This is a genomic window from Psychrobacter sp. PSP, from assembly GCF_024085615.1.
In the GTDB taxonomy this organism is placed as follows: Bacteria; Pseudomonadota; Gammaproteobacteria; order Pseudomonadales; family Moraxellaceae; genus Psychrobacter; species Psychrobacter pacificensis.
The window spans coordinates 173,015-230,685 of the sequence record NZ_JABLTF010000021.1 but is presented as its reverse complement, the minus strand read 5'-3'; the positions used below and the strand labels follow the sequence as shown (position 1 = coordinate 230,685).

Genomic DNA, 57,671 nt, shown 5'->3' with positions numbered 1-57,671 from the left:
TCTACATAGATCCTCAACTAACCGATATCAATAACTTTATCCCACGCAAATGCTAACGCCGTACTGCTAATCTCATTAGGATAAGCCCTAGGATTGACAATCACTCGCGTATTACCTATTCGATAATCGAATGCTTCATGGGTATGACCATGCACCCACAAAGTCGGTGCCCAGTCCTCATGCATCCACCCAGATAAATCACTAACAAAGGCAGCATTGCTTGGTAAATTAGCATATTTTTCAGACACCGATAATGCACTGACACTATGATGACTCATGACGACCGTTTTTTTGCCCAGTGCTTTGGCAGTGATTAGTGCTTGCTGCAACCACTGACGATGCTCTGAGTGAATTTGCATGGAAACTTCAGGTGAGAACATCTCTTTACCTGCATATATCTGCTTATAATCACGCATAAAATGCCTAGCAGCAGCCATAGTATCTTCATTGGCATGATATTGATAATCCGTCCACAGTGTGCAACCTAAGATTCGTATATCACCAATATCAATATACTGGCACTGTAAGACACAAACCCCTTTGTTAGAGGCAGCATCATAATTGTCCCAAGTCGCCAACTTTTGGTCAAAACTTAGCACATCTTCGTCAAAATATTCGTGATTACCTGAGATTGTGATCAGAGGAACTTGTAAGCGTGCTGCCTGCTCTTGTAACCACGGCATCCCTCTATCGCTGTTGGCAGTGTCTCCCGCTACTAACACGATATCTGCGTCAGTTTTAGGAATATGCCCAATAGGGCGTGACTGGCGTGCATAACTATCAATATGTAAGTCACTTAGTATTTGTAATTTCATATAATTCAATATCGTCCAATAGTATCATTATCAGCCAATCGGTAACGTTAGCGTATTTTAATAGGCCAGCACTCCTTTTAATAGGCTGCATAATTGGTTGCAGATCAGCCTACTTATAAAACCTCTCAGGTAGTGTAACAGCTTTTTTCTGTCTGAAAAAAGTAAAAAAAGACAGCGATTTAGGCTGTCTTTTTTATTGTATTGCTATTAAAACTTAAATGCTTTGTAATATTCTATTTAGCTTCTCGGCAGGGTTTTTGGCTTGAGTGATTGAGCGTCCAATCACCAAATAATCAGAACCATCTAACAATGCTTGACTTGGCGTACAGATACGCTTTTGATCATCAGCATTGTCGTCTGCTAGTCGAATGCCTGGTGTGACCAATTTAAAATCTTGACCGCATAACGCTTTAAGCGTTTTCGCTTCTTGAGCAGAGCATACTACCCCATCTAACCCAGCTTGCTTGGTCAATTGTGCCAATCGGCTCACCTGTACGTCTAAGCTATCAGTGATACCCGTTTGCATCAATGCGTCACTGTCCATAGAGGTCAATACAGTCACCGCGATGAGTAATGTATCAAGGTTATTATCTATTAAACGCTGTTTTGCCAAAGACATAGCCTCTAGACCTGCACTAGCATGAACATTGACCATCCATACACCAAGCTCGGCAGCAACTAGTACCGCTTGAGCAGTAGTGTTAGGAATATCGTGAAACTTCAGGTCTAAGAATACCTCAAAGTTACGCTGATGCAGTGCCTTTACAATATCGGGACCACAGCGTGTAAATAGCTCTTTACCTACTTTGAGCCGGCATAACGCTGGATCCAATTGATCAGCTAATGCCAACGATGCTTGCAGAGTCATATTGTCTAAAGCAACAATGACGGGAGAGTTAATCATATTATTCATGGTTTTGCCGCATATCAGAATTATTCGAGCACTGTATTTTCAAAATCAACAACCATTTCTATGGCCGAGCAATTTAATCTCGCTTGCGCTTAGACAACGTACCACCTTCATTTAGATGTGTGTCTGTATTGTCTTGTATATCAATCGATCTGGCACCATAGACAGCCTCATCTACGGTTGGCGCATTGGCCTGACGGTCAATCACCACATTGGCTTGATTCAATTGCTCTTGTAGATTTGCATTTGCCTTTTGCAAACGTGAGATTTCCCACTTATTCTGTAGTACGCGGAATATAAGCAATGATAATAGAATACCAATAATGATGCCGAGTATTAAACATAGAATGAGCAGTAGTCCCAAATTCATTGTAGGCGCTTGCGAAAACAGTAAATTGACCCCGACCTCGGTATTATTTGCCAATACCAGACCAAGCGAGTAAGCAAAGCTCAAAAACAGCAATACGAATAATAAAAAGCGCATGAGACAGTTACCTCAGGTTGGAATGATAGTTTTTGGTCAGTCAATCATTAATGAATATTAGCTGTGTGCTACTTTATCATTGACTGCTTCACGTAATGCTTTACCTGGCTTAAAGTGTGGAATCGCTTTAGCAGGAACTGGTACGCTCTCCCCCGTTTTAGGATTGCGTCCGACACGAGCGCGGCGATGATGTAGACAAAAACTGCCAAACCCACGAACCTCGACTCGGCCATCATTGGCTAAAGTATGGGTCATCAAATTTAATATTTCGCGAACGGCATCATCAACGATGGTATCTGCCATGTTGTCACAATTCGCACTCAAATTACTGATAAATTCGGATTTGTTAATCGCTTGCTGCATTATTACGCTTGCCTTGTTGATTGATGGATAAACTGATAATAAGTCAAAACAGTATTATCAACAGAAACACTAATAGCTCATATCAGAATAGTCTATTTGCACGAGTCATATCGCAACTCTAAATACACTGTCGCTCACATCTCGTTACTCAATGTTGCAAATGATAGCGGATATTGAGGAAAATAGGAATAAGAGTTTCCTTATTTAGCTAAAAACCTTACCTATTAATACAAATATCAAAACTTAATCATAAAAAAAGCGACCGAAGTCGCTTTTTTTATATTACTTTTATATCAATAACTTACAACTTACTGCATTTGCTCTTTGATCAAATCACCAATCGTTTTTGGCTGTGCATCAGAACCTGCAGCGGCAGTTGTGTTCGTGCTACCAAGATCTTTAATCGCTTGACGCTCTTCAGCTTCGTCTTTCGCTTTGATAGACAAGTTGATGTTGCGTGTTTTACGATCAACGCTGATGATTTTTGCTTCAACGTCATCACCAACAGACAGATGCTTAGTTGCATCTTCAACGCGGTCACGTTGAATTTCAGAAGCGCGTAGATAAGCTTCAACTTCGTCAGCAAGCTCAATAGTAGCGCCTTTAGCGTCTACTTCTTTCACTTTACCATTAACGATAGCACCGCGGTCATTAGCGACTAGGTATTCGTTAAATGGATCAGAGCTCAACTGCTTAATGCCTAGGCTGATACGGTTAGCTTCTGCATCTACAGACAATACCATTGCTTCAACGGTGTCGCCTTTGTTGTAATTACGGATAGCATCTTCGCCAGTTTCGTTCCAAGAGATATCAGATAAATGAACCAGACCATCGATACCACCGTCTAGACCAATAAAGATACCAAAATCAGTGATTGATTTGATCGTACCAGTGATTTTATCACCGCGCTCATGTTTCTTATCAAACTCATCCCATGGGTTAGCTAGAGTCTGTTTGATACCTAGGCTAATACGACGACGTTCTTCATCGATATCAAGGATCATTACTTCAACTTCATCGCCCACTTGAACTACTTTAGATGGGTGGATGTTTTTGTTGGTGTGATCCATTTCTGATACGTGTACTAGACCTTCGATACCTTCAGAAATCTCAGCGAAACAACCATAATCAGTCAAGTTGGTTACGCGAGCTTTAACAACACTACCCACTGGGTAAGTACCGCTAACGTTGTCCCAAGGATCAGTACCAAGTTGTTTTAGACCTAGGCTTACGCGATTGCGTTCACGGTCAAACTTCAATACTTTAACTTTTAGGTCTTGACCAACTTCAACAACTTCAGATGGATGCTTGATACGGCGCCATGCCATGTCAGTGATGTGCAATAGACCATCGATACCACCTAGATCAACGAACGCGCCGTAATCAGTAAGGTTCTTAACGATACCTTCGATCTCGATGCCTTCTTCAAGCTTGTTCAATAGCTCTTCGCGCTCAGCTGAGTTTTCAGCTTCCATAACTGCACGGCGACTAACGACAACGTTATTACGCTTTTGATCAAGTTTGATGACTTTGAATTCTAGCTCTTTGCCTTCAAGATGCGTTGTATCACGGATAGGACGTACATCTACCAATGAACCTGGTAAGAACGCGCGTACTGAACCGATATCTACAGTGAAACCGCCTTTAACTTTGCTTGAGATGATACCTTTTACGATCTCATCATTGTCAGCGATTTTTTCAAGGAAGTTCCAAGTTTCAACACGCTTAGCTTTTTCACGTGACAGCAAGGTTTGACCCATGCCGTTATCAACCGCTTCAACTACGACATCAACACTATCGCCAACTTCAACTTCAAGTTCGCCTTCTTCGCTTAAAAACTCTTCACGAGCGACGATACCTTCAGATTTTAGACCAGTATCTACTGTGATCCAATCGCTATCGATGGCCACAACAGTACCGTTAATCACCGAGCCACGCTCGATATCTAGGCCTGTTTCTTCGATGCTCGCTTCAAATAGTTCAGCAAATGATTCCATTATGTCTACCTTTGTATAGCCGTATCCTGTCCAGCACAGTACGGATCAAATTTATGATTGCATAAAACGAGAATACTGGTTTTATATCTTATGCAATCATATATAAAAACGTTTGTTGTTAATAAGCGCATATTTAAACTTACTAACAACAACTGTCTTACTTTATTCTACCAAACAAAATTTTATCAACCTAGCCTAATAAATAATTAATCGTTAAAAAACACTAACTTCCAACTGTACAATTCTACATTAAAAACAGGGACTATAGGAAATTTTTTAGTACTTAATATGTTGTTTTTATTAACTATTAAAAAACAGCCCTTTATCTTGACAATGTCTTTTTACTTGCTCGTAAACCGCATCAGCATCGAGCATTGAGCTATCAAGTAACAAAGCATCTGCTGCAGGTTTCGATGGTGCGGTGCTACGGTTCTCATCACGATCATCACGTTCTTTAATCGTCGCCAAAATCGAGTCAAAATCTGCTGCTTGCCCAGCGTTAACTAGCTGGGTCACGCGGCGCTCAGCACGCGCTTCCGCGCTCGCCGTCAAATATACTTTCACATCGGCATCTGGGAATACAACGGTTCCCATGTCACGACCATCAGCGACAAGCCCTGAGCGTGTCGCCATATCTTGTTGCAACGTAAGCAGCGCTTGACGGACTGTTGGAAACACCGCGATTTGTGAAGCATAGCCACCTACGGTCTCGTTACGTACCTGATCACCTACCGCTTGTCCATTCACAATGATGTCTACACGTCCAGAATCATTATTTGGTAAAAACGCTATCTCCAAACTTTTCGTGAGCGCTAGCACTGCCGACTCATCGATTAGATGGCTGGCATCTGCTGTGATCAATCCAGCTTCGAATGCTTTGAGTCCTACGATTCTATATAGCGCCCCAGAGTCTAATAGCTGATAGCCCAACACTTGAGCTAAACGCCATGTGACCGTACCTTTACCAGCGCCACTAGGCCCATCGATACAGATAACCGGATAGCGTGCTGAATGGTTTACACTATCGTTTTTATTGAGTAGATCGTTATCAGATACGGAGACGGTCATAATACTTACTCAATAATAGTTGTTACCCTATAGCTGTCATGCAATAGCAATGAAGCAATATTTACTGGTATATCAAATGTTTGATAGCAGGCTAAAAAATTCGCTAACAAATAGGGCGATATTATAGCAAAAAATCATCGCTACCACTAGCGCCCAAACTGATATCTTATTTATTAATCATTTTGGATTAAACGCTGTTTTTATTCTGTTTCGCTAATCGCCTACGCTCACGAAAAAACGTCTTTAGCAATTGACTACTATGCTCACTGCACAATCCTCTATGAACTTGGATATTATGATTATAAAAAGGCTGCATTGATAAGTCCATCTGGCTGCCTACCATGCCAGCACGTGGCTCACTCGCCGCATATACTAGCCTATCAACACGTGCATGAATGAGCGCGCCAATACACATCGTACAAGGCTCTAGTGTCACGTACAAAGTTGTCTGTAGTGGCAGACGATAATTTTGTAGACGCTGACAGGCCTCTCTTAACGCAACTATCTCAGCATGTGCCGTCGCATCATGGCAGCCAATCGGTTGATTGAACCCTTGACCAATGATCTGCTGATCGTGCACCAATATAGCGCCTACCGGCACTTCACCCAGTTTAGCGCCTTGGCTTGCTAGTCTAAGAGCCTTCTGCATCCATTTACCATCTTGCAGTGTCCAAAACATAAGGGATGCAAATGATATACCCTCAAGTTCGCTCAGCGCTAAAAAATAAGATGCTAAACCTGTATTCATAGTATTTAGCATTTATTGCGGTAGCTGCCAGTCAATGGGCGTTTGACCATACTGCACCAAGTAGTCATTGGTTTTAGAAAATGGCTTTGTCCCAAAAAATCCACCGCGGTTCGCAGCCAACGGCGAAGGATGCACGGCGGTCAAAATAAGATGTTTGTCGGTATCGATATACTTACCTTTTTTTTGTGCTTTACTGCCCCACAAAATAAATACGGTATGTTCTGTCTGCTCGTTGACCGCGTCAATGACTGCATCGGTAAACTGCTCCCAGCCTTTATTTTGATGACTGTTTGGCTCGCCTTCTCGCACAGTTAGTGAGCTGTTTAGTAGCAAAACACCTTGCTGCGCCCAGTAAGTTAGGTCACCATGTTTTGAAGGTGCGATACCGATGTCATCTGCCATCTCCTTAAGCAAGTTGTTTAATGATGGCGGCTTAGGAATCGCTTTAGGAACAGAGAATGACAATCCCATGGCCTGCCCTGGCCCATGATAAGGGTCCTGACCTAAAATCACCACTTTAACTTGCGATAAAGGCGTGAGATTAAGCGCATTAAACATCAACGGCGCGGGCGGATAAATGCTATCCCCTGACTGATAGGCTTCTTTTAAAAATGCACGCAGGTTGTCCATATTTTCGGATGTTAACTCATCTGCTAATGCCGCCTTCCAGTCCTCTGGCAGACGGACATTGTCTAAAATGGCTTGTTTTTGCTCTGGTGTTTTGGTTGTCTGCTCGTCAAACAGCTCCATGGTATATCCTTTTATATTTATTATGAAATGAATGCTTAGTGATTGGCTTATTTTAAAGACTAATAGTAACAAAAAACCGTATGAGCTTTGTTGATGAATTATAGCAACAAAAAAACGGCTACCGTAATGTTACGATAGCCGTTACTCTTATATTCAAACTAAATGTTTTAGCTAGCCACTGACTCAGAGTCTGAACGTGGCTCATGAGTCTCGACCACAGTCAAAACAATCCGACTATCCGGTGAACCTTTTTGCGAAGATTTATCTAACTTCACTGTATCATCGTCTTGCGTATTGTCGGCTTTAGGGGCTAAAGTCAAATGAACAACGCCCCCATTTACCAAGTCACCGAATAAAATCATACTTGCCAGTGGCTTTTTGATCTCATCCTGAATCAGGCGCTGCATTGGACGTGCACCCATAAGGCGATCGTATCCTTTATCAGCCAGATAATCACGCACATCATCATCAATCTCTAACGTCACTTGCTTATCATCAAGCTGTACTTGTAGCTCAACCAAGAACTTGTCAACAACTGACACAACCACTGACGTATCTAGTGGATTGAACTGAATAATCGCGTCTAGACGATTTCGGAACTCTGGCGTAAAGACGCGCTTGAGCGCCTCAGTGTTGTCGCGGCTATGATCTTGCTGAGTAAAGCCCATAGAAGAGCGACTGATACTATCAGCACCAACGTTGGTTGTCATAATAATGATGACTTGCTTAAAGATAGCAACACGGCCATTGTTATCAGTCAATGTACCATGATCCATCACCTGCAATAGCAAGTTGAAGACATCAGGATGCGCTTTTTCAATCTCATCAAGTAGCAGTACGCAATGCGGATGTTGATTGATCTTTTCAGTCAACAATCCACCTTGATCGTAACCAACGTAGCCCGGAGGCGCACCGATCAGACGTGATGCCGTATGGGCTTCCATGTACTCTGACATATCAAAGCGTACCAGTTCTACACCCAACAGATTGGCCAGCTGACGAGAGACCTCCGTTTTACCCACCCCTGTCGGCCCTGCAAACATAAACGAGCCAATCGGTTTATCTGGTGCTTTTAGTCCTGCACGAGACAGCTTAATTGCATCAGCAAGCGTGGCAATCGCTTCATCTTGACCAAACACTAAGTGCTTAAGATCACGATCCAAGTGCTCAAGAATGCTCTTGTCATCACTCGATACCGACTTGGGCGGAATGCGTGCCAGTTTAGCGATAATGGCTTCGATATCAGCGACATCGATTTTCATCGGTGGCTTTTGCGCTTTAGCAGATTTTAGGCCATCGGCAGACTGAGCACGGTCGTTTGCCTTTGCCGTCTCTGCTTCGTCTTGCATCTCATTATCACTGTCTGCATCGCTATCGATACCTTCGACATCAGCATCAATCTGTACATCAAAGTCTTGCTCTAAATCTGCAATAAAGCTCTCTTCAGCTTCAATATCCTCTACATCAGGTACCACACCCAGACGTTTGTACGCACCTGCCTCATCGATCACATCAATGGCTTTATCGGGTAAAAAACGCTCATGAATGTGCTTGGCTGATAACTGTACAGCGGTCACTAATGCCTCATCCGTGTATTCCACATTATGAAACTCTTCGTAGCGAGGCTTGAGGCCACGCAAGATATCGACGGCATCATCTACACTTGGTTCTTTCACATCGATTTTTTGGAAGCGACGTGATAGCGCATGGTCTTTTTCAAACACTTGACGGTACTCAGTAAAGGTCGTTGAACCAATGCAGCGCAGCTCACCATTAGCCAAGGCAGGTTTGATAAGGTTAGATACGTCCATATTGCTGCTCATTGACGAGCCTGCGCCAATGATCATATGAATCTCATCAATAAATAAAATAGCATTTGGCTTTTTCTTCAGCGCATCAAGCAATGACTTCATACGCTTTTCAAAATCACCACGATATTTCGTCCCAGCAATAAGCGAGCCGATATCAAGGCTATAAATCACGCAACCATTAAGTGGCTTGGGTGCCTTATCATTGATAATCAACCACGCCAAACCTTCGGCGATAGAGGTTTTACCAACGCCTGGTTCACCGACCAATAACGGATTATTTTTGCGGCGGCGGCATAAAACTTGAGCGGCACGTTCAATTTCAGAAGCGCGGCCAATCAATGGGTCTGTTTCGCCTTCAGCAGCACGCTGATTTAAATTGGTTGCAAACTCAACCAGTGGATCTTTGCTGGTTTTTTCAGACGCACTGCGGCGCTCACCAGTCATAGAAGCACGTTGCTCAGATGGCTCTTCTTTGTCTTGACCATGTGATAAATATTGGGTCAGCTCAAGACGGCTAATACCTTGTTTTTTGAGCAGATAAACGGCATAAGTATCATGCTCTGAGAACATAGAAACCAAAATATCAGAGCCTTCTACCAATCGACCACCGCCTATAGACTGCACATGAAAAATAGCGCGTTGCAAAATACGATCAAAGCTTTGCGTTGGCTGCGGTGACTGATCTGTATCTGCATCAACAGTTGGCGTGTGCTTATTGATATAAGCTTCAAGCTCAGTACGCAGTGCCGATATATTGGCATTACAGGCAGTTAGGGTATTGGCAGCGTGAGTATTTTCTAATAGCGCCAATAATAAATGTTCAACAGTAAGATACTCATGCGATTTTTGGCGCGCAAGCGTCATTGCTAAACGTAGAGAAACTTCAAGATGACGACTTAACATAACAACTTCCTACGGTTATATCTATCTTTATAATTGATAGTTTTATGAATGAGTTAGTAAGTAAATCAGGGCGATAGATCGATTGTTCAAGGGTAAGATTCGTATAATTAAAAAATCATGGATATATCATTTGGACCATAGACTGTGTGACGAATGCTGTAATCTATCTATCAGTTAGCAGTGATTGTGATAATTCATAGTCGCTTTTCTTTATATCAACACGATACTTCGACAGAGTCAATCTATTAACGCAGACTAAAGTGTATCAAAGCATACTACGAGTACATAACGAAGAATGTGAGAGCGACGAGAAGCTTAAAGAGCTAATGTGGATAAAAAATAAGCAGATGAACGAGGATATTAATAACGAGTGATCGAAAGGTTGTAAAAATTATTGAGAAGCCTAGTTAGTATATAAGGATATATTACAATAAAATCAAGACTACAAGACTACAAGACTACAAGACTACAAGACTACAAGACTATAAGACTATAAGACTATAAGAGCGATATAATCACTGACATGCTTAATCAAATATGGGTATCTAAAGCGAGGCTGTAAAAATAGATGGCTTAGCTCACTTTGAAAGTGAGCTGCTATAACAACTGGATGAGAACAAAAAACGATTAGGTATGGCAATGAGAGCTGATGTGAGAATAAGATATAGTGTCTTGCTATCCTTTTACTCGCCTTGATGTGGCTCAATTTGGGTTAATAGTGGATAGCCCTCACGATGTGCCAGACTATTTACTTTTTTGGCCTTCGTCTCAGCGATATCCTTGGGATAGATGCCCGCAATACCTTTGCTACTATTGTGAATCGTTAGCATAATTTCGACCGCAGAGTCCATACTATGGCGGAACTCTGACTGCAAAATATAGACGACAAACTCCATTGGCGTGTAATTGTCATTATACATAACCACCGCATACATAGGCGGTTTAGCAATTTCTGGCTCAGCAACCAGCACATCTGCTTGCGGTGACGTTTCACCTTCTGTATCACCGTCCTGTGCGCGATGAGCAGGCATATTTGGAAAATGCCAATCAGCAACCGTTGGCGTAGCTTGTAATATCATTTTTTTCATCATAATCAAAGTATAATTATAAGGTAAGTGTGGAATAAGAGAGGTTAGCTAGGCAGGCGATGAAACATCAAGCACTATGACTATATATAGACATGGTGCTTTGTTTTCAACTATATCATCGCTGTTTGGTATTTATTAAGACTTGTATTTACTAGGGAACAATCGGGCTTTCATCAACTTCTGGCAAGTCTAAAAGTGATGGTAGCATGTTATCAACCTTTTCACCGAGCTTCCAATCGTACAATTGCTCTACTGTTTGGCCACCTGCTTGCAAGCTTAGTTTTGCTTGTAAAGGTTTAAAACCTGAGGGCATCATAAAACGACCGCGTATACGAACAATACCTTCGATCGCATAGCTTGCAGGATCTAAGGGCACTTCTACAAGGTCATCATTATTGAGTAACGTCAAGGTTGGCCGGAGTCGTTTGGCTTGACCGTCGCTACTGAGCATACCAATATCAAAACCATACTCAAAAGCATTTTCGGGCAGCGGCTCAATCTTAGCGCCCAATATTTGTAGCGGCATGCCACCTTTCTCAGCAATCACATCAGCATATATCTCATTAAGCTGTGAGACCTGCCTGTTTTCTACCGTCAGAGCTTGTTGATTTTCACGCAGCTCTTTCAAGTTTGCAAGGCTGATGGCAAGCTCCTGCTTGGCTGTCGCGGCTTGATTGGACGCGATTTTATTACTAAGACGCAAATCTTCTAGCGCTTTTGTCGCTTCTGTACCATCGATAATCGCTTGCTGAGCTTGCGTTTCCATCGAATGAAAACCACGCTGATAGCCCAGCTTATGTCCGAATAGCAATCCAGCCACGGCAGTCACTAATATCACTACTACAAATAAAGCCAATACTAATGTAGACGCGCCTCGTTGAGTGCTACCGATATCACTCATAAAGCCATTACTATTTTTATCGGAATGCGTTTTGCACGCCAAACCATATAGAACAGAATCTTGACACGATAGACGTGATGACTTTAAAAAAAAGCGTCGTTCAAGTTTAACACGCATTTAGATGGTATCTCTTAAGAGTAAAGGCAAGTTATTATAGCGGAATTTATAATCAATACCTAGTACCATAAATATGAATGACTTAGCGACAAAAAAGCCAGCATTAAGGTACGATAGGTGCAAAATTGAGTCCCATCGACTCATCAAAGCCGAACATCACATTCATATTCTGGACAGCTTGCCCTGCGGCACCTTTTACCAAATTGTCTTGCACCACAATGACCGTCAGCTCAGCACGCTCGTTGTCTTGATGTACTGCGATACGTAGACGATTACTAGCACGCACACTGCGCGTGTCTGGATAAACACCTTTTGGCATGACATCAACAAAACCTTCTGATGCATAGCTGTCTTCAAACACTTGCTGCCAATCGATAGCCGCACCTGCATCGGTCAGCTCCATGTGAATTGAGCTCAGCATACCGCGTATCATAGGCACTAAGTGCGGTAAAAAGCGAATACGATGTGTAAACTGACTGTCTAGTAACTGCGCCACACCCTGCTCAATCTCCGGCAAGTGGCGATGACCTTCAACGCTATAGGCTTTAAAATTATCCGTAGTTTCCGCATAATTAAGTGCCAGTGACGCTTGACGACCAGCACCTGATACACCAGATTTGGCATCGATGACAATACGAGACTCGACTAGTCTTTCTGCTTGCTCATTTTGTGCTTCGATAACAGGTTTTAAACCCAAAATCGCAGTAGTCGGATAGCAGCCAGGGTTACCGACCAATAAAGCGCTGGCAAGCTTATCACGATTGATTTCAGGCAAACCGTAAACTGCTGTCTTCAACAGCTCAGGACAAGTATGAGATTGTTTGTACCAGTGCTCAAACTCCGTCAATGATTGCAGGCGAAAATCAGCTGCCAAATCGATGACTTTTACGCCAGCTTGGGTCAGCGCTTCTGCTTGCTTCATCGCAACACCATGCGGCGTCGCAAAAAATACAACATCACATTTTTGCAATGCCCCAAGCGTATTGTCACCTAAGTCACTGAAAACAATATCTGAGATACCGCGTAAGCTTGGGAAGATCTCATCAGCGCGAGTGCCAGCTTCGCTACGCGAGGTTAGCAAATCAATAGACACTTCAGGGTGAGCAGATAGTAAGCGAATAAGCTCAATACCTGTGTAACCTGTACCACCGACAATCGCTGCTGAAATCATAAATTATCCTTATTCTTAGTAAGCACTCATTATATCTAATAAATTCTATATTTTTATCTAGCTTACAAAGCCATATAGACATAAAACCAGTCTGTCAATCCTACCGTCTCTGAATACCATAGCTTTGAATACCGTAGCTTTAAATACCGTAGCTTTAAATACCGTAGCTTTAAATACCGTAGCTTTAAATACCGTGGCTTTAAATACCGTGGCTTTTAGATCTTGTAGTCATGTACCGCATCAACAAAGACTTTGGCATTGTCAGGATTCACCCACTGGGTAATACCATGACCTAAGTTTGCAATATAACCTGTCTTTTCGCCATTAGCATAGGCGCGATCAAGCATCGCATTCACTTCAGAGCGGATAGTGGCGGGTGATCCGTATAACGTTGCCGGATCTAAATTGCCTTGAATGGCTTTGCTGCTTTGTAGCTTCTTATGCTTTTTGGTCAACTCGCGCTGACTCTCAGTCAGTACTTGACGCGCGCGGTCAAGCGGCATCGTCCAATCTAAACCTAAAGCATCAGCTTCGCTATCAGCCTGAATATCAAGCCATAACCCGCCACCTTTGGTAAATAATACCACTGGTACTTGTGGATGGCGTTGCTTTAGTTCAGCCACGATACGCTTGTTGTAATTGTGCGAAAACTCGATAAATTGACGATGACCAAGCGCCCCGCCCCAACTGTCAAATATTTGTACGATCTGAGCTCCGGCCACAATTTGTGCATCGAGATAGTCAATGACCGAAGTCGCAAGCTTATCTAATAACTGATGTAAAAAGCTGGGATCGCTATACAAAAAGCCTTTGGTATAACGATAATCCTTTGAACTACCCCCTTCTATCATATACGTCGCGAGCGTCCACGGGCTACCAGAAAATCCAAACAATGGTACTTGACCATTTAGTGCCGTGCGGATACTGGTTACAGCACGCATCACATAATCGAGTGAATCATTCGGCTCAAGAACTGGCAGTCTATCGAGATCCGCCTGCTTGCGAATCGGGTACTTGAATTTAGGGCCTTCGCCAGCCTCAAAATACAAACCCAATCCCAGGGCATCAGGAATGGTCAAGATATCACTAAATAAGATCGCGGCATCTAAGTCATAACGACGTAACGGTTGGAGCGTCACTTCAGTGGCACGAGCCGTGTCTTTACAAAGACTCATAAAGTCGCCGGCTTCAGCACGAGTGGCTTTGTACTCTGGTAAGTAACGACCAGCTTGGCGCATCATCCAAACTGGCGTGGTATCGATGGGCTCAAAGCGTAATGCACGTAGCAGTCTGTCATTCTTTAGTGGTGCAAATTGCTGCTGAATCGAGTCACTCTTGTCTGAAGCACTCATGTACAAATCTCCAAAACAACATAGTATCCATATTTATAAATAGATACTGTGCTGGATAAAATAGGTTAAATAAAATAACAATAAATATTTATAAGCTATAAAAAACAGCCGTGCTATATCATGAATACGTTATACAGTTATCGCAAGATTGTCACGATGCACCATCACCACACGGTCTTCGTTACTACCAAAGATTTTGTCAAACTTCTCTGTACGCTCACGGGCAACACGGTGCGCCTCATGCGATGAGAAGTTTACTTGCCCAACGGCTATACGCTCACCAGTGTCTTGATGAACAATTTCTACCACATCACCTTCATCAAAGCCGCCACGAACTTCTACAACGCCCACAGGTAGCAGGCTTCTATTGTGTTCAGTCAATGCTTTTGCGGCACCTGCATCAACGACCAAGCTACCTGACATACGCAAATGCGCGGCAAGCCATTGTTTCCGAGCAATGATTTTATCTTCTTCGTTGGTGGTCAATAATGTACCGACTGCCTCACCTGAGACAACACGAGTGATCACATCATCGATAGCACCGCTCACAATAACGGTTGGGCAACCACCCATTGCTGCAAGACGACCCGCACGAATTTTAGTTAACATACCACCGCGCCCAAGCTTGCCACCGTCACCTGCAATATCAAATAAATAATCAGCCATGGCACGTTCTTGACGAATCATCTTGGCATCAGGATTGTCACGTGGGTTATCAGTGAACACGCCTTCTTGATCCGTTAAAATAATGTACAAATCTGCATTAACCATCGCGGCTGCCATCGCACCCAACGTGTCATTATCGCCAAATTTAATCTCATCAATGGTAATGGTGTCATTTTCGTTAATGACCGGTAACACACGCCATTCTAATAGTTGCGTGAGCGCGCCTGTAGTATTGAGATAACGGCTACGATTGGACAAGTCATCATGAGTCAATAAGAGCTGTGAGCTTTGAATTCCATGCTGAATCAGTGCTGACCACCATGTTTCAATCAGTCCCATTTGGCCAATAGAAGCGCAGGCTTGTAATGCTGCCAGTTTTTTAGGGCGTTCCTCAAGGTCCATACGTACCACACCTTCAGCAACGGCACCTGACGATACCAGCAGCACTTCAACACCTTTTTTGTGCAGCTTAGCAATCTGCTTTGCCCACTCATATATGGCAGTACGATCCAACCCTCGACCATTATTTGTCAATAATGATGAGCCAATCTTGACAATAACGCGCTGAATATCAAAGTTGCGAGATTGTTTAACAAATCTTGCTTCTTCGGTCGTGTTTGCTATGCCATCTGCCATATAAACTCCTTTTTTTCATATCAATTGATTGTAGGGATTAAATTCACAATTCAAGTATAACCGCTTAAGCATACTAGCTTAAGGAACGTACATTACCTCAACACCATCGTCGTCATCGTCATTATAATCAGACGAGTCCAAACCTTCACGTGCTGCTTTTTTAGCAGCGCGATACGCTTCACGCTGGGCTTCAGTGTTGAGACGCACTTCGGCTTCTAAACGCTCAAAACGTTCTTTTTGTGCTTCAGCGAATATAGGATCTTCTATTTCACGCTCGCGCTCAAGTTCAATATCATTCATTAAATGATATTTTACTGCATCAACACCTTCACCAGTCAGCGTTGCTGTACGGAAAACCATACCTGTCCAACCAAGCTCTGCCACGATATGTGTACAAAGCGCGTTCAAGTCTTCATCATTGACCTGATCGATTTTGTTCAATACCAAAATTTGTGGTAAGTTGGCCAATTCAGGTGAAAAACGCTCAAGCTCATTTAGGATAACGCGGACGTTCTCGACCGGGTCGCTACCATCGACGGGCTTGACATCGACTAAGTGTAGCAGACGACGCGTACGAGCCACGTGCTTTAAAAAGCGAATACCAAGTCCTGCGCCTTCTGATGCGCCTTCAATAAGACCAGGGATATCTGCCATCACAAACGAACGATGACGACCAATATCGACAACGCCCAAGTTTGGCACAAGTGTTGTGAACGGATAATCAGCCACTTTTGGTTTGGCGGCAGAAACTTGACGGATAAAGGTCGATTTACCCGCATTAGGCAAACCAATCAAGCCAACATCAGCCACAACTTTTAGCTCAAACTTAAGAACTTTTAACTCACCCTCAAAACCAGACGTGGCTTTACGCGGTGCTTGGTTGGTTGAGCTTTTGAAATGGGTATTACCCAGACCACCGTCACCACCTTTAGCGACCAATAGCGTCTGGCCAACTTCAATCAAATCACCGAGCACTTCATCAGTTTCGGTATCCACGACCGTCGTACCAACTGGTACTGGTAAATAAAGATCATCAGAGCCCTTGCCTGAGCAGTTTCTGCTGTGGCCATTCTCAGCGCGCATGGCATCATGACGACGGGTATAGCGATAGTCAACTAGAGTATTGGTGTTGTCCTCTGCAATGACATAAATATCTCCGCCTTTACCGCCATCGCCACCATCCGGTCCACCACGTGGGACATATTTTTCTCGGCGAAAACTGGCGATTCCGTTACCACCGTCACCTGCTTTTACCGTTACGACGGCTTCATCAATAAATCGCATCTTACGTTCCTTAATTCACAATCCAGTCGATAAACTGGTGACAACCAGCGGTTGTATTTTGAGGTTTTGCTATATCGTTCTGACAAAATGAGCAATCTATAGAAGCTATGTTACGTCATGCCCATTATGACAATAACACCCGATAATCAATCGGACTATCGGGTGTTTAAGTATGACAGTTAAAGTGATACCAAGCTATGCAAAGTAGAGTCTATTGCAGCATAATCTTTAAAGTGACCATGCTTTGAGAGGCTTAGTATAACGTTATTGCGCTACTGTATTTAGTAATCTATGCTGGAATCTGAGCGTAGCTGATTCCTGCCATCTGCGTCGCCAAACGCAATACCTGAGTACTATAACCTACTTCATTATCATACCAAACATAAACGATAGCTTGGTTGTCAGTCAAAATAGTCGCTTGGGCATCAACGATACCAACATGGGTCGTACCAACAAAGTCAGTAGATACCGCTTCTGTAGAATCGGTATAAGCAATTTGCGACTGCCATGTGCTGCTGTTAGCAATCTTACGTAAAAACTCATTCAACGCATCAGCGCTTGTTGGTGCAGTCTTTAGATTCAAGTTCAAGATTGCTAGGCTGACATTTGGTGTCGGTACACGGATAGCATTACCCGTTAGCTTACCGTTCAATTCTGGTAATGCTTTACCAACGGCTTTTGCAGCACCAGTACTAGTGATAACCATGTTCATCACCGCACTACGACCACGGCGGTCTGCTTTGTGATAGTTATCAACCAAGTTCTGATCATTGGTAAATGAGTGAATAGTCTCTACATGACCGTTTACGATACCGTATTCGTCGTTTAGTACATTTAACGTCGGTGTAATGGCATTGGTCGTACAACTCGCAGCACTCACGATTGTGTCATCACCAACGGTGTCGTTATTCACACCATAAACGACGTTTTTGATATCGCCACCAGCAGGTGCTGTTAGGAGTACTTTTTTCACGCCAGTAGACTGTAGGTGCTTACCAAGGCCCGCTTCGTCTTTCCAAATACCGGTGTTATCGATAACTAGCGCATTGTCAATACCATAAGCAGTATAATCGATTTCGCTTGGGTCTTTGGCATAGATGACTTGTACGAAACGACCATTAACGATCATGCCGTTATTGTCTTCATCGATACTGATGCCACCTAAGAATCTACCATGGATTGAGTCGCGCTCAAGCAATGAGATACGCTTAGCCAAGTCACCAGCAGCGGCTGGACGTACCACGATTGCCTTTAGCTGCAAACCTTTTGCGCTTGATGCTTGTGACAATAACAGACGAGTCAAAATACGACCGATACGACCAAAACCATACAGTACAACGTCCGTTGCGCCATTCACGGCACCAGCGTTGTTGATAGACTGTAGAGCGACTTGTACATCAGTACCATTAGCAATCAATTGGCCAACGTCGATACGAGTCGCTTGAATCTCTTTGTTTTCGGCGATGACTTTTACCATTGCCAACGTGTCAGCGATATCAATGGCTTTAGCACCGTTATCACGTAATGCTGCTTTTTGATGTAGCGCAATTATTTGACCAACTGAAGTAGCGTCTAGCGTTTCGCCAAACAAAGTCACTTGTACGTCTTGCTCATTATAGAGCTTGCTCAATAGCCCCATCAGCTCAATGGCTTGTTGCTCTTGATTGTTGTAGTTTTTTAAGTGGTCTTGATGTAATTGGCGTAAGGTATCAGCGTTGCTCACGAGAAACATCCTTATGGTCAGTAATGTATGATCGATAAAATATGAAGAGATATAAATAAGATAGGTCGCGTATGCTCTAGGTGGTGACTGTAATAGGATAATCGACCACTATCAATATCAGTTCTTGACGTCAGAGTATTCAAATCGCCTAGATTTTAGCCTAAAATGCCTCATTTTGCCAGTAATAACCGATTAGCTAGTGTGCATAATAGGTTTTGTCGTCATATACAGACTCATATATAAATAAGGATAAAAATAAAGGCAGCCATATATGCTGCCTTATTAGGACGTCATTTACATGATAATTGCCATAGCACTTAATTAATTGAACCAATAATTTTCATTATATCTATTATGGTGCTAGATTCACTGTTTGATTGCTCTGCGACGTCAATGTAAACTCTTTCAAATCATATCCTTGCTGCTGAGCAACCTGACGATATTTAGTATACGTTTCTTGACTGATATTCGGCGACCGTGCTAGGAGCCATAAGTATTTTTTATCAGGTGTCCCTACTAGCGCAGTTTTATAATCTGCATCACGTGCTAGTACCCAATAATCAGCACGGCCGACTGGGATCCAGCGAATCCACTTCGGTAAAAACGTCACTTTTAGTTTGCTACCATTTTCATCGACTGGCTTAGCCAAACCTTCGGCCGTAATACCTGAACCATCCTCGCTCACGCATTTGTTAGTGACGATGATGCCTGACCCATCGGTCTTTTGCGTATAGTTTGCCGTGACATCGCCTGCACATTTACGCTGGAAATACATCGGTAGACGTCCAATCTCATACCATGTCCCAGCGTATTCATTGAGATCGACACTATCCACTGTCGTTGGTATGCTTGCAGGCTTATAGATAATATCGCTTGGCTTAACTGATAGCATATCGGTCGTAATCTTCTCGCTCATCACATTATCTTGCATATTACTGGTAGTAGCCATATTAATGGGCGGCGTTGCAGCATAGGCTGAAAATGCCGCTAGCGGTATGATGATCGCTAACGCAATGCCTGTATGCTTGATAAGTCCATTCATAAATATACGCTCCGGTATGTCTTTGTATGACGAGTTGATAGCGGTTGATGAAGTATCAAGGATTTGCTTGGTGCTGTCTTGCAAATTACTTGCTTGGTCATCTGCAAGCTCAGAGATTAGCGGCTCGTCTTTATTCAATGTTGCTGATCGCTTATATCCATTAGCAATGTTGAATTGTTCTTTATCACTATTTTTCAGATGTTGACTGTTACTCATAGCGGACTCTTTGACCTTAGTAAGGCTTTTGTCGGCGCTTTTGTATCCAAAATAGCTGTCTTGTGAAGGCATAGCTTCTGCCAGATGGTGCGAATATTCGCTGTTCAGGTTTTCATTGCTCAGTTTTTTATGGCTATAGTTTGCATCATTACTGGCATTTATTGTTTGTTGCGCATGACGACTATTGTTATAGCTGTTTGACTGTATAGTCTCCTGAGATTGAGAACCAGCTGCCTGTGAGTCAGTCCATGCTGACTCAGATAACTTATTGGTTTTCATAGGGATACCGTTATTAATAGTGACTGTTAAAATACTTTATCTGCATCATTTATTTGAGTTGATTTTATAATGATCCTGAGTTTCAGAGTTAATTATCGACCCAAACTCTACTGCTACAAACGCTCTTTTTTATTATAAATTTTGGTAAATGCGTTAATAGTTAGTTCACTGATAAAAATTAGAATTAATGCGTTGTAGATATGGAATATATATTAAGGGCAGCTGGACTATTAAAACAGTAGTGCAATGTATGAAAACGCAACGGTTTGTAAGTAACGATGGGTTTATGCGTTAGTACACACACATCATAATCACATAGTTACCGACTAGATAAATAACTTAAAAATCAGTTATTTATACTTACCTATCTTAATAAGCAAACATAGTCAAGTGAATGATATTACTGCTTAATGAGCACTCATTTTCTAGTTTTTTATTCGTGGAACTGACGAATGCCTGCGACACTGACACCGCCGTGCGCCAATGCTTGATCTATCATACTAGGTACCAAGCCGCCCAGACCAATGACTGGCATGTCAGCTAACTGTGCCAAAGCCGACCACGCCTCCCAGCCAAGTGGCACCGTCTCAGGATGCGTCTGAGTTGTAAGTACAGGAGACAAAAAAGCGCCAATCACTGGCGACAACTGCTGCTGTATGCGCATACTCGCAAGTTTATTAGCGGCACGAATGCTGGCAATATCATGACAGCTGACTATTAGTGGATGCTCACTCGAGATGTCGGCCAATTGCTCAGACTCTGTAATATCTTGAGTACCATTGAACCATGCCATTAATACCGAATGCGTCAGGTGTCTAGCGACAATCGAACCAGTCGTTTTTGCCTCTATCATTGCCTCTGTAATTGTCGTCTTGGAGCGCTGACAGTCATTGTCGTATGGCAAAATCGCTAGAATATCTAGACGCACATCCAGTAGCTGCTCAGCAATGTATGCCGCCTCCGTCTCTTTTAAGCGGATGTACACCCAAGCGGCTGGTGGCAGATTGTCTTGATGATAGTGCACCCATGCTGCTGCTGAATTTGGCTGGGCAGAAAAATGCGCAAGTGGATACGTAATCGCTATTTTTGTAGGAAGCTTTAGCCATTCTAAAATAGTGCTATTGGCAGCGGGCAAATGATACGCTCCTGCTAGTAGCTTAGATTTTTCAACCCACGTCATTGCTTGGCCTTCTAATCCATACTCACAATGCTTGTGCTGTTCATACTGCTGTGCGGTCAGTTCAACCTGATAAACCTGCAAGCTCACCTGCTTGTCACCATAGTCGTGATGCAAACGCCCAAGCTTCACCATCATATTTTGATGAATATCGATCCCTGTTTCTTCAGCAACCTCCCGAATCAATGCCTGCTCTGCTGACTCATCAGCCTCTATTTTGCCGCCTACAAATTCATAGCGATTGCCTTGATGCTGAGCTGCATCTCGGAATCCAAGCAAAAACTTGGTTTTATAATAAATAACGGCAACTGCAACATTGACGATGGTGATGTTTTTCGTTTTTGATTGGCCACTCATCTCATTTGGCATAACTCTACCTTTCACTTCTCTCTTCATTATGACTTTTTAATCGCCTGATTCTGCGTATATAACTTGGCAGCTGTAACAACGTGGCGACTGTCTTTATGGTCCCTATCGTTTTTATACATCTTATAAATTCTGTGTTTCTACAAGGAGAAAGCCCCCTATTCTCACTTTGGGACAGTAGCCTTAGATAAATTTACACAATAACTGCATTTTATTTTATCAATTACCTTGCAAATTCATTCAATCTAAATGATAATGATTATCGTTAAGGTTCATTAGAACATAGCTAATTTATTAAGCCACTTCTTATCAAAAGGAATTTACCATGAGTATGGTTATCTCTCGTTATCTAAACTGCCGTGAAAACCGTCTGCCAACGCTACAGTCGCAGCATCTATTTGCCCTGACCAAAGAAGTACGTATCGAGCATCAAGGCGAAGAGTATCGACTACGTTTGACTCGTAACAATCGGTTGATTCTGACCAAATAACTGTATGAGTAGACTACATTTTTTACAAAAAAAACGCCTTCATTACGAGGCGTTTTTTTTGTAAAGCAATAATTATAAGAATCCGTCTCAATCCATACCACTGATCAGATACCCACTCGGTCAAGTAAGAGCGTTAGAATTGCCAACTATAGACCACGTCTACCGCATTTTCAGCAGCCGAGCTGGCTTCTACGTAAATACGACGAGTCAATTGATAGCGAACAGACAGACTGTTTTGCGCATTGAAAACACCTACGCCGTAGCGGATATACAAGTCAGGGGTCACGTAACCGGTGACATTGACATTGGTATCTTCACTACTACCTGAGGCATCCACCGTCAAGCTCTGTAAACCAAAGGCCTGTCCGATTTGATTGGTCAGACTGCGCGTACCACTCAGACCAAAGCTTAATCCAGCAGCGGCTAGGTTATTGGTCACTTGTGATTTAAACCCTTGCTCACTGATTTGAGTGGCGCTCTTATTATTGATTCGTCCTGTCACCAGCGCATTCATCGCTTGCTGCTGGGTCAATCCTGCATTATTAAAGACGATGATATTTGGACTTTCAGTCGTACCTTTCACACGCAGACCCACTGTTTTACCATCAATGGTTTTTGCCGCTTCAATACTCAAGTTGGGCTTCATGACATCGCCATTAAAGCGTACTTGACCATAATTTAGCTCTAGGCTTTGACCAAAAGCATTGATATTGGTACGACGTGATACTTGAACCACGCCTTTGGCACGCATGATGCCCGTGCCATTTTGGTTGATGTTAATCGCACCAGCCAATGGAATAACGGCACCAAAACCACGGAAATTGATGTCATCACCCAAATCAACACCGATATCAGCATTGATAGACCAAGGTTTTGATATTGCCAATACCTCATCGATGTTGCCGATCAAACGCCGATCCAGCACTACCACATCTTCTGATTGAGTCACAATGTCTTCGCTGGCCTCTGGTGGACGAATGGTAGCGGTTGGCACGCTGATAGCGCCTTTAATATCCACATAGCGATCCGTTGGGCGTACGATGATGTCGATATCAGGATTGATCTCGGCCACGAGCAGTGGCGGCTGCGTAATCACGAGCCTTTCACCAACAATACTCAATTTGGCTTGTAGCTTTTGCTGCCAATTGACCGTGCCTGTCAGTGTGCCTGTTCCTGTACCGCTTTTGAACGTACCATCAATGGTCGCCTGCGTACCGCGAATTTTGGCCTGTGTGTTGACATTGGTCAGGTTCACTGGCAAGTCTAACATGGCGATGCGACCATCAGAGAGTTTCACATCACCATAGAACTGCGGCTTATCTAGCGTACCGCCCAGTCCTCCTGCCATTGTAACGTTGCCTTTTAGTACTCTCATACCTGGGAAGAAAGGCTTAAATATCGCCAAATCAAGCTCATTTAACACGAGTGCACCAGAGATGGGTTTCGGTGTTTTGTAAGGATCAACAACGACTTCAGCATAACCGCGAGCACCGCGACCCGTATTGATGTCGGTACGCAGCTTGATACCTTCTGGCACCGACAAGGCGATTAGTGAAACACGCTTATAAGGCAGTGTCACAGGCGTGCTATCCCCGTCTTGAATCAAGCCGATTTTGCCATTGTCTGAATAGAGTGTCGTGTTAATAGTTGGCGGACGACCACGTTGCCAACCGACAATGGCTTTACCATTAATCTTGCCGTGCCAATCAATATCCTTTGGTAAAAATACTGAAAATAATGACGTATCTAAATTCTGCAATGCCACATCGACTTCACCACTGGCTGGAGAAGCCACTAAGTTCTTGCGTAAGCATAGCTTGCCCGTTTGGTCCGTGGCTTGCCAACAATGTGCAGCCAACTGTACTTTGAGATCTGTATTATTGCCATTTTGATTATTGGGCAAATTCACAATCAGCTGTGCTGGCTGTAATTGATTTAAGGTAGCGTATCTGGATTTAACGCGGCCTTTACCGATGACTCCTGACCAACGAAGCTTGTCGCGATCAAACCCACCTTTAAGCCTAGCGCCAACATCAAGCTGCTGATTGGCTACATTTAGATCAACGATATGAGATTGCTCAGTCCCATTAAAGGAGGCTTTTACACTATCGAAGCTTTGTCCCGCAGCATCCAGACCTTCAGCGCTGACGATAAGCTGGCTTGGACTATTGGCTAGATTAACCAGCTTGCCACGTATACGACCTTGACGCAAAATAAAGCCCGGTAGTGCAATCCGTTCACCGACCAAGTCGATATAGATCGTCGGTAAAGCCTGACCTACTGGTTGAGACAAAGTCGCTCCACCAGTGACTTTGCCAGCAAGCTTATCTGACAGTTGATCTAGGCTTGTGATATTGATTTTGGTCTGTAGCTGTTTGGCATTGCCATTAGCAGTCACATAGTTGTCACCCCAGCGTAGTATCAAGTTGTCAGCATTCAAACTGTCTACCAAGGCATTCACTTGCTTATACTGTGCTTGGGCATCTTGTGTTTGTAGACGCTTAAAATAGCTGGCTAAGTCTTTTGGCAAGCGCAGTTTTGCAGCCAAGCTGCCTTTGGCACTGAGCGGCTGGCCTTTTAGCATACCACTCAGATTGATTTGTCTGATATTGACGGTCTGCTGCGTATCGCCCCAACGTCCATCCGTATCGATGTTACCCGTGATACGGCTTGGTGTATCCTTTAAGAAATATCCGATATTGAAGCGATCCATCACGGCACTAATGTCCCATGCAATGCCTTGACGCACATCAACCGTTCCTTTGGCATCAATACTACCTGCCGCGCCCACATGCCGCAGACGGTTGATACGGATCAGCTGACTATCGCCGCTCGCGTTAATATTCAGCTTACCTGCTGGTAACTGCTCGGCATCCAAAACCCCATCGAAATTCACAGCAAAACGCTGTAATTTACCTGCGGTATTTGGGCTGTTTTTAGGCGCAGCCTGCCACTCGCCACTGGTTTTTAAGTCACCTGTGATGATTGCTGAATTATTTGGCAAAAAATACCCTAAATTAAACTGATCGAAACGTCCATCGACCGTCCAGCCAATATTACGACGCAAGTCAATGACACCTTTGGCATTCACCGCACCAGCTTCACCATCATAATTCAATTTACGGATACTAATTAATTTTGGCGTACCCGCTGCGTCGATTGATAGACGACCTTTTGGTACATCCGCTGTATCGATCTGACCATCAAAACGTGCATCAAATACGGACAACTCACCACCCACGATATCGACACTGGCATCACCGCTACCTGTTATACCGATTGCGCGACCGTTTTGCGTGGCATCAAGCTGTGCCTGTAAGTCGGTATTATTGACAGTAATCACATGGCGCTGACCACTAACGCCGTTTTTGGTGATATTTAACAGGCGACCACGAGCACTCACACGCCCTCTTAGACGCTCAAGTGGTAAGTCACTACGGTACTCTTTAGGCAATAAACCTTTGGTCACTGCATCGATTTTCCACGTCAGTGGGCGGTTTTTATTTGCTAGCCGAATCTGCCCAGTTCCTGATAGGTCGCCTACGATGCCATCATAATTGAGTCGATTGATATCAATAACGTCACCTGCTTTACGCAAGCGCACGTCATAGTTGCCTTTAGGTGCAGCATTGAGTTCATTGATAATGGCATTGGCATCGACGGATAGGTTTGAACCACGAACGATGACATCTGCTTGACCGCGAGGACTATCAATATTGCCTATGTTAGGCACATCACGGCGGGTCAAGTTTTGCCATCTTGCATCAATATACCAAGGCGCTGTGTGTTGAGATTTAGCAGACGTCTTGCCGCGCACTAGGTTGGCATTGACATATTCGCCGTCACGCTGACGTAGGTCTACATCAATCTCTGTATTACCTGTACTGTTTTGCTGCTGATAGCGTAACGATAATCTACCATTGAGCGTTTGCGGAGCATACGCTTTAAAATCAGCATACTCATCAGGAATCGCACGTCGAATGTCAAAGTTACTACCAGCTGCACGCACTGTCGCATTAAAGCTCTCTTTCCAGCCTAAGATGCCCTGAAGCAGCAAACGTCCAGAGGGAACGTCGGCTTCTAAGCGATCAATACGCAATTGACTGTCTGCAATGACGCCGCGCCCTTGATAATGACCGGATGGAATGTCTTTGGCAGTCAATTCTGTGTTGATGCGCAGTTGTATCTCAGAGATAACCCCTGATGCAGTCGCCATACCGCTTTTTAGATGAATATTTTGGTCATCTGCATAAGGCACCAAAATATCATCCCACTTCAGTTTTGCCTGAAACGGTGCGCCTGCATCTAGGCCTTGAACCACAAAATCGCCGCTAACGTCGCTGTCGTTATAGCGACTACGCACCTGCCCAACCGTACGTTTTAGCGTACCAGTTGCCGTAATATTCAATGGATCGATATAAGCTTTTTCAAGTGCACTCACCTCTACAATCGCGCTCAGATCCAGTGGGTAGTCGCCTTGTAAATCTGCCTCACCTTGTAAGGCACTGACTTTTACAATATCAGCATATTGCAAGCTGCCGCGACCGACCGTCACAGTGCTGCCAACCCATGTCAGATCGCGAGCCGTAGTATTGTTGATAACAATAGGCTCTTTGGTCACTTGCTTATAAATAATTTTATTGATTTTTGCGTGATCAAAACGTAGATTGACTGGTAGCTTTAGCGTCTTATAATCAAACGGTTCACCAGTCGGTGGTTTTTTATTGAGGATCTCGATGGTTTGAATGTCAGCATCGCTTAGATGTACTTCTTTTGCAAATACCGCACGCCAACCTATTTTGACATAGGCTTTGTCCACCAAAATCTCAAGATCTTCAGTGGCTTCAATATCGATATCTGTCACCCAAATACCATCACGCAAATTACCGCGCCCATATTTGAAACCGATACCCGTCTCAGCACTGATTTTTTCTAAAATAAACTTGGTGCCAGAGTCCGTGCCTGCAGCATAAAAAAATATCGCAAACATAATCGCTAGTACGATAATGACCAGCACCAGCAGCTTGAGTAAAAATGATAGCGGATACCAGCGCCTAACGGCACGAGCATCGCGCTGTGCTGGGTCTTCATCTGGTGCATTGTTAGGCGGGGTATTTTTTGTCTGCATGACACTCAACTACGTTAAAAAGTGATGACCAGCAATCGGTACGATAAGTAATGAATAAAACGGTTCAAGCGATCTGTGTTCATATGTAGGAAGTAAGCTTTTACAATGGCGAGCCAATAAAGAAATGTAATCGCACAGGAATATTGTCTTCTGTCACCCCTGCGGCGACATCGACACGCACCATCCCAACAGGAGAGGCCCAGCGCACACCGACGCCGACGCCAACTTTGGTTTCAGCATCAAAGTCTTTGTCGTACGCATTACCAACATCGGTAAAGAATGCGCCACGAAAGCCCGGTTTGAACTCATAGTTATACTCTGCACTACCAACCGCTAGTACTTGCCCGCCTGTCAGATAGCCTTTATCGTTTAGTGGCGATAAGCTCTCGTAGTCATAGCCACGGATGCTTTGGTCACCACCTGCGAAAAAGCGCAATTTATAAGGCACATCATAGAAATCATCTGCCCAAATATAACCACCATTCAAACTACCAAGCACTTGATGTTTTTTGTCATCGCCAAAGCTATAAATACCGCTAACACCAGCACGCACGATGGCCAAATCAGTATCACTCAGCGCTTTGTCAGCACCTGCTTCAATCGAATAATACTGACGCATACCACGCGTTGGATTGGTCGCACTATCCGTGTCGGTTTTATTCATACCATAGCCAAACAGCAATGCTTGCTGCTTGGGGTTTGACGAGGTAAAGCGGATAGGTAAATCATCCCGCGCAGCGCCGTCAACGCCAGTCTCTAGCTCATCTAAACGATAACGCATAGAGTAGCTACGATTCCAACCACTATCACGGCGAATATTACGTGCCAAAGCCGCTTTTAAAGTGGTGGTAGATAAATCAAAGTTACCTTTGCCTTGGTCAATGACTTCTTCTTCATAAGTAAGACGCCCATCTAATTTATCATTGAGTGGATGATTCCAAGGGCGGCTCGCATAGACAGCGACGTTTTTGCTGATTCTGGACACTTCGGTTTCTGCGCCTGCTTGATAGCCCTGACGGTTAAGCAAATTATAATCGATCTTGGCGGTTGCTCGCACGCCTGTGTCAGTACCGTAACCCAAACCAACCTGAGCATCACGCGGCTTATCAGCGTATACAAAGACATACAACGGTACTTTTTTGCTTGTGGCAACGTCTTGCGGTGTTTTACGTCCTGCGAGCGTTGGCGGTACGAAATCCTCATCAACGGTGAAGTCTGCATCATCAGGGAATATTTTTTGGGCCACATTACTGATAGAGTCACTGATTTTGCCTAATAAGTTATCCGCTTCTTGGTCTTTTTCATCCAGCACGCGGTCATCCGGCAGGCGGCTTAGACGCTCTGCTTTTTGCTTAACCGCTTGTAGCTTATCAAGCGTTTCTTCATCAACCTCAAACTCGATAGCAGCAATATCAGCTTCATTGACCGTCTCGCCACTACCATTGCTAAGCGCACTTTCACGCTCTACGCCAGTACTACTACCCGTATCTTCTGTACTAGCCAAACGATTATTGGATGCTGCTAGAGTAGCATTATCTCCAGTCATATCTGAGATGCCATCCTTATCAACATCCTCATCCAATATAGCATTGCTATTGGTAGGTGCATTATCAAATGCCAATGTACTGGCCTCACTCCGGTCATCTGGCGGTAATATCGATTCAACGTTGACAGCGTTGAAATAGCGAGTCGCTGATAAGTCATTACTAAACTTTGTCACTGATGGACGATAGAATGGGTCACCCGGCGCAAACTCATACAACTGCTGCAATAACGACAATTCTACTGGGAGTTTGTCAGGGTCTTGTGTCAGCGTGTTGGTTTCTTTGTCATAGGTAAAGAAAACAACATCATCAAACTCGTAGCGGTCGCCTGTGTTGTAGACCAAAGACATGTCCGCTTTGTTGTCTGGTAAGATAATATCGACAGATTTGTTTAACCAATACTGATCAAAATACCCATAGGTATTACTCAAAGACTCAAGCGCCGCTTTACTACTTTTGTAGACACGATGATTAAAGACATCCCCTTCTTGCGGCGGTAATTCTTTTTCAAGCGCGACAAACTCTGCTTGCTCACCGCCCTCACCGCGGATATCAACGATACGGCTGTCTACAATAACAGGCTCGCCCAGCTCTTCGATCACCACATTGATCGTATCACGCGTAGGCTGACGCAGGCTGAGAGTCACATCATAGTAACCCACTGCTTTGGCAGCATCCAATGCCGTTTGACGCAAACGTGGTAGCGCTGCGGTAAAATCAATGACCGACTGTACTGTCGTATCATCAAGGGCCGCTTTAATATTCTTCATTGGCTGAATATCGTCGTCAGCTTTGATGAGTTTTGGTTGACCATTAGCCGTGTCTTCGGCGCCAGCTTGTTGTATATAAACTGTGGTCTCCACACTTGGTAACGCCATCACACCACCATTGAAAAAGCGATTATAGAGACGCTTGACAATGTTGCTTTTATTACGTGCAAGTGGTTTTGACTGGTCAGCTTGCTCGATGCTTTGATTGACGGCCTGAGTATCATTCTGATAATCCGGTAGGTAGTCTTCAGGATCAATCACATCTGAGGGCATGTTACCGCCATCAGTTATATCGCTATTACCTGCTATTATCTCATCATTAATGCCATTTGCCGCATTGACATTGCCACTGCTGACAGAGTCACTCACGTTAATGGGACGTGACATAATTTCAGCTGTGGCTGCCTGTTCTGCTGCGGCCTCACTTCTACCCAGTGTGTCAAGATTGCTAGGCATAGGCAAGTTGGTCGCATCTAAGTCAACATCTAAGCCGATGGGCGGCGCTGTGTCGTTCAATGTGGCAATTGGCGCATCAAAGGCACTGTCGTTGTTAATGCTGTCGATATCTTGGGTGTTTTGTAAATCGAGCGCCGCCAGCTCACGATCAATCTGCTCAGGCGTCATCATCTGATAGCCTTGCTGCTGTATCGCTGTTGCTTGCTGCAACAAATCATCATTAGATAGATCTGCCTGCATGCCTTCTACGTACATATCCTCGTCGAAACGATTTGAATCTTGCAGGCCACTATTGTGATTATTATTTCGGGCACTGTCATTCTGAGAAGATGACGAGTTAGCGCCTGATTTTTTGATACCTAGTGTTTGTTCGCTATAGTCGTCCAAGACCGACTGATCAATAATGCCTTGCTCCACTGCTTTTTTTAGACGTAGTGCATCTAGGGCAGCATCGAGCTGGGTATCATCGTCTGATAGTGCGCCTGATGTATTATTGGCTGTTTGATTGTTAGCTGATTGAGTCTTAGCGACTTGATTACTGGTCGATGCATTGGTGATATTTGTGTTGATTGTCTCAGCCAATGCCGCAGGTGCGACACTAACTAGACTAGTAGCTAGCGCGGTACAGAGCGCTGAGCGCTTAAAATGAATACGGGGAGTACCGACATGAGTGCTTTGGATGCTGATATCGTTCTGAATACTCACGCTGTCACGCTGCCTCATTAATATGTTGCGTGCTCGAGTTGAAGGCGGCTGGGTCATGTTTACGTCCTATCCCTTCACGCGGCATACTATTATTAACGATTGATTATCGCCAAGTCTGACCGGTGAATAAACTTATAGCAGTGGGCTGAAATTAATGGTTTACTACGTTGCTTGTCATGATGGAAGTCTCTGGTGCATATTATTCAGCACTCGATGGGTGACACCATACAAACAGTCTTGATTGATAGCAAGCCTTCACCTTTACCGTCGCTCGCACCTTTTAATGCAACCATATAAAATTTACAAATCATAACTTAGTTAATTATGAAATCATAGCGCAGGTTTCATGTATTTTTACCTAAGCCTTGCTATTATACGGCTTAATATTGATAAAACCTATGCTGTATTTCGATAAGTTTTTGATAATATTGATAATTGCTATCGCATTATAAGCTGCGTTCAGCGCCTCTTCTTACTTTATCAGCCGCTTCTCATCTGTAGGAACATTCATGTCCAATCAGTTTCAGCTATTTAAGCGCCGCCGTTTTAGCGCCATGTTTTTCACTCAGTTTTTGGGTGCGTTTAATGACAATATCTTTAAACAAGCACTTATACTGGTTCTGACTTATACCGCTGCCAGTCAATTGGGTGTGGAAGTCAGTATTTTAAATAATTTGGCCGCGATGTTATTCATACTGCCCTACTTTTTGTTTTCGGCATTGGCAGGACAAATCGCTGATAAGTATGAAAAATCCAAGCTCACGCAGTTTATCAAAGTACTTGAGCTAGTCATCATGGCAATCGCTGCGGTTGGTTTTGTTTTTGAATGGTACACCCTTTTATTTGTCGCGTTGTTTTTGATGGGCACGCATTCGACCTTTTTTGGACCGATTAAGTACGCTTATCTACCACAGGCGATGAAAGAAGATGAGCTGGTCGGTGCCAACGGTCTGTTTCAAATGGGCACTTCTCTAGCCATTCTTGTTGGTATGATTGTCGCTGGTATCTTAACTCAGCTGTCACACTCCTTATATTGGATTAGCGCTACCGTATTGGTCGTTGCTGTGCTGGGTTATCTGGCAGCGCGCTATATCCCTAACATGCCAGCCATGCAGCCTGATCTTAAGATTAACTGGAATATTATCACCATCAGCTTGTCTACGGTACGCTATCTCTACTCTCTGCCATTCTTGTTTTTTGTCATTCTTGGCAACAGCTGGTTTTGGTTTTATGGGGCGACGTTTTTGACTCAAGTGCCAGAGTTCAGCAAAGTCATTTTGCACGGTGATGAGTCGGTGGTGATTTTTCTATTGACGCTATTTTCAGTAGGGGTATCGATAGGTTCGCTCCTATGCAAATCATTGACCAAAAACCAAGTCAGCCTGCGCCTATTGCCTTTTGGTATTGCTGGATTGAGTATCTTTGCTATTGATTTGTACTTTTCACTTTCAAGCCTAAACATAAATGTGAATAATGACACATTGCTTGGTATCAGTGATTTATTTGGTACGAGCGGTAGCTGGCGCGTTTTTGCTGATTTGTTCTTATTGGGATTCAGTGGCGGTTTATATATTGTGCCTTTATATGCCTCAATGCAGGCCTATGCGCCAAAGAGCCATCGCGCGCGTATCGTGGGTGCCAACAATATATTCAATGCGATATTTATGGTCACATCAGCGATTTTTGCGATTGTCATCTTAAATGCATTAGGGCTAAGTCTACCGCAGCTATTTTTGGTAACAGGTGTGCTCAATATTGTTTTTGGTATCTTCTTATACCTTAAGCTAAATAGGCATATCAAACAGGCGGTTATCCAAACCAATGATGATGTGGTTATATAAATAAGCCATATTGAGCTTAAATAACGATAGCAATCGATAGGTTATCAAGGCAATAATATTGATGCCGATAATTTGGATTGTTTGCTATAGTAATGTATATAAGAGCTGTGCACAGGATTATTGCCCTAGAGCAGTCACTAGTCTTATTTTATTGATAGAATTTAACGCCATCAGGAGTGAACCATGGCCCTGCGTCCTTTATCCAAAATCGATCAGCTATTGCTTGGGGTCGACAAAGCATTACGAGCTGTCGTGCCAAACTCAAACCCCAGTACGCGCCCATTGCCAGTGAGTAGTGACGAGATTCCTGAACTGACCATCACAGAGGCACGCCATGTCGCAGGGCTGATGCGTATCAATCATACCGGTGAAGTGTGCGCGCAAGGTCTCTACCATGGACAAGCATTTGCTGCCAAAGACAGTGGCGTCAAGCAAGCTATGCAGAACTCTGCTGAAGAAGAAGTCGATCATCTGGTCTGGTGCGAGACGCGCTTAAATGAGCTGGGTAGCCATGCGAGTGTGTTTACCCCGCTTTGGTATGGGATGTCTTTTGGCCTAGGTGCAGTCGCAGGCGCCATCTCAAATGAGTTTAGTTTGGGGTTTGTCGCGGAGACAGAAGCACAAGTTAGCGAGCACCTGCAAGATCATATCAATCAACTACCCGAACATGATCAACGCTCAAGAGAAATACTGGCACAAATGGATATCGAAGAGCAACATCATCGCGAGCTAGCACTGGCAAGTGGCGGCGCTGCGTTGTCACCACCTGTACGTCAGACAATGCGCTGGATGGCCAACCGTATGAAGGCGACCGCTTATCATTTATAAAGGCAAATAGCAATTTGATGTCTGAGATGACGAGCAATACTCGATTTGCTCAGCCCAAGCGAGTAACAATCCTACCACAGATAGCGCAAAGCTTAATTTGCTAGGGTATTAAAAATTTGTACGATTTTGCAGCAAACATATATCCTGACTATCAACCGATTAATAAATAAATAACGACTAAATAAGGTAATGATTTTTATGAAAGCAACTCTCTCTAATAGCGCGTCTTCCAAGTCGCCAAAGCTTGCAACCTTGACTGCGCTCGCGGCCGCCTGTGCAATGATGCTTTCTGCGCCTGTGAATGCTGCAGAAGCTGACACTGCTGCTACATCAGCACCTGCTGTACCGAGCGCTGTAGATTCCAGTAAACGCGTGATTCGTCTAGCAAGGCCAGGTGCAACGACCAGCACAGCTCAAAGCACAACAGATGCTACGCCTGCTAATAGCGCTCAGTCAGTTAATACTCAGCCAATGATGCCGTCAAGCAACACTCAGTCTAACCGTACCCCTTTGAGCACGGCACAGGCAGCACAGATGATGCAATCAAGCAATGCTCAACCAAATCGTGTACCTATCAGCCCCGCTCAGCCACCAGCATCGCAAATGATGAATCCAGCTAACGCCCCTGTGATGAGCGGTACTACTCGCATCTATGAGCCAGGTCCGATGACCGCGACTGGTATTGATCTGCGCAGTGGTCAGCTCTCAAATATTCCAACGCCACAAGTACAGCTCTCAGATGTGAGCTTTATCAAAACCGTCTTGATTCCACAACAAAAAGGCCTAGGTACTGATAAGCTTGACGTCAGCTTGCTTGATGATTTTATCGCAGACGTCTCACCGAATGCTCGTCACTATCCACCAAACTTCCCTAACCGCACTCAGCGCCATTACACTCGCGAAAAAATCAAAGTATTGGCCGATTGGATTGAGCCTTACGCCAAATCACCAAATGCGTCTTATGATGTATTGATGCGCGCAGCCAAGCTAAATGGTATGGGTCGTAATCTAGACTTGGGCTCAGACTACACGGTACGCGGCGGCCAGTATGTTGATCGTGCGCTCAAAATCCAGCCAGATAGCGGTGAAGCCAACTTCTTATATGGCATGATGCTATCAGAAGGTGGCGGGTTTAAAGAAGGCCAAAAATATCTAGACCGAGCCGTATCTCTGGGTTATACCGAAGCAGAGCAAAGCTTGGCACAGTCAGACCTACTCAGTGATCGCCGTGCTAACGCCCTAGAGCGCCTACGTCGTCTTGAAGCAAAATACCCTAACAACACCGTTATTCCTCAGCAAATCAAACTGGTTGAAGATGGCAAATTCTACATTTGGGATATCCCTGCACCGGATATCAATGTCAAACCAGGTGCCTAAATTGGTACTGTTTGTCTATACTAAAGATAAACAAATAGTTTGATAGCCTGAGAATACCTAGCGCCTTTGTTTTTATGAATATAAAGCCAAGGCGCTTTTTTATGTCTGGCTTTTTTGTGCCTAATAGCAAGCTGCTTGCGCAGAACCCTGTCTTTTCCTACTTTGTCTAAATGAATGCCCTTTTTACCCAAAAATTTAAGTGTATCTCAAAACAATAACCATCCTTTAAAAAAGTCATTCGATATATAGCGCTTGGTTATAACCCTTCAAATAAAATAGTCTAATATCAAAAGTTACGCTAAACTCTACCATAACCAATAGCACTTCCATTGCTGGTTTTCTCATCACTACTTTTTTACCGGACTGACCTATGACTTCTGCTAGCCCTAGCAAAAACACGGTAACGCAAGCCAATAAAAAAATGCTGCCTATCGCCTCAGTTGCATTATTGACAGCGGCAATGCTGCTACCAGCCTGTAGTGTCGTCTCGGTAGAAAAACAAGCATCGGCCAAGACCATCTCAGCACAGCGCGGTAATATCGTCACTGATAATCAACTAAGCAGCGATACGGCATCTGCCTTGCTATCAGCAGGTCTTGATGAGCAAGCTTGTATGCAGCAATTCGACTTGTGCTTGACTCAGCTCACGGACAGTATTTTAAATAAACACTATCGACCTGCACTGGCAATTTTTGCAGAACTGCACTACGCAAAAGCGCGCCAGCTTGCTGACTCACAAAACTGCCGCAATGCACTTGCCCGTCCACCACTTGACCCATACTATGCCAATGCGCCTTTGAGCGACGACGATGCCAAAACGCAGCAAGAAGAGACCACTCTTTGCTTAAACAATTATCAGGACAGACTGTTTGATGCGATTAAATATAGCTATACCTATTTGTTTTATGACAGTCTGACTCATGATTTTGAGGGTGCTGATGAAAGCTATAGTAGTGCTCACACGCAAACCCGCATCCCAACTGACAACGATATTCAGACCCAAGATATCTATAACGCTGCCAGCAATGATGTCATCACGCAGCTTTATCGATCGACCGAAAACTCAGATAAATTGATGAATGGCAAAAAAGTAGAATACTTAACCATCCCTTCTGCTAGGCGCGATAGTAGCGATCAAGCAGCGATTGCCAACCGAGCCCCGCTAAAAGGTAAAGCGACCGACCAAGTCAAGGTCATGAAAGTACAAGTAGATGATTATGACCTCGGCATCTATTTGCCCAATGAAAACAACTATTTGCAAAATGCTCATAAGCAAGACTCTGCGCTTGCTGACTTAGTTTCTACTTACGAGCTACGTCTCTCTGGGCTGAATTCTGTTAGCAAACGTCCCGGTTTAGGTATCAGCTTAGTCGCTTCTCTCGATGATCGTTACACCATCACGATTCGCCAATTATTATCATCATCACTATCGGGTCGATTAACCAATGAGAGTGACAATACAAAAGATAGCGAGCCAAGCTCACGCATTTATCCTACTGGTCATCTCCTGCTAACTGGTTTGATCAAACCAAGTGGTGATAGCGTGCTGGATGTGCTGAGCAGTCGCCAGCTCGATATCCATCTATACAATCCATATCAAACTGAAACCGTCAATATTCTTAACGATAACTATCCATTAGCAGCCAATTTCTCAGCAGGTTATGGAATGTGGCTGGCAGAAAACCAGTTGGATAGTGTGGGTTATTTGAACCTCATCACACGCCAGCCAGATGCTCGTCTGCCCAAACTGTTTATGCTCGAACCTTATGACCCTGACAAGCGTGTCATCATTATGCTACATGGTTTGGCCTCTAGCCCAGCCACGTGGGTCAATCTCACCAACGATATTCTCAATGATGACAAACTGCGCGACAATTACCAGGTTTGGCAAATATTTTATCCAACCAATTTGCCTATTTTAGAAAACCGCTATCAGATTCAGCAATTAATCAACACGACTTACGAGCAGACGGACCCAACAGGACAAAATCGCGCCAGTAAAAACAGCGTGATCATTAGCCACAGCATGGGTGCCCTTATCGCGCGCATGATGCTGTCCGATGATAATTTGGTCGATGATTTGGACAGACTTGATGATCAAGACATTCTCTCTAGTAGTGAAAAACGGCAAATCCGCGATGCACTAAAAGAATCGTTTGGTGAAAAGGAATTAAAAAAACGGTTTGAGCTACAATCCTTGCCACAAGTAGACACCGCTGTCTTTTTATCTGCACCTTTTCGCGGCACTGACTATGCAGACCGCTGGTTTACGCGGGCGCTGCGCCGCATTGTCTATCTGCCAGTCGGTTTGGTAAAAACAGTGACTGACAACTTGGCAACGATTGCCACGCAAGGCGATCTGGCACAAAACCCGTTGGGCGCTTTGTATTTGCAAAACGGTGCCAGCCAGCTAAGCGATGACTCTTCTTTTATTGAGCTGACCAAAGATCTGACGATCAATAGTCGTGTCACTTATCATTCGATTATTGCCAATAATGATGCTGATATCACCAAAGGACTGGCCCAAGCACAGCCTGACGGTGCCAAAATTGATTTATCGCAAGCGCTAGAAGAAGACGCTAAAGACGAACGCGCAAGTGCCCGCGTGTCAGATGACACATCAGAGCTGCCTCCTGAGCCACTGGTCGCTGCCGTCACTGTTGATAAAAATATCAGTCAAGCCCTAACCCAACGTTTATCAGACGGTATTGTGCCTTATACCAGTGCGCACTTAGATGGCGCGGCGTCTGAGACCATTATCAATGGCGGTCATAGTATTCAAACCAATCCACAAACGATTTTGACACTGCGACGGATTTTGCATAAACAGTTACAAGAATGATGTATGTTTTTGTTATTGGGGAACATTTTAATGCATGGGAAAGCAAGTAATAAACAAAACAGATGTTTTATAAAAAAATACTCGCTATTCCCAAGTCATTGTTATTCATAAAATTAATTTTATTTTCAAGGGTGTTTTATGTTTGTTTTTCTGACTCCTAGGTATGCAGCTGTCTAACCGCACGGGTTGCGTCACTATCTAGGGAAGCGCATAATATATGCATAGCACATACCTGTAGTATATGAGTTTATAGGGACATAAATTATTCAATTCAGCTAAACAGTGAATCGTAACCTTAGCCACAATTTATGCCTGATGTCGTTAAAGTTTTACGCCACTAAGAGCCATTGCCCGTAATCATTGTCACCTTGATTTATGTACCGTTACGGACAGTTACTTGAGCGTTGTACGGAAGACAGCGCTATGAAGCTAACAGATAAGAGTAACCATTTATGTTTGCTACGTTTATGATTGACCAGCTCGATGCGCTGACACTCGCGCGTATCCAGTTTGCTTTTGTTGTCTCCTTTCATATTGTCTTTCCCGCTTTTTCTATTGGACTTGCTAGCTGGCTGACCGTACTTGAGTTTCGCTGGTTAAGAACAGGCAATCCTGTTTTTGCGGAAGTCTACAAACACTGGGTAAAAATATTTGCCGTGGTGTTTGGTATGGGTGTGGTTTCAGGGGTAGTAATGTCTTACCAGTTTGGGACCAACTGGGCAGTCTTTTCAGATAAGGCGGGTAACGTCTTAGGCCCACTCCTCGCTTATGAAGTACTGACTGCATTTTTCTTAGAAGCCTCCTTTTTGGGTATCATGCTCTTCGGTTGGGGCCGCGTTAGTAAGCGCATGCACTTTGTCGCCACTGCAACCGTCGCTATCGGTACGTTGATCTCAGGGTTTTGGATCTTGGCCGCCAACAGCTTTATGCAGACGCCGCAAGGATTCATGGTCGGTGCTGATGGTCTGCTTTATCCAACCAACTGGCTTGAGATTATTTTTAATCCCTCATTTCCCTACCGCTACGCACACATGATGACCGCTGCTTTCTTGACGACTGCTTTTGTGGTTGGTGGTATTGGTGCTTATTATCTACAATCCAAAAAGCACATCGAACACCGAAAACATGGCCGCGTGATGTTGGGCATGGCGATGATTATGGCGATTTTTGTGGCACCTGCGCAGGTATTAATCGGTGATGAGCACGGGCTAAATACGCTTGAGCATCAGCCTGCCAAAGTCGCAGCCATGGAAGGTATCTGGGAAGATGAGCGCGGGGCAGCATTACGTCTCTTTGCGATTCCTGATCAAGAAAATCAAACCAATAAATACGAAGTAAAAATCCCTTATGTCACAGGTTTGATTCTCACTCACTCTTTAGATGGTGAAGTGAAGGGTCTTAAAAACTGGGCAACAGAAGACCAACCACACGTTATTATTGTATTTTGGGCCTTCCGTATTATGGTTGCCATTGGTATGTTAATGGTGCTTGTGGGTCTATTTAGTGTCTATAAATACTTCAAAAAACAGCAGTTCAGTCCTGACAGCAAGCTGTTCCACCGTGCATGGATGATGATGACGCCGCTTGGCTTTATCGCGCTACTTGCCGGTTGGTTTGTCACCGAAACAGGGCGTCAGCCATGGACAGTCTATGGTGTAATCCGTACAGCTGAAAGTATGTCACCCTTAGCAGCCCAACAGGTTGCCACTACATTGATCGGCTTTATTATCGTCTATACCTTTGTTTTTGGTGCAGGTAGCTTTTATATCTTGCGCTTGATTGGTCAAGGGCCAAAACCTTATACCGATCCTGCCGAAGACAATTTCTACGAGCATTCAGTAACCGAAGGTCAAGGTCGTACGCTGAGCGGAGATAATGATCCTGCTGGTCACACGACCAAGCAAGATATCGACACACCAGCAGATGACATCGATGATGGAGGGTTACGCTAATGTTTAATTTCGGTGATGTATTAGACTTACCCTTAATTTGGGGTGGATTGATTGCGCTTGCAGTCTTCATTTATGTCCTGCTTGATGGCTTTGATTTAGGCTGTGGTATTTTATTTCCGTTTGCAGGCTCAGACAAAAACCGTAGTCGCATGATGAACTCTATCGCCCCATTCTGGGATGGTAACGAGACGTGGCTGGTATTGGGTGGCGGCGGTCTATTCGCAGCTTTCCCAGTCGCTTATGGCATTATCATGACAGGCTTGTATCTGCCGGTCATCTTTATGCTGTTTGGCCTGATCTTGCGTGGCGTGGCGTTTGAGTTTCGCTTTAAATCGAGCACCCATCGCTACATTTGGGACGGCTTCTTTTTCTTTGGCTCATTGCTGGCCGCTTTCTTCCAAGGCGTGATGCTCGGCTCTTTAGTACATGGTCTTGAGGCGAGCAATCGCTTGTATACTGGCGGCCCATTTGATTGGTTGACCCCATTTTCTATGGTCAGCGGGGTGGCTTTGATTATCGGCTACTCACTGCTTGGCTCAACGTGGCTCATTTTAAAGACCGAGCACGATTTGCAAGTGTGGGCGCGTAAGGTTTCAGGCTGGCTGTTGATGGCGTTGGTTGCTGCGATGATTGTTGTGACCATCTTTATGTATTTTTCAGACATCGATGCGCTAGAAGATTGGTTTACACTCGGACGCTTGCCTTATCTGGCGCCGATGCCAATTATTGCGCTGATTGTGTTCTTTATTATGCGTAAAGACTTGACCACTGAGCGTGAATATCGTCCTTTCTTATTGACGGTATTGCTCTTTTTATTGGGTTATATTGGTGTGTGTATCGCCATATTCCCATACATTGTGCCGTATCAGATGACGGTTTACGAGGCGGCAGCGACTGATACATCGCTATCATTTATGCTGGTGGGTGCGGTAATCATGTTACCTATCATCTTAAGTTATACTGCTTATGCGTACTATGTGTTCAAGGGTAAAACTGATCACGAACATATGTACTAGTCATTGTAAATGACAAGCAGCTAGTAGTGAGATAAGCAGGTGCTACACATTTTTGTGGCACCTGTGCTCAATTTGTCAGATAAGAGGTCTTTATGAAAAATCTCAGTAAAAAACATTTGAGTAAAAAGCAAAGACTGAGTAAAAAGCAAAGACAATGGGCTTGGTTTTTGGGCTTATATGCCGCAGGATTTTTGACGATCTTTACGATTGCGCAATTGATTAAGCTGGCAATGGGCGTTTAACACGGTTATCAGACAGTGTCGTTACCTATGTGCTACGCGCTCAATTTACCAGCCCTTGTATTCACTCTTCATTTCTATTGGTAAAGATTGAACAAGATATAGAAATCATCTGTGTAAAAAAGCAGCGTTGAACGATCAACGCTGCTTTTTTGTGTTTACCAGTGTATTTTTGCTTATCTTATGAATTTATTCGACCTTGATGATTATCGATATCGTTTTTTTCAATAAATTCATTCACTTGTGCCAAGCGCTCGGCTGTACCGACGTCGATCCAGTTATCAGTAATCACTTCAGCAGTAATCTGGAATTTGATCATTGCTTGCTTAAGTAGTGGCGCCAATGCGGCAGGCTGTCCTGATACCAATCCCTCTACCAACGTAGGAGACATCACGCTAATACCAGCGAAAGTAAACTTGTCCGCATCGCCAACTGGCTGCTCGCTGGCAAGACCATTATTAATAGCGAAATCACCACCATCATTGTGCTCTGGATTGTCAATCAACAACAGGTGCGCGCGCTGATCCGCGCCTAATGTATAGTCTCGCAACTGAGCAAAATCATAGGTCGTCCAAACATCAGAGTTGACGAGAATAAATGGCTCGTCTCGCAGCTTGCCTGACTGTAATGCCTGAAAAATACCACCTGCCGTCTCTAACGGCTCATCACCTTCTACTGACCAATGTAGTTTGACTCCATATTGCGCACCGTCGCCCAAGGTATCCATCAGCTTATCTGCCAGCCATGACGCATTGATCGTGATATCGGTAATACCTGCGGCTTGTAGTGCTTTAATATGCCAGACAATAAGTGGCTGACCGCCCACTTCGACCAAAGGCTTGGGCGTATCTAGTGTCAATGGTCGCAGACGTGTGCCCTTGCCAGCAGCCAAAATCATGGCTTGTGTAATCGTCGAGCTAGACATGCTTACTCCTATTTTTATTATTTAGTTTATCAATTTGATTAAGCATCATCTAGGCTGAAGCAAACTTACCTTTGTATGCAGGTAGAACAGCATCTTTTAGCCATTGATTAAAAGGTAGGACGGCATGCTTGATCGCATCATTACCTTGTTCAGCCAGCCAGTTTAATTCAATAATTAAATCACGCATGACTTTGGGAATATCACCCAAATAGCGATCTTTGCCATCGCGTTCAGATAATCGAATAAAAATCCCTAGTACTTTTAAATGACGCTGCACGCCCATTACATTAACGTCGTTTTCAAGCTGAACCACATTATCGGCTGTGGTTAGCAATTGTTGCTTTTGTAGCTGCCAAAAGTCGTTAATCCATGCAGATACTTGGTGCTCTGGCCATTCAACATAAGCATCGCGTACCAATGATACTAAATCATAAGCATAAGAGCCGATGACGGCATCCTGAAAATCAATCACACCTAAGCGCGATGTGTCCGCTTGGTCTTGCATGAGGTTACGACTATGATAGTCGCGATGCACAATGACTTGTGGCTGTAGCAGGATTTCATTGATGAGTGCCGATTTTAAGTTTTCCCACACCTCCTCATTCAGCTCTACGCCGATATAAGGGATAAACCACTCACTAAACAGATTCATTTCGCGATCTAATAACGCCGTATCGTAATCTGGGAGCTGATACTGAGATTTTGCAGTCTCGACTGGTACCGTTTGCAGCGCTACTAACGTCTGCATGGCGAGCTGATAATAGTCATTGATTTGCTCTGGTGTTGCATCATTCAGCAAATGAGCAAACTCTACTGCACCAAAGTCTTGTAGCACCAAAAAACCTTTTTCTAAATTTTGTGCGATGAGCGTCGGCACATTGATTGCAGGCGACATGAGCTTGGCAACATTGATGAACTGCCGCATGGCATCTTGCTCATCAGCAGAATCCATGACGATATGACGCGTATCTCCTGATCCGTCAGCCTCTAGCAGTTGAATGCGATGATAGCGGCGCGCACTCGCGTCACCCGGTAAACTGTCTAGATCAAAGGGCTTATCTACAAATACTTGCTGCAACCAATGCTCGAGTTGTTGTTGGCGATTGTCGTTATTGTTATCGGTCATGTCAGGCTCTATAGTGGTTTTATCAGTCATAATGGGCATCACAGGTTAAATATAAATCATAAATAATTAAAGTAGTGATAAGTCAGGCAAATACTTGCTAAAATGGTCATATCTTAAGCCGCAACAACTGCGTTAGTAGACATATCAAGATATCATTCAGTAATTTAACGATAAGCTGAAATTTTTAGCTCATTTAAAAACAGCTTGGCTATATTATAAATTTTGGTAAATAGTGTAGCTGATTTGGTTTTTTTTGACTATGATTAGTCGTCATTATATGTAAAACAGCCAAATTCTTGAGATGACGCTATCGATGAGTGATTTTTTAGCCGTTCATTAACAACTTGGTCTTGTTGAATAATACGACTATGCAATTCAGTATCGCAATCCAATAGGCTCTGCAATCATAGGTGTGCCCTTGTTATATTCTCCGCTTTACCAAAGCATTCGTTTAATCTTATTTGGTGCCTTAGGCTTATCTAGCCTAACGGTTAATGCTGCCATCAACGATGCTGACACACAGACAACTGAGCCATCAAGTGCTGGTAGTACGAGCAGCTACCTTCCTGATACCAATAACAGTAATGTGACTCAAAGCAGTGATTACAACGATATCCGTTATAAAGACGCGCGCTCACAGATCGATAATTCTCAAAGAGCGACTCCTGCCTCTGATTTTGATGACACCCGTTTCGCAAGCGATGCTAAGTTAGAAGACAGCGCCTCCGATGATGTTTTGAATATCACAGAGATTAATGAGTCTTCTGATACCGCCTCAATACAACCATCAAATATGCCAGATAGCGATCAGGTAAGCCGCGACACACGCGCTAATGCTATAGCTACACCTGAAAATACCGTAGCGGATAACCGTCGGCTAGATATCAGTGATGAGAGCATTCAAGACAGCTTAGTGCGTTTGGCAGAATTCTATGAGCTTACACCAGAGACTCCTGTCTCAAATGACGTGGATAATATAGAAGATGCTGAGTCAGATAACATACAGAGTACTTTAGCGCCTACAGCGCAGACCATTACAAAAGTCGGTAAAAACTTACGATTATTGCCAAACGCTATAGATAGTGCACAACGCTGTGAAGGTCAATGGGTCTATCCAAAGAGCAACCCTAATTATCAGCGTGCTGTGAATGAAGCTGGCGGTGCAAATGGACAACCCGTACCTGATGTCGACAGTATTCCCAACAATCAAGCACCTTTATTCACAGAGTCAGACTACGGTTATTACAATAATATCAACTATGCTGAGCTATCAGGTAATGTGAAAGTCGATCAGGGCACCCAGCATATCGAAGCAGAGAAAGTTGTGATTAATCTAAGCAATGGCGTGGCTGCTGCACAAGGTAGAGTCATGTTTACCGATCAGGCGACAGGACAATCACTGCAACGTAGCAATGCACCAAGCAACGCTCAAGCCAGCTTTAATGAAAGAGCAAAAAAAGATGGTTTGATTGGGGTTGCAGACAGCTTAAATTATAATACTGAAACTGGACAATCAACAGCCAACGATGTGGCTTTTGCTAGTGTTGGGCTACAAGCACACGGCTACGCTAAACGCTTGAATAAGCCCAATGATAGTGAGTACGAGTTGGACGAGGTGATGTTTAGCACCTGTCCACCCACCAACCGTAAATGGCAATTTGATGCCAAAAGTATCGATTTGAATACTGATACAGGGCGCGGTGAAGCCTATAATACGACTTTTCGCATTGCTGACGTACCGGTCTTTTATCTGCCCTACTTTAACTTCCCAATAGACAGTCGTCGTAGTAGCGGATTTTTGTTACCAAGTGCGAGCGTGAGTAGTAAGAGCGGTGTTGAGATTGATGTTCCTTATTACTTCAACCTAGCGCCCAACTACGATGCCACGCTCAATACGCATGTATATACTGATCGTAATCCTATGCTCTCAGGTGAGTTTCGTTATTTGACCGAAAACTATGGAGAAGGCATTTTTAACGGTTCATACTTGCCTAATGACAAAGAATATAATGACGAAGATCGTAAAAGCTTTTTTTATGATCATTATTGGTCATCGAAAAGTATTCCGCGATTAAGTGGTGATGCCAAATATAGCTATGTATCAGATGCAGACTATCTTGATGATTTTGATACCTTAGGTTTATCAGATAACACCATCAACCTACCAAGGCGTGCTCGAGTTAATTATTATAATGATTACGTCGATGGTGAGTTAAAAGTAGAAACCTTTCAAACGTTAGATGCGTTTACTGATAATGGTGAGGCTCTAGAGGATAAAGACAAACCCTATTCACGCCTACCACAACTAAAGCTCAACTATCGACTGCCGTGGGCGAAGAACTTTGACATCACTGGTGTACATGATTCTGCCTATTTTAAGAAGTCTATTGATGATGGCTCTGAGGATGAAAAGAGCGGCGCACGCATTTATAACAAAATAAGTGCCGTCTATCCGATGGAGAAGTCTTGGGGCTATATTAGACCGAAGCTAAGCCTACAGCACCTTTATACTTCCTATGATGAAGACAGCTTGGCAGACAATAACATCAGTGAAGAAGATGGTAGCCAATCCGTATTTGTGCCACAAGCCAGTATTGATGCAGGTCTGAATTTCTACCAAGCAGGCTCACCCTTTGGCGCTTTTGATGACACCATGGGTGGCTATCGTCTGCTTAGCCCGCGGGTGAAATACACGTATTCACCGTACAAAAACCAAAATGATATTCCTAACTTCAATACTCGTATTGCGTCTATTAACTATGAGCAGCTATTTTCAGACAGTTGGTTTTTAGGCCATGACCGCTTGCAGGATCTGCACTCTATTACGCCTGGTGTCAATTATCGTTACATCGATGCAACGGGTGTGACACGTTTTGATGGTAGCATTGCAGAACAGTTCTATATAGATGATGGTCGTGTCACGCTTGATGATGAACAACGAGTTTTCAACTCTTCTTCCTCAGGCATGGTATGGGATACCAGCACCCAACCTTACAATAATTTTTGGGTTGATGTGAGTGGTGCGCTGACTAACGACTATGATTTGAGCTATATCACGACTGAGCTACGTTATCAGCCATCAGACAATAGCTTGTTCAATGTGGGCTATGTCAAGCGTCAGCGTGATGAAAATACGGATCAGTTGCCATTGTCCGCATTTACCGCCTCTGCTGTTTTCCCTATCAACAATAGCTGGCGGATATTGGCTCAAGGTCAATATGACTATAATAGTAATAAGATGCTCGACTCACTTATCGGCGTTGATTATGAAGATTGCTGCTTTGGTTTTGCAGTTTATGGTCGTCGTTACTATAATGACTTAAACGTCAAAGATGAACCAACACAAGCGGTTATGGCAGAGATACGGTTGAATGGGCTTGGTAGTGGCAGTAGCCGCTTAACACGATTGCTCTCTGATAAGATATTAGGCTTTGAACCTGTCCAAACTGCATGGAAAGACTAACGAGATTTTTTGAAGTAAAATATTATTTATATAAAAATGTATAAAGCACTATCTACAATCCAATTATGGACAACACTGTCGGGTATTTAATGATTAAAAGTATTGGATCGTGTTGACCAACTACCATCCGATGCGATGATATTGATGAGGAGCATCATGAGATTTTTTTCTTTACGTCAAACCAGCCGCGCTGTACTACTGTCTATAGGGGTCAGCCTTACGCTCACTTTGAGCGCTCAAGCAGCCACGGTGGCACCTGCAGTAGCACAAACGTCGAATCCGGCTGGACAAAATACCGTCGATCGTTTGACACCTGCCAATAGTACTGATGGCATCGTGGCTTTGGTCAATGAAAACGCTATCTTGAAGAGCGAATTGGTTGATGCCATTACACAAACCCAAGCCCGTGCACAAGCGGCAGGCGAGCCAATTGCAAACTCAGCACAACTACAGTCTGAGGTACTAAACGCGCTTATCTTGCGTGAATTGCAACTATCAATGGTAAAACGTGTCGGCCTATCTCCTGATGAGACCGAGATCAATCAACGCCTTGCTCAAATTGCTCAATCTCAAGGGCTTAATAGCATCTCAGCATTACAGCAACGCTTAGATGCCGCGCGTCTTGGTAGTTATGCCGCATTACGTGCTCAACTGATCGAAGATGCTGCTATTCAAGAGCTGCAGCAGCGTCAAATCAGTCGCCGAGTACGCATTAGCGAGCAAGATATTGATGCATTTTTGGCGTCGCCTGAAGCAAAACGTTTGAACCAAAGTGAATACCAAACTGTGCATGTACGCGTTCCTTATATAGATGACTACAGCCGTCTGTCAGCAGCTCAACGTGAGGAAGCGCTAAAAGTTGCACAGGATTTGCGTACTCGTTTACTTGAACCAAATGTCAATGTCTCTGAAGCTGTTGCTGCAAGCCAAGGTAGCTATCCTATCCCTATTCAAGGTGGCGATATGGGCTTTCACAAAGCGGCCTCCCTGCCGACAGAGCTATCAAGCAAAATTACCAATCTCGATATTGGTGCAGTTAGTGAGCCGTTACTAACGCCTGAAGGTATCGATATCGTTAAGCTGGCTGATAAAAAAGCCAGTGATACCATGCTAATTCCGCAGTGGCACACTCGTCATATCTTAGTAAAAGTCGATGAGTTACAGACAGATGCACTGGCTGAACAGAAAATTAATGATTTGTATGAGCAACTGCGTAATGGCGCTGATTTTGCTGCCTTAGCATCAACCTATTCAGACGATCCAGGATCGGCTGGACGCGGTGGTGATCTTGATTGGGTCAGTGAAGAAGATATGGTGGCTCCATTTGAAGCCACAATGAAAAACACAGCCGTTGGTGACTACTCTGCTCCATTCAAAACTCAATTCGGCTGGCATATTTTAAAGGTTGACGGTAAGCGTCAGCAGGATGTGAGCGAGCAATATCGTCGCAATATGGCACGCCAAGCTTTGTATCAACGCCTAGCGCCTCAAGCACAAGAAGACTGGTTGCAAGAATTGCGTGCAGGTGCTTACATCCAAGTACTCGGTTAAAGACTTACGTTCAACTGCTTGGTCATAAGTTAATACACTGAACGCTAATAATACTAATTAGCTTGCACAGAAAAAGGGTATATGCCAATGCATATGCCCTTTTTTTATTTAGAAATTGACTGCCAGTTAATTAGAATAATGGATAGCAAACCGCCTAAGTACAATTAACTTAACAGACGGTTAAACCAATCTATTTAGCTGTTTATAGCAAGAATATTACAAACCGATAAAGGATGCACAAAGAAAAGCCCCGAACCTAGGGCGATTGGTTCGGGGCTTCAGTGCTTCATGTTATTGTTATTATCTCTCTTCCATGTTGACTCATCCTAAGTCATAAACAGTAACGTATAAGACAGCGGGCTGACCTGTTCTTTTATTGATACCGTCTCAACACTGCATCCTTGCGTATCCTTGTGTTGATGAATGTATTATAGGACAATCAATTTGGTACGAATAGAAGCTAAAGACCTTATTTGACGTAAGCATATGCTTACGTTATAAGAGTAAACTTTAACCTATACGTCGCACTTCTTATCAACTAAAACTGCCTTGCGCTTGTTTGCGTTCATCTGACATTTTCTTGCCTTCTTTTTTACCTTCTTCAATCTTGCTATCTGCTTCTGCTACATCTTCTGCTTCTGCAGTAGGCGCATTGCCTTCTTGCTTACTCGTTTCTTCTGGCTCATATTGTAAAGTCGTCATGACAGGAAAATGATCAGATCCTATAGACGGCATACGTTTGATATCAACTACTGTAAAGCAAGCACTATGGAAAATATGATCCAATGCCCAACGCAGAAACGGATATTTGACATGAAAGGTGTTGATAAAGTGTCGACCAATACGAGGATCTAGCAGCCCAGAAATACGCTGAAAGCGGCGCGTGGTTTTTGACCATGCCACATCGTTGAGATCACCAGCCAATATCGCGGTTTGCTTATTTTCTTTGATGTGTTTGCCAACCATCAACAGCTCAGCATCACGCGTGGTAGATTTATCAGCCTCAGTTGGACTTGGAGGCATAGGATGCAAGCAGTATAGCCAAATCACTCGACCACCTTGCAAGCGTAACTGCGTATGAATAGAAGGTATGTCATCAATCATTAGGTACTTCACTTCAGGATCTATGAGCTCAAGCTTAGAGTACAGGTGCATACCGTATAGATTATCCAGCGGAACCTTCACTGTATATGGATAATCAGACTCAATTTGCTGTAAGGCTTTCTCCCATTTTTTATCAGTTTCAAGCGTAATTAAAATATCGGGCTGTCTATGCTTGACCAAATCAACCAATTTTTGTGTTTCATTATTGGGTGTTAATACATTTGACACCATGATTTTTAATTGATGTGCTTCCCCTTCTGGCTTATTTTTCGCTTTTTGAACTTCTTTTTTCCACAACCTTGTATAGGGCAATACCATTCTGAGTTGAAACGCTAACGTGATACTAAGCACTATAAATAACAACCATTGTCCCAGTTGCCACTCTGAGAAAAACATGATCATGCCAATCCAAGCAATAATGCCCAGTACCATTATCTGAATGCGTGGGAATTCGACGCCACGTACCCACCAATTATCCAGTGGCACCCAACCCCAGATCGTTACAAATGCGATGAATCCTGCGAGCCATTGTAAGCTGTAATATAATAGTGAGAGATCCATAGTATGTGATAACCGTTTATTGAGATGATAATGGGGCCAATAATGACATGTGCTGTGCCATTCATTCCATGACAACGCACATCATTATCTTAACTGAACTGAGTTTTAAATGAACTGACGTCAAGTATGAATGCTAGAAGCTTACTTTAGCATTTCATAAGATTTTCGCCTATATATGAGTCGCGATTCTGCAACAACTGCCATAAAAATTTACAATACCTACCCAATCAAAATAATAATTATTTTATCGAAAGCCTTATTCTTTATAGGCAACCAAATATATTTTGCCAATACCTAAGCGCGACTCTAATAATAACGTAAAGTTATAGTACACATAGTTAATAGTGTATGGAAAACGAGTAAATAATAGCCAAAACGCCTTGCTTTTTTGTACCATTCACGGCATTGTTATCGGTTGGTGATGCAACAAATAATTGTAAATAGGACTGAATTTCATGAGTAATTTAACAGTAGGCTTGGTAGGCTGGCGCGGCATGGTAGGGTCAGTATTGATTCAACGTATGCAAGAAGAAAATGACTTTAACGGTATTACGCCTGTCTTTTTTTCAACCAGTAATGCTGGTGGTGATGCGCCAAAATTCGACGGTATTAAAACTGGCCAACTAAAAGACGCTCATGATATTGAAGCACTCGCTGCCTGTGATGTGATTATTACTTGCCAAGGTGGTGATTATACGTCAAAAGTTCACCAACCACTACGTGATAGCGGCTGGACTGGCTATTGGGTTGATGCGGCAAGTACGCTACGCATGCGAGACGATAGCATCATCATTCTTGATCCAGTCAATCGCAGCGTCATTGATGACGCCCTAGCCAGTGGCAAAAAAGACTTTATCGGTGGCAACTGTACGGTATCACTGATGTTGATGGCGATTGGTGAGCTGTTCAATAAAGGTTGGGTCGAATGGGTCAGCGCGATGACCTATCAGGCGGCTAGTGGCTCTGGTGCCAATAATATGCGTGAGCTTATCTCAGGTATGGGTGTTTTGCATGACGCGGTACAAGATGAGCTGGCTAACCCTGCTAGCGCCATTCTTGATATTGATAAAAAAATCGCTCAGACACAGCGTTCAGCAGACTTCCCTACACAGTACTTTGGTGTGCCGCTTGCCGGTAGCTTGATTCCTTATATCGATGTACAGTTAGAAAATAAGCAGTCAAAAGAGGAATGGAAAGGCGGCGTTGAGACTAATAAGATTCTTGGTAATGACGAAGCTAGCACGATTCCTATCGATGGTATGTGTGTACGTGTCGGGGCAATGCGTTGCCATGCGCAAGGTCTAACCATCAAGCTCAAAAAAGATATCCCTCTAGAAGAGATTGAAGCCGCCCTAAAAAATAGCGGCAACGAGTGGTTAGACTTGGTCGAAGACGACAAAGAAGCCACTATTAATCGCTTAACGCCAGTCGCGGTGACTGGCACATTAACAGTTGCATTAGGCCGCTTACGTAAGCTCAAAATGGGTCCTGAGTATTTAGGTGCCTTTACCGTTGGTGATCAGCTACTGTGGGGCGCAGCAGAACCATTGCGCCGTATGCTAAATATCATTCGTGAGCAAAACAACTAAATCGAGTAACCAAAATATCAGATAAAAAAGACAGCAAGTGCTGTCTTTTTTGTGTGGTCAAGAACCTAAATGGCTAAGAACAATGACTATATGCCCTAGTATTACTTTTGCTCATACGCAATCATTACCTCGTTACGACGTAAAAATGGCAATGCCCATGGCTCATCGTAACGTGCCAATTCTGGCTCACCTGTAGGCGTTAAATGTTTGCTTTGCATCCAATTTCGCAGTTCTTGTGTCTTTTTATCTACTTTATTACTTCCAGTAAATCCTGAGAATTTGATAATGTCATAATTTTGAGCTCGTACTTCGACGATTTCGACTTCTGGGTTATTTGGTTTTGCTGACGTCTCCATCGTATATTTACTGGGCATCGCGAATTGTACGCGCCACTTTCCGTCATCTTGCTGCATACTGACTGACTATATTGACAGAATGAATATCAATATCCAAAAAATCCCTAACAATGCTATAATTAGCGCCATTTTCATAGCTCATATATCGGTTAACATATGCAATTTGTCTTACATAAAACAGCCAGCGGTGCAACGCGTGCACGCCGCGGCACCGTTCATCTCAATCATGGCGACGTGCAGACGCCTGCCTTTATGCCTGTTGGGACTTATGGTACGGTCAAAGGTATGCTGCCACGTGATATCGAAGCCATTGGTGCTGATATCATTTTAGGCAACACTTTTCACCTCTGGTTACGCCCAGGTACGGAAGTGATTGATAAATTTGGCGGCTTGCATAAGTTCATGCATTGGGACAAGCCTATTTTGACGGATTCAGGCGGCTTCCAAGTATTCAGTCTGGGGGCCATGCGTAAAATTACCGAAGAAGGTGTTAACTTCAAATCGCCTATCGATGGTGCCAAAGTATTTCTTTCTCCTGAAAAATCCATGCAAATCCAGTATAGCTTGAACTCAGACATCGTCATGCAGTTCGATGAATGCACCCCTTATCCAGCGACTCACGATGAAGCAAAGAAATCTCTAGAGCTATCACTACGCTGGGGACAACGCTGCGTTGATGAGCACAATAGACTGGGTAGCACCAACGCATTATTCGGTATCGTACAAGGCAGTATGTATCCCGATTTGCGCCAGCAATCACTCGAAGGTTTGCTAGATATCGGCTTTGATGGTTATGCTATCGGCGGTCTTTCAGTTGGTGAGCCAAAAGATGAGATGATGGACGTCCTAGACTACCTGCCTGATGATATGCCAGCAGATAAGCCGCGCTATCTAATGGGCGTTGGTAAGCCTGAGGATTTAGTTGAAGGCGTACGCCGCGGTGTGGACATGTTCGATTGTGTGATGCCAACTCGTAACGCGCGTAATGGCCATTACTTTGTGACGGGCGATGCAGACAATGCTGGTGTGGTACGTATCCGTAATAGCCAGTATCGTAACGACGAAGGCCCATTAGATCCTGAATGTGACTGCTACACTTGCCAAAACTTTAGCCGTGCTTATTTGTATCATCTTAATAAATGTAAAGAAATGCTTGGCGCGCAGCTTGCCACCATTCACAACTTGCGCTATTACCAACGTTTGATGCAAGGTATCAGAGACGCCATTGAGCAAGATCAGTTTGATGAATTCGTTAGCGAATTTTATAATAAGCGTGGACAAACCATTCCTGAGTTAAACTTGCGTTAATCCATTTTAGTATTTATTGATATTATTAGACATAAAAAGGGCTTAAGATAATTCTTAAGCCCTTTTTATGTGTGTTGCTTTTATCACTCAATGATTTGCATGTCTAAATCATTGTAAATAACTATTAGCCCATCAGTGAGGTAACAAATACCACGATCACAGCGATTGGCGCGATGAATTTTGCAACAATTTGCCAAAGCTGCCATGTCGCATTAGATAAACCAAGCTCTTGCTGAATACTACGCTGATCCATTTTCCAACCAACAAATACGATAGCCGCAAGACCTGTTAGAGGTAACAGGAACTTACTGGTAATCTTGTCTAGGGCATCAAAGATACCGTTACCCATAATAGTAAATTCAGACCATAGGTTAAACGATAGCAATGCGGCAATGCCTAATAGCCAAATCACAGTACTGGCAACGATAGTCGATACGGTACGGCTCATCGACGTACGCTCTTCTAGTAGCTCAACCGTTGGCTCTAGTAATGAGATAGATGAGGTGACAGCTGCAAAGGTAATAAGCAAAAAGAACAATGCACCAATGATAATACCCGCACTCATGCTACCAAAAGCAATCGGTAAGCTGACGAAGATCAGACCAGGACCTGACGCAGGATCTAGACCGTTACTAAAGATAATTGGGAAAATGGCTAAACCAGCCGCCAAAGCGATAACCGTATCCAAAATAACAACGGTACGTGCAGTTTTTAGCAAGTTCACTTCGCGGCCCAAATACGAACCATAAGCAACCATGATGCCCATACCAATCGATAGCGTGAAGAAGGCATGACCTAATGCTGCAAGCATAACGTCAGCCGTCAGCTTGCTCATGTCTGGCGTGAACAAATAAGCAACTGCCTCACCAAAACCGCCATTCATTATGTTATAACCAACGATAACGAAAAGGATCACACCCAATAGTGGCATCAAAATCTTGGCTGCTTTTTCGATACCACTCGTTACACCAATACCAACGATAACGGCCGTTAAAATCATGAATACAGTGTGCCAAATCGTCAATGTACCGGCTGATGCTAGCATCGCATCAAAGGTCGCAGCCACAGAATCACTATCTTGACCTGTAAAGCTGCCTGACGCCACTTTGGTGATATAGTTAAGTGCCCAACCACCGATCACACTATAGAAGGATAGAATTAAAAAGCCACCCAAAATACCAGTAGCACCAACGATGGTCCAGCTACGAGATTTACCTTCGCTAGCAGCCACATCCGCAAACGTGTTGACTGGGTTTTTTTGTCCACGGCGACCAATGAGCCATTCAGCAACTAATATTGGAAAACCGACTAGCGCGATACAGAATAAATAAGCGATAACGAAAGCTGAACCACCGCTCTCACCCACCATATATGGAAACTTCCATATATTTCCCAAACCTACTGCTGAACCTACTGCCGCTAACACGAAGCCAAAACTTGAGCTCCATTGCGCATGTTCTTGTTTATTGATAGCCATTTTTTGCGTCCTCGTACTTCAAATAACGCTACTGACAATCCTCCTTGATCATCATAAATAGTCACTACTACTATCAAACTATTTAGTAAACACTTCAATATGGAGTGCCCCGTAACATTAAGAAAGAATTGTTTACAATATCATAAACGCTCAGTTTCTGCTAAGCGACCAAAAAAGTCAAGCACTCATAAATATAAAAAGCCATAACAATTGGTTATGGCTTTTAGCAATATTATCTTTTATTAATAAAATTTAGGCAGATTAAAACTGTAAAAAACGACTATCTAGCCTAGCTTCTATCGTAGCTCAATATGCGTTTAACGCACCACCCCGCGACGACTTTTTTGTAGTGAATCAATCAACAATTGAACTTTTGGCTCTTGAGATAGTAGCTCACCTTGCAGAACCTCTAAAGCTTGCGCTGTCGTCAGACCCGATCTAAAAATAGTACGATACGCTTGGCGTAGGACATCAATGGTTTCTTTCGACCAATCTTTTCGGCGCATGCCTTCGATATTTAGACCATGAGCTTTTGCTGGATTACCAGACACCATCGTAAACGCTGCGACGTCTTTTAAAATCAAGCTGGCGCCGCCAACCAGACTATAGTCATCTACTGTACAAAACTGATGAATGCCTGAGTTACCACCGATGATTGTATGGCTGCCGATAGTCACGTGACCTGCAACACCAACATTATTTGCCAGCACATTATGATCGCCAATCACGCAATCATGCGCCACATGAGTATTGACCATCAACAAGTTATGACTACCTATCTTGGTTAGCTCACTATCTTGTGCAGTACCGCGATGTAGGCTACAAGCTTCGCGAATCGTATTGTGATCGCCAATCTCAAGCCAAGTACGCTCACCTGCATACTTTAGATCCTGAGGATCCTCTCCAACACTCGCAAACTGATAGAATTGATTGTGTGCACCGATACGCGTTAACTTTGTGACAACGACATGCCTATGCAACACAGTATGTGGTCCAATTGACACTTCATCACCAATGATACAGTAGGGACCAATGATGGCAGTCTCATCAATCTGTGCAGATGGTGAGATGAGTGCTGTAGGGTGAATCTGACTCATGATGTGGGCCCTTGTATCATTTAATGCAAATAAATAGTCAGCCAAATACAGCCAGTTTGGCTTCATGAATGAGGCCAATATCCGCTGCTTTGTTAAATATCAATATAATAGCTCATTATAATTGTGAAGATCGATTCGATATAGCGCTTTATGAATGCTAACTTATTACAAACTTAGGCACTTTTACTGTCTTTGATTTTTTGCTGCTCTTGACGCGCAATCATGATTTGAGCACTCGCAGCAAGTTCGTCTTCGACATGCACCGTACAATCAAACTTATAAATACCGTGGCGCTGCATCACTGTCTTGGCACGAATGGTGAGTTGATCACCAGGAATGACTCGGCGCTTAAAACGCACTTTATCCACACCAGCAAACAAATACAGATAGCCATCTTTTGAAGTCAGACCTGCGGTAATGAACCCAAGTATGCCTGAAACCTGTGCCATTGCCTCTACCATCAATACCCCTGGCATGATTGGCTCGTCAGGAAAATGCCCATTAAAAAACTCTTCATTAATGGTCACATTTTTGATACCCGTAATGCACTCTCCTGGTGTACAAGCGACCACTCTATCGACCAACATAAAAGGATAACGATGTGGTAAATAATGCTTAATCGTATGATACGTTAGTGGCAGGATAAGACCTTGCTCAGCCAAGCTTTTGATGTCTTCATCAGTTGGGATATCTATATGGTCATTGCTCATAATGAGGCTTCCTTGCTATGTTTTGGATGTTTATTGTTTGTATGTGTTCGCATTAATCACGACCAAGCTGACGAAAGCGTACCGCTGCACGGCGCCAATTAGCAGTTGGCATAGCAGCAGTTCCAGAAGAGTAAGAACCAGCAGTTTTTATAGATTTGGTAACCATGGTCATACCTGATAAAACCACATCATCTGTAATTTCGATATGCCCTGTGATACCGACAGCACCGCCAATAATGCAGCGTTTACCTATCGTCGTACTACCGGCAATACCCGTTTGGGAGGCAATGGCAGTACCGTCACCAATACGTACGTTATGAGCAACTTGAACCAAATTATCAATGATAACATGATTGCCAATAACCGTATCATCAATGGCGCCGCGATCGACACAGGTGTGACTACCAATGCGTACATGATCACCAATAATCACACGGCCTAGCTGAGCGATCCGCTCCCAGCCTGAAACACTAGGGTTGTTGGTAGGAGCAAAGCCAAACCCTTCGGCACCAATGCTCGCACCCACATGCAATCTTGCGTAGTTACCAATGACACAATCATGACCAATAACCACTTGCGATTTGATAACACTGTCAGTACCGATCTCAGAATGCGCCTCGATCACTACATGGGCATCAAGTGAGCTACGCGCTCCTATCTGCACATAGTCGCCAATGACACAAAAAGGACCAATATTAACCTCATCACCAATCACAGCGCTATCAGAGATCACAGCACTAGGATGGATTCCAGCAGATAGTGACTGACGGGCAAATAGTTGGCTAGCGCTGGCATAAGCTAGGTATGGGTCAGAGACAACCAACGCTAAGGCCGACTCAGGTACTTGGTCACGATACGCTTGGGTGACCAATACTGCACCTGCTTGGCTACCGGACAAACTAGAGATATAGTGAGGGTCTGCCAAAAAGCTTAGCTGCTTTTGGTCAGCAGTAGTTAAACTTCCAACACTGTTGAATGGGTGACGTAACTGCTCAGCACTAATATCAGCCTTATTGATAATGGGCTGACGCTGCTCAATCCGAGTGATAAGTTGCTCAATCGTTATCATAATGACTATTAATAGACTATTGTTATATATAAAACGGTCGTCAAAATAACAATGTGTTTTGACGACCTACTGGAAACTAATGACATTCTAACTTACTTAGACAAATATTTGAGAACGATTAGATATATTTAGATAATATTAGCGATCTAGAATGTATTACCAATCTGGAACTGGACCTTTTCAGTTTCGTCGCCTTCTTTATCACCAAAAGGTACGGCATAACTGAGTGAAATTGGACCAATTGGTGTATACCATGTCACACCTGCACCTGCACTAAAGC

Annotated in this window: 41 protein-coding genes (1 of these 41 cut by a window edge); 12 read left to right on the top strand and 29 right to left on the bottom strand. The window is 43.7% G+C overall.

The features are described 5' to 3' along the window. Window positions 1–17 precede the first annotated feature (17 nt). The 18 genes from HL061_RS12740 to HL061_RS12655 form a co-directional block, all read right to left on the bottom strand. Window positions 18–815, bottom strand: a complete 798-nt coding sequence (locus HL061_RS12740; RefSeq protein WP_071003510.1) for a metallophosphoesterase — start codon at window positions 813–815, stop codon at window positions 18–20. A 214-nt stretch (window positions 816–1,029) separates the two neighbouring features. Beyond that, the gene (pyrF, locus tag HL061_RS12735) at window positions 1,030–1,728 is read right to left on the bottom strand and encodes an orotidine-5'-phosphate decarboxylase (protein WP_093068898.1); all 699 of its coding nucleotides are present in this window, start codon (window positions 1,726–1,728) and stop codon (window positions 1,030–1,032) included. 73 nt (window positions 1,729–1,801) lie between these two features. Continuing rightward, window positions 1,802–2,209, bottom strand: a complete 408-nt coding sequence (locus HL061_RS12730; protein ID WP_093068896.1) for a lipopolysaccharide assembly protein LapA domain-containing protein — start codon at window positions 2,207–2,209, stop codon at window positions 1,802–1,804. Between the two features lie 57 nt (window positions 2,210–2,266). Then, window positions 2,267–2,572: an integration host factor subunit beta gene (locus HL061_RS12725; protein WP_058024195.1), complete on the bottom strand. Its 306-nt coding sequence runs from the start codon at window positions 2,570–2,572 to the stop codon at window positions 2,267–2,269. Window positions 2,573–2,880: 308 nt separating this feature from the next. Further along, window positions 2,881–4,569 (bottom strand): 30S ribosomal protein S1, encoded by a 1,689-nt coding sequence (gene rpsA / locus HL061_RS12720; protein WP_071003507.1) that lies wholly within the window; start codon window positions 4,567–4,569, stop codon window positions 2,881–2,883. Window positions 4,570–4,869: 300 nt separating this feature from the next. Continuing rightward, complete coding sequence (cmk, locus tag HL061_RS12715; protein WP_093068892.1) at window positions 4,870–5,637, bottom strand: (d)CMP kinase; 768 nt, start codon at window positions 5,635–5,637, stop codon at window positions 4,870–4,872. A 187-nt stretch (window positions 5,638–5,824) separates the two neighbouring features. Beyond that, window positions 5,825–6,385, bottom strand: a complete 561-nt coding sequence (tadA, locus tag HL061_RS12710; RefSeq protein WP_093068889.1) for a tRNA adenosine(34) deaminase TadA — start codon at window positions 6,383–6,385, stop codon at window positions 5,825–5,827. Between the two features lie 12 nt (window positions 6,386–6,397). Then, window positions 6,398–7,135, bottom strand: coding sequence for a uracil-DNA glycosylase (locus HL061_RS12705; RefSeq protein ID WP_093068887.1), 738 nt, complete (start codon window positions 7,133–7,135; stop codon window positions 6,398–6,400). Between the two features lie 167 nt (window positions 7,136–7,302). Continuing rightward, a complete protein-coding gene (clpA, locus tag HL061_RS12700) occupies window positions 7,303–9,849 on the bottom strand; it encodes an ATP-dependent Clp protease ATP-binding subunit ClpA (RefSeq protein ID WP_252962910.1) in 2,547 nt (848 codons plus the stop codon). Between the two features lie 683 nt (window positions 9,850–10,532). Beyond that, complete coding sequence (locus HL061_RS12695) at window positions 10,533–10,928, bottom strand: ATP-dependent Clp protease adaptor ClpS (RefSeq protein ID WP_083328960.1); 396 nt, start codon at window positions 10,926–10,928, stop codon at window positions 10,533–10,535. A 160-nt stretch (window positions 10,929–11,088) separates the two neighbouring features. Continuing rightward, window positions 11,089–11,838 carry a hypothetical protein gene (locus tag HL061_RS12690; protein ID WP_240365201.1) on the bottom strand — a complete coding sequence of 250 codons (750 nt, stop codon included), beginning with the start codon at window positions 11,836–11,838 and terminating at the stop codon, window positions 11,089–11,091. A 220-nt stretch (window positions 11,839–12,058) separates the two neighbouring features. After that, window positions 12,059–13,126, bottom strand: coding sequence for an N-acetyl-gamma-glutamyl-phosphate reductase (gene argC / locus HL061_RS12685; protein WP_252962909.1), 1,068 nt, complete (start codon window positions 13,124–13,126; stop codon window positions 12,059–12,061). A gap of 215 nt (window positions 13,127–13,341) precedes the next feature. Continuing rightward, window positions 13,342–14,478 carry a uroporphyrinogen decarboxylase gene (hemE, locus tag HL061_RS12680; protein WP_252962908.1) on the bottom strand — a complete coding sequence of 379 codons (1,137 nt, stop codon included), beginning with the start codon at window positions 14,476–14,478 and terminating at the stop codon, window positions 13,342–13,344. A gap of 129 nt (window positions 14,479–14,607) precedes the next feature. After that, the gene (gene proB / locus HL061_RS12675) at window positions 14,608–15,780 is read right to left on the bottom strand and encodes a glutamate 5-kinase (protein ID WP_075106986.1); all 1,173 of its coding nucleotides are present in this window, start codon (window positions 15,778–15,780) and stop codon (window positions 14,608–14,610) included. A 78-nt stretch (window positions 15,781–15,858) separates the two neighbouring features. Continuing rightward, entirely contained in the window at window positions 15,859–17,064 is a 1,206-nt protein-coding gene (gene cgtA / locus HL061_RS12670) for an Obg family GTPase CgtA (RefSeq protein WP_252962907.1), read from the bottom strand. A gap of 289 nt (window positions 17,065–17,353) precedes the next feature. Continuing rightward, entirely contained in the window at window positions 17,354–18,796 is a 1,443-nt protein-coding gene (locus HL061_RS12665; protein ID WP_252962906.1) for a glyceraldehyde-3-phosphate dehydrogenase, read from the bottom strand. 343 nt (window positions 18,797–19,139) lie between these two features. Beyond that, on the bottom strand, window positions 19,140–20,324 hold the full coding sequence (locus HL061_RS12660; protein WP_071003497.1) for a lipocalin family protein: 1,185 nt from the start codon (window positions 20,322–20,324) through the stop codon (window positions 19,140–19,142). Window positions 20,325–20,757: 433 nt separating this feature from the next. Further along, the gene (locus HL061_RS12655; protein ID WP_071003496.1) at window positions 20,758–21,870 is read right to left on the bottom strand and encodes an NUDIX domain-containing protein; all 1,113 of its coding nucleotides are present in this window, start codon (window positions 21,868–21,870) and stop codon (window positions 20,758–20,760) included. Between the two features lie 322 nt (window positions 21,871–22,192). On the opposite strand from HL061_RS12655, the gene HL061_RS12650 reads away from it, so the two are divergent. Further along, window positions 22,193–22,357 (top strand): hemin uptake protein HemP, encoded by a 165-nt coding sequence (locus HL061_RS12650; RefSeq protein ID WP_083328959.1) that lies wholly within the window; start codon window positions 22,193–22,195, stop codon window positions 22,355–22,357. Window positions 22,358–22,490: 133 nt separating this feature from the next. Here the strand turns inward: HL061_RS12650 and HL061_RS12645 are convergent, their stop codons facing one another. Both HL061_RS12645 and HL061_RS12640 read right to left on the bottom strand, forming a co-directional pair. After that, window positions 22,491–27,485, bottom strand: coding sequence for a translocation/assembly module TamB domain-containing protein (locus HL061_RS12645; RefSeq protein ID WP_252962905.1), 4,995 nt, complete (start codon window positions 27,483–27,485; stop codon window positions 22,491–22,493). Window positions 27,486–27,585: 100 nt separating this feature from the next. Continuing rightward, window positions 27,586–31,017 carry a BamA/TamA family outer membrane protein gene (locus HL061_RS12640; RefSeq protein ID WP_252962904.1) on the bottom strand — a complete coding sequence of 1,144 codons (3,432 nt, stop codon included), beginning with the start codon at window positions 31,015–31,017 and terminating at the stop codon, window positions 27,586–27,588. A gap of 452 nt (window positions 31,018–31,469) precedes the next feature. On the opposite strand from HL061_RS12640, the gene HL061_RS12635 reads away from it, so the two are divergent. From HL061_RS12635 to HL061_RS12605, 7 genes are all read left to right on the top strand, one after another. After that, complete coding sequence (locus tag HL061_RS12635) at window positions 31,470–32,801, top strand: MFS transporter (RefSeq protein WP_071003492.1); 1,332 nt, start codon at window positions 31,470–31,472, stop codon at window positions 32,799–32,801. 189 nt (window positions 32,802–32,990) lie between these two features. Further along, a complete protein-coding gene (gene coq7, locus HL061_RS12630) occupies window positions 32,991–33,629 on the top strand; it encodes a 2-polyprenyl-3-methyl-6-methoxy-1,4-benzoquinone monooxygenase (protein ID WP_197496799.1) in 639 nt (212 codons plus the stop codon). 198 nt (window positions 33,630–33,827) lie between these two features. Next, complete coding sequence (locus tag HL061_RS12625; protein WP_071003489.1) at window positions 33,828–35,006, top strand: hypothetical protein; 1,179 nt, start codon at window positions 33,828–33,830, stop codon at window positions 35,004–35,006. A 370-nt stretch (window positions 35,007–35,376) separates the two neighbouring features. Further along, window positions 35,377–37,848: an alpha/beta hydrolase gene (locus HL061_RS12620; RefSeq protein ID WP_071003487.1), complete on the top strand. Its 2,472-nt coding sequence runs from the start codon at window positions 35,377–35,379 to the stop codon at window positions 37,846–37,848. 467 nt (window positions 37,849–38,315) lie between these two features. Next, window positions 38,316–39,800, top strand: a complete 1,485-nt coding sequence (locus HL061_RS12615; protein WP_197496798.1) for a cytochrome ubiquinol oxidase subunit I — start codon at window positions 38,316–38,318, stop codon at window positions 39,798–39,800. After that, window positions 39,800–40,816 carry a cytochrome d ubiquinol oxidase subunit II gene (gene cydB / locus HL061_RS12610; protein ID WP_071003483.1) on the top strand — a complete coding sequence of 339 codons (1,017 nt, stop codon included), beginning with the start codon at window positions 39,800–39,802 and terminating at the stop codon, window positions 40,814–40,816. The genes HL061_RS12615 and cydB overlap by 1 nt, the downstream gene beginning before the upstream one ends. A 92-nt stretch (window positions 40,817–40,908) precedes the next feature. Then, window positions 40,909–41,058, top strand: a complete 150-nt coding sequence (locus HL061_RS12605) for a hypothetical protein (protein WP_156770998.1) — start codon at window positions 40,909–40,911, stop codon at window positions 41,056–41,058. A 178-nt stretch (window positions 41,059–41,236) separates the two neighbouring features. On the opposite strand, the gene murU is transcribed toward HL061_RS12605, so the two are convergent. Continuing rightward, window positions 41,237–41,980: an N-acetylmuramate alpha-1-phosphate uridylyltransferase MurU gene (gene murU, locus HL061_RS12600; RefSeq protein WP_093068865.1), complete on the bottom strand. Its 744-nt coding sequence runs from the start codon at window positions 41,978–41,980 to the stop codon at window positions 41,237–41,239. A 49-nt stretch (window positions 41,981–42,029) separates the two neighbouring features. Continuing rightward, window positions 42,030–43,136, bottom strand: coding sequence for a phosphotransferase (locus HL061_RS12595; protein ID WP_143506509.1), 1,107 nt, complete (start codon window positions 43,134–43,136; stop codon window positions 42,030–42,032). Window positions 43,137–43,524: 388 nt separating this feature from the next. Here HL061_RS12595 and lptD point away from each other — a divergent pair, with 388 nt between their 5' ends. Continuing rightward, window positions 43,525–46,569, top strand: coding sequence for an LPS assembly protein LptD (gene lptD, locus HL061_RS12590; RefSeq protein WP_252962903.1), 3,045 nt, complete (start codon window positions 43,525–43,527; stop codon window positions 46,567–46,569). A gap of 156 nt (window positions 46,570–46,725) precedes the next feature. After that, entirely contained in the window at window positions 46,726–48,120 is a 1,395-nt protein-coding gene (locus HL061_RS12585) for a peptidylprolyl isomerase (protein ID WP_212563723.1), read from the top strand. A gap of 534 nt (window positions 48,121–48,654) precedes the next feature. Here the strand turns inward: HL061_RS12585 and HL061_RS12580 are convergent. Next, on the bottom strand, window positions 48,655–49,785 hold the full coding sequence (locus HL061_RS12580; protein WP_093068853.1) for an endonuclease/exonuclease/phosphatase family protein: 1,131 nt from the start codon (window positions 49,783–49,785) through the stop codon (window positions 48,655–48,657). Window positions 49,786–50,240: 455 nt separating this feature from the next. On the opposite strand from HL061_RS12580, the gene asd reads away from it, so the two are divergent. After that, entirely contained in the window at window positions 50,241–51,374 is a 1,134-nt protein-coding gene (gene asd / locus HL061_RS12575) for an aspartate-semialdehyde dehydrogenase (RefSeq protein WP_252962902.1), read from the top strand. 101 nt (window positions 51,375–51,475) lie between these two features. Here asd and HL061_RS12570 read toward each other — a convergent pair whose 3' ends face one another. Then, window positions 51,476–51,787, bottom strand: a complete 312-nt coding sequence (locus HL061_RS12570) for a heme-binding protein (RefSeq protein ID WP_071003469.1) — start codon at window positions 51,785–51,787, stop codon at window positions 51,476–51,478. A 99-nt stretch (window positions 51,788–51,886) separates the two neighbouring features. On the opposite strand from HL061_RS12570, the gene tgt reads away from it, so the two are divergent. Further along, on the top strand, window positions 51,887–53,038 hold the full coding sequence (tgt, locus tag HL061_RS12565) for a tRNA guanosine(34) transglycosylase Tgt (protein WP_071003467.1): 1,152 nt from the start codon (window positions 51,887–51,889) through the stop codon (window positions 53,036–53,038). A 124-nt stretch (window positions 53,039–53,162) separates the two neighbouring features. Here the strand turns inward: tgt and HL061_RS12560 are convergent, their stop codons facing one another. From HL061_RS12560 to bamA, 5 genes are all read right to left on the bottom strand, one after another. Beyond that, window positions 53,163–54,515, bottom strand: a complete 1,353-nt coding sequence (locus HL061_RS12560) for a sodium-dependent transporter (RefSeq protein ID WP_071003465.1) — start codon at window positions 54,513–54,515, stop codon at window positions 53,163–53,165. 317 nt (window positions 54,516–54,832) lie between these two features. Then, window positions 54,833–55,612, bottom strand: a complete 780-nt coding sequence (gene lpxA, locus HL061_RS12555; protein WP_071003795.1) for an acyl-ACP--UDP-N-acetylglucosamine O-acyltransferase — start codon at window positions 55,610–55,612, stop codon at window positions 54,833–54,835. Between the two features lie 173 nt (window positions 55,613–55,785). Then, entirely contained in the window at window positions 55,786–56,322 is a 537-nt protein-coding gene (fabZ, locus tag HL061_RS12550; protein WP_252962901.1) for a 3-hydroxyacyl-ACP dehydratase FabZ, read from the bottom strand. 52 nt (window positions 56,323–56,374) lie between these two features. Continuing rightward, window positions 56,375–57,391, bottom strand: a complete 1,017-nt coding sequence (gene lpxD / locus HL061_RS12545) for a UDP-3-O-(3-hydroxymyristoyl)glucosamine N-acyltransferase (protein ID WP_058023666.1) — start codon at window positions 57,389–57,391, stop codon at window positions 56,375–56,377. Window positions 57,392–57,537: 146 nt separating this feature from the next. Then, window positions 57,538–57,671, bottom strand: partial view of an outer membrane protein assembly factor BamA gene (gene bamA, locus HL061_RS12540; protein ID WP_252962900.1) — the 3' portion only. Its footprint extends 2,281 nt past the window's final position; 134 of the gene's 2,415 nt are visible here — the last part of the coding sequence; its start codon lies beyond the right edge, outside the window — the gene reads right to left on this strand; it ends in the stop codon at window positions 57,538–57,540.

Coding starts and splice junctions, on each gene's coding strand:
- HL061_RS12740 (WP_071003510.1), bottom strand. CDS start 815: ATGAAATTACAAATACTAAGTGACTTACATATTGATAGTTATGCACGC.
- pyrF (WP_093068898.1), bottom strand. CDS start 1,728: ATGAATAATATGATTAACTCTCCCGTCATTGTTGCTTTAGACAATATG.
- HL061_RS12730 (WP_093068896.1), bottom strand. CDS start 2,209: ATGCGCTTTTTATTATTCGTATTGCTGTTTTTGAGCTTTGCTTACTCG.
- HL061_RS12725 (WP_058024195.1), bottom strand. CDS start 2,572: ATGCAGCAAGCGATTAACAAATCCGAATTTATCAGTAATTTGAGTGCG.
- rpsA (WP_071003507.1), bottom strand. CDS start 4,569: ATGGAATCATTTGCTGAACTATTTGAAGCGAGCATCGAAGAAACAGGC.
- cmk (WP_093068892.1), bottom strand. CDS start 5,637: ATGACCGTCTCCGTATCTGATAACGATCTACTCAATAAAAACGATAGT.
- tadA (WP_093068889.1), bottom strand. CDS start 6,385: ATGAATACAGGTTTAGCATCTTATTTTTTAGCGCTGAGCGAACTTGAG.
- HL061_RS12705 (WP_093068887.1), bottom strand. CDS start 7,135: ATGGAGCTGTTTGACGAGCAGACAACCAAAACACCAGAGCAAAAACAA.
- clpA (WP_252962910.1), bottom strand. CDS start 9,849: ATGTTAAGTCGTCATCTTGAAGTTTCTCTACGTTTAGCAATGACGCTT.
- HL061_RS12695 (WP_083328960.1), bottom strand. CDS start 10,928: ATGATATTACAAGCTACGCCAACGGTTGCTGATTGGCATTTTCCAAAT.
- HL061_RS12690 (WP_240365201.1), bottom strand. CDS start 11,838: ATGAGTGATATCGGTAGCACTCAACGAGGCGCGTCTACATTAGTATTG.
- argC (WP_252962909.1), bottom strand. CDS start 13,126: ATGATTTCAGCAGCGATTGTCGGTGGTACAGGTTACACAGGTATTGAG.
- hemE (WP_252962908.1), bottom strand. CDS start 14,478: ATGAGTGCTTCAGACAAGAGTGACTCGATTCAGCAGCAATTTGCACCA.
- proB (WP_075106986.1), bottom strand. CDS start 15,780: ATGGCAGATGGCATAGCAAACACGACCGAAGAAGCAAGATTTGTTAAA.
- cgtA (WP_252962907.1), bottom strand. CDS start 17,064: ATGCGATTTATTGATGAAGCCGTCGTAACGGTAAAAGCAGGTGACGGT.
- HL061_RS12665 (WP_252962906.1), bottom strand. CDS start 18,796: ATGTTTCTCGTGAGCAACGCTGATACCTTACGCCAATTACATCAAGAC.
- HL061_RS12660 (WP_071003497.1), bottom strand. CDS start 20,324: ATGAAAACCAATAAGTTATCTGAGTCAGCATGGACTGACTCACAGGCA.
- HL061_RS12655 (WP_071003496.1), bottom strand. CDS start 21,870: ATGCCAAATGAGATGAGTGGCCAATCAAAAACGAAAAACATCACCATC.
- HL061_RS12650 (WP_083328959.1), top strand. CDS start 22,193: ATGAGTATGGTTATCTCTCGTTATCTAAACTGCCGTGAAAACCGTCTG.
- HL061_RS12645 (WP_252962905.1), bottom strand. CDS start 27,485: ATGCAGACAAAAAATACCCCGCCTAACAATGCACCAGATGAAGACCCA.
- HL061_RS12640 (WP_252962904.1), bottom strand. CDS start 31,017: ATGACCCAGCCGCCTTCAACTCGAGCACGCAACATATTAATGAGGCAG.
- HL061_RS12635 (WP_071003492.1), top strand. CDS start 31,470: ATGTCCAATCAGTTTCAGCTATTTAAGCGCCGCCGTTTTAGCGCCATG.
- HL061_RS12625 (WP_071003489.1), top strand. CDS start 33,828: ATGAAAGCAACTCTCTCTAATAGCGCGTCTTCCAAGTCGCCAAAGCTT.
- HL061_RS12620 (WP_071003487.1), top strand. CDS start 35,377: ATGACTTCTGCTAGCCCTAGCAAAAACACGGTAACGCAAGCCAATAAA.
- HL061_RS12615 (WP_197496798.1), top strand. CDS start 38,316: ATGATTGACCAGCTCGATGCGCTGACACTCGCGCGTATCCAGTTTGCT.
- cydB (WP_071003483.1), top strand. CDS start 39,800: ATGTTTAATTTCGGTGATGTATTAGACTTACCCTTAATTTGGGGTGGA.
- HL061_RS12605 (WP_156770998.1), top strand. CDS start 40,909: ATGAAAAATCTCAGTAAAAAACATTTGAGTAAAAAGCAAAGACTGAGT.
- murU (WP_093068865.1), bottom strand. CDS start 41,980: ATGTCTAGCTCGACGATTACACAAGCCATGATTTTGGCTGCTGGCAAG.
- HL061_RS12595 (WP_143506509.1), bottom strand. CDS start 43,136: ATGACTGATAAAACCACTATAGAGCCTGACATGACCGATAACAATAAC.
- HL061_RS12585 (WP_212563723.1), top strand. CDS start 46,726: ATGAGATTTTTTTCTTTACGTCAAACCAGCCGCGCTGTACTACTGTCT.
- HL061_RS12580 (WP_093068853.1), bottom strand. CDS start 49,785: ATGGATCTCTCACTATTATATTACAGCTTACAATGGCTCGCAGGATTC.
- asd (WP_252962902.1), top strand. CDS start 50,241: ATGAGTAATTTAACAGTAGGCTTGGTAGGCTGGCGCGGCATGGTAGGG.
- HL061_RS12570 (WP_071003469.1), bottom strand. CDS start 51,787: ATGCAGCAAGATGACGGAAAGTGGCGCGTACAATTCGCGATGCCCAGT.
- tgt (WP_071003467.1), top strand. CDS start 51,887: ATGCAATTTGTCTTACATAAAACAGCCAGCGGTGCAACGCGTGCACGC.
- HL061_RS12560 (WP_071003465.1), bottom strand. CDS start 54,515: ATGGCTATCAATAAACAAGAACATGCGCAATGGAGCTCAAGTTTTGGC.
- lpxA (WP_071003795.1), bottom strand. CDS start 55,612: ATGAGTCAGATTCACCCTACAGCACTCATCTCACCATCTGCACAGATT.
- fabZ (WP_252962901.1), bottom strand. CDS start 56,322: ATGAGCAATGACCATATAGATATCCCAACTGATGAAGACATCAAAAGC.
- lpxD (WP_058023666.1), bottom strand. CDS start 57,391: ATGATAACGATTGAGCAACTTATCACTCGGATTGAGCAGCGTCAGCCC.